At 65.3% G+C, this 53372-nt stretch carries 59 protein-coding genes, 1 tRNA gene and 1 pseudogene (2 of these 61 running past the window's edge); 29 read left to right on the top strand and 32 right to left on the bottom strand.

Annotation, left to right across the window (positions count from 1 at the left end):
• Positions 1–553, bottom strand: the 5' portion of a protein-coding gene (locus tag RAM80_RS25170) for a spermidine synthase (protein ID WP_416427558.1). The gene continues 149 nt to the left of window position 1, outside the view; 553 of the gene's 702 nt are visible here — the first part of the coding sequence; the start codon lies at positions 551–553; its stop codon lies beyond the left edge, outside the window.
• Positions 554–824: 271 nt separating this feature from the next.
• Between RAM80_RS25170 and RAM80_RS25165 the strand changes: the two genes are divergently transcribed.
• Positions 825–2171 carry a class II 3-deoxy-7-phosphoheptulonate synthase gene (locus RAM80_RS25165; RefSeq protein ID WP_416423112.1) on the top strand — a complete coding sequence of 449 codons (1347 nt, stop codon included), beginning with the start codon at positions 825–827 and terminating at the stop codon, positions 2169–2171.
• 7 nt (positions 2172–2178) lie between these two features.
• Here the strand turns inward: RAM80_RS25165 and RAM80_RS25160 are convergent, their stop codons facing one another.
• Together RAM80_RS25160 and RAM80_RS25155 are read right to left on the bottom strand one after the other, a co-directional pair.
• Positions 2179–3369 (bottom strand): winged helix-turn-helix domain-containing protein, encoded by a 1191-nt coding sequence (locus tag RAM80_RS25160; RefSeq protein ID WP_416423111.1) that lies wholly within the window; start codon positions 3367–3369, stop codon positions 2179–2181.
• A gap of 58 nt (positions 3370–3427) precedes the next feature.
• Positions 3428–3649, bottom strand: a complete 222-nt coding sequence (locus RAM80_RS25155) for a DUF1127 domain-containing protein (protein WP_416427557.1) — start codon at positions 3647–3649, stop codon at positions 3428–3430.
• A gap of 96 nt (positions 3650–3745) precedes the next feature.
• On the opposite strand from RAM80_RS25155, the gene RAM80_RS25150 reads away from it, so the two are divergent.
• The 3 genes from RAM80_RS25150 (at position 3746) to RAM80_RS25140 (ending at position 5751) form a co-directional block, all read left to right on the top strand.
• A complete protein-coding gene (locus RAM80_RS25150) occupies positions 3746–4600 on the top strand; it encodes a LysR family transcriptional regulator (RefSeq protein ID WP_416423110.1) in 855 nt (284 codons plus the stop codon).
• A 131-nt stretch (positions 4601–4731) separates the two neighbouring features.
• Positions 4732–5205, top strand: coding sequence for a MarR family winged helix-turn-helix transcriptional regulator (locus RAM80_RS25145; RefSeq protein WP_416423109.1), 474 nt, complete (start codon positions 4732–4734; stop codon positions 5203–5205).
• 126 nt (positions 5206–5331) lie between these two features.
• Positions 5332–5751, top strand: a complete 420-nt coding sequence (locus tag RAM80_RS25140) for an organic hydroperoxide resistance protein (RefSeq protein ID WP_416423108.1) — start codon at positions 5332–5334, stop codon at positions 5749–5751.
• Between the two features lie 77 nt (positions 5752–5828).
• On the opposite strand, the gene RAM80_RS25135 is transcribed toward RAM80_RS25140, so the two are convergent.
• The gene (locus RAM80_RS25135; RefSeq protein WP_008370499.1) at positions 5829–6398 is read right to left on the bottom strand and encodes an elongation factor P; all 570 of its coding nucleotides are present in this window, start codon (positions 6396–6398) and stop codon (positions 5829–5831) included.
• A gap of 47 nt (positions 6399–6445) precedes the next feature.
• Entirely contained in the window at positions 6446–7579 is a 1134-nt protein-coding gene (gene earP / locus RAM80_RS25130; RefSeq protein WP_416423107.1) for an elongation factor P maturation arginine rhamnosyltransferase EarP, read from the bottom strand.
• 103 nt (positions 7580–7682) lie between these two features.
• On the opposite strand from earP, the gene RAM80_RS25125 reads away from it, so the two are divergent.
• Both RAM80_RS25125 and RAM80_RS25120 read left to right on the top strand, forming a co-directional pair.
• Positions 7683–8051 (top strand): hypothetical protein, encoded by a 369-nt coding sequence (locus RAM80_RS25125; protein WP_416423106.1) that lies wholly within the window; start codon positions 7683–7685, stop codon positions 8049–8051.
• A 1-nt stretch (position 8052) separates the two neighbouring features.
• Positions 8053–8535 (top strand): GreA/GreB family elongation factor, encoded by a 483-nt coding sequence (locus RAM80_RS25120; RefSeq protein ID WP_416423105.1) that lies wholly within the window; start codon positions 8053–8055, stop codon positions 8533–8535.
• A gap of 513 nt (positions 8536–9048) precedes the next feature.
• Here the strand turns inward: RAM80_RS25120 and RAM80_RS25115 are convergent.
• Positions 9049–9969, bottom strand: a complete 921-nt coding sequence (locus RAM80_RS25115; protein WP_416423104.1) for a LysR family transcriptional regulator — start codon at positions 9967–9969, stop codon at positions 9049–9051.
• A gap of 124 nt (positions 9970–10093) precedes the next feature.
• On the opposite strand from RAM80_RS25115, the gene RAM80_RS25110 reads away from it, so the two are divergent.
• Positions 10094–10843 carry a 3-oxoacyl-ACP reductase family protein gene (locus RAM80_RS25110; RefSeq protein ID WP_416423103.1) on the top strand — a complete coding sequence of 250 codons (750 nt, stop codon included), beginning with the start codon at positions 10094–10096 and terminating at the stop codon, positions 10841–10843.
• On the opposite strand, the gene RAM80_RS25105 is transcribed toward RAM80_RS25110, so the two are convergent.
• A complete protein-coding gene (locus RAM80_RS25105) occupies positions 10795–11715 on the bottom strand; it encodes a LysR substrate-binding domain-containing protein (protein ID WP_416423102.1) in 921 nt (306 codons plus the stop codon). The genes RAM80_RS25110 and RAM80_RS25105 overlap by 49 nt on opposite strands.
• 105 nt (positions 11716–11820) lie before the next feature.
• Here RAM80_RS25105 and RAM80_RS25100 point away from each other — a divergent pair, with 105 nt between their 5' ends.
• Both RAM80_RS25100 and RAM80_RS25095 read left to right on the top strand, forming a co-directional pair.
• Positions 11821–13020, top strand: a complete 1200-nt coding sequence (locus RAM80_RS25100) for an MFS transporter (RefSeq protein WP_416423101.1) — start codon at positions 11821–11823, stop codon at positions 13018–13020.
• Positions 13021–13056: 36 nt separating this feature from the next.
• Positions 13057–13449, top strand: a complete 393-nt coding sequence (locus RAM80_RS25095) for a hypothetical protein (RefSeq protein ID WP_416423100.1) — start codon at positions 13057–13059, stop codon at positions 13447–13449.
• Positions 13450–13464: 15 nt separating this feature from the next.
• Here RAM80_RS25095 and RAM80_RS25090 read toward each other — a convergent pair whose 3' ends face one another.
• Positions 13465–13650, bottom strand: a complete 186-nt coding sequence (locus RAM80_RS25090) for a DNA-binding protein (RefSeq protein ID WP_416423099.1) — start codon at positions 13648–13650, stop codon at positions 13465–13467.
• Positions 13651–13782: 132 nt separating this feature from the next.
• A tRNA-Ser gene (locus tag RAM80_RS25085) sits at positions 13783–13872 on the bottom strand.
• A 271-nt stretch (positions 13873–14143) separates the two neighbouring features.
• Here RAM80_RS25085 and RAM80_RS25080 point away from each other — a divergent pair.
• From RAM80_RS25080 to RAM80_RS25070, 3 genes are all read left to right on the top strand, one after another.
• Entirely contained in the window at positions 14144–14839 is a 696-nt protein-coding gene (locus RAM80_RS25080) for a crotonase/enoyl-CoA hydratase family protein (RefSeq protein WP_416423098.1), read from the top strand.
• Between the two features lie 147 nt (positions 14840–14986).
• A complete protein-coding gene (locus tag RAM80_RS25075) occupies positions 14987–15706 on the top strand; it encodes a lysophospholipid acyltransferase family protein (protein WP_416423097.1) in 720 nt (239 codons plus the stop codon).
• 73 nt (positions 15707–15779) lie between these two features.
• Positions 15780–16751, top strand: coding sequence for a magnesium and cobalt transport protein CorA (locus RAM80_RS25070; protein ID WP_416423096.1), 972 nt, complete (start codon positions 15780–15782; stop codon positions 16749–16751).
• A 99-nt stretch (positions 16752–16850) separates the two neighbouring features.
• On the opposite strand, the gene RAM80_RS25065 is transcribed toward RAM80_RS25070, so the two are convergent.
• On the bottom strand, positions 16851–17564 hold the full coding sequence (locus RAM80_RS25065; RefSeq protein ID WP_416423095.1) for an amidotransferase: 714 nt from the start codon (positions 17562–17564) through the stop codon (positions 16851–16853).
• Positions 17565–18173: 609 nt separating this feature from the next.
• Here RAM80_RS25065 and RAM80_RS25060 point away from each other — a divergent pair.
• Positions 18174–18590, top strand: a complete 417-nt coding sequence (locus tag RAM80_RS25060; RefSeq protein WP_416423094.1) for a rhodanese-like domain-containing protein — start codon at positions 18174–18176, stop codon at positions 18588–18590.
• Positions 18591–18716: 126 nt separating this feature from the next.
• On the opposite strand, the gene RAM80_RS25055 is transcribed toward RAM80_RS25060, so the two are convergent.
• From RAM80_RS25055 to RAM80_RS25045, 3 genes are read right to left on the bottom strand one after another with little or no spacing between them, the layout of a single operon-like run.
• Positions 18717–19514: a transglutaminase family protein gene (locus tag RAM80_RS25055; protein ID WP_416423093.1), complete on the bottom strand. Its 798-nt coding sequence runs from the start codon at positions 19512–19514 to the stop codon at positions 18717–18719.
• Complete coding sequence (locus RAM80_RS25050) at positions 19511–20461, bottom strand: alpha-E domain-containing protein (RefSeq protein WP_416423092.1); 951 nt, start codon at positions 20459–20461, stop codon at positions 19511–19513. Before RAM80_RS25050 ends, RAM80_RS25055 begins: the two co-directional genes overlap by 4 nt.
• Positions 20462–20474: 13 nt before the next feature.
• Entirely contained in the window at positions 20475–21884 is a 1410-nt protein-coding gene (locus RAM80_RS25045) for a circularly permuted type 2 ATP-grasp protein (RefSeq protein ID WP_416423091.1), read from the bottom strand.
• Between the two features lie 180 nt (positions 21885–22064).
• On the opposite strand from RAM80_RS25045, the gene RAM80_RS25040 reads away from it, so the two are divergent.
• A complete protein-coding gene (locus RAM80_RS25040) occupies positions 22065–22310 on the top strand; it encodes a hypothetical protein (RefSeq protein ID WP_416423090.1) in 246 nt (81 codons plus the stop codon).
• Between the two features lie 639 nt (positions 22311–22949).
• On the opposite strand, the gene RAM80_RS25035 is transcribed toward RAM80_RS25040, so the two are convergent.
• Together RAM80_RS25035 and RAM80_RS25030 are read right to left on the bottom strand one after the other, a co-directional pair.
• Positions 22950–23291, bottom strand: coding sequence for a ribonuclease E inhibitor RraB (locus tag RAM80_RS25035; protein ID WP_416423089.1), 342 nt, complete (start codon positions 23289–23291; stop codon positions 22950–22952).
• Between the two features lie 223 nt (positions 23292–23514).
• Positions 23515–23751 carry a hypothetical protein gene (locus RAM80_RS25030; protein WP_416423088.1) on the bottom strand — a complete coding sequence of 79 codons (237 nt, stop codon included), beginning with the start codon at positions 23749–23751 and terminating at the stop codon, positions 23515–23517.
• Between the two features lie 178 nt (positions 23752–23929).
• Here RAM80_RS25030 and RAM80_RS25025 point away from each other — a divergent pair, with 178 nt between their 5' ends.
• Entirely contained in the window at positions 23930–26887 is a 2958-nt protein-coding gene (locus RAM80_RS25025) for a hypothetical protein (protein WP_416423087.1), read from the top strand.
• A 62-nt stretch (positions 26888–26949) separates the two neighbouring features.
• Here RAM80_RS25025 and RAM80_RS25020 read toward each other — a convergent pair whose 3' ends face one another.
• The 4 genes from RAM80_RS25020 to RAM80_RS25005 form a co-directional block, all read right to left on the bottom strand.
• Positions 26950–29028: an LTA synthase family protein gene (locus tag RAM80_RS25020; RefSeq protein ID WP_416423086.1), complete on the bottom strand. Its 2079-nt coding sequence runs from the start codon at positions 29026–29028 to the stop codon at positions 26950–26952.
• Positions 29029–29201: 173 nt separating this feature from the next.
• Positions 29202–29393 carry a PLDc N-terminal domain-containing protein gene (locus RAM80_RS25015; RefSeq protein ID WP_416427556.1) on the bottom strand — a complete coding sequence of 64 codons (192 nt, stop codon included), beginning with the start codon at positions 29391–29393 and terminating at the stop codon, positions 29202–29204.
• A gap of 133 nt (positions 29394–29526) precedes the next feature.
• Positions 29527–30057, bottom strand: a complete 531-nt coding sequence (locus tag RAM80_RS25010) for a hypothetical protein (protein WP_416423085.1) — start codon at positions 30055–30057, stop codon at positions 29527–29529.
• Between the two features lie 63 nt (positions 30058–30120).
• A complete protein-coding gene (locus tag RAM80_RS25005; RefSeq protein WP_416423084.1) occupies positions 30121–30645 on the bottom strand; it encodes an ankyrin repeat domain-containing protein in 525 nt (174 codons plus the stop codon).
• A 343-nt stretch (positions 30646–30988) separates the two neighbouring features.
• On the opposite strand from RAM80_RS25005, the gene RAM80_RS25000 reads away from it, so the two are divergent.
• Entirely contained in the window at positions 30989–31267 is a 279-nt protein-coding gene (locus RAM80_RS25000; RefSeq protein ID WP_416423083.1) for a DUF3509 domain-containing protein, read from the top strand.
• A gap of 90 nt (positions 31268–31357) precedes the next feature.
• Here RAM80_RS25000 and mtnC read toward each other — a convergent pair whose 3' ends face one another.
• From mtnC to aroC, 5 genes are read right to left on the bottom strand one after another with little or no spacing between them, the layout of a single operon-like run.
• On the bottom strand, positions 31358–32032 hold the full coding sequence (gene mtnC, locus RAM80_RS24995; protein WP_416423082.1) for an acireductone synthase: 675 nt from the start codon (positions 32030–32032) through the stop codon (positions 31358–31360).
• A 13-nt stretch (positions 32033–32045) separates the two neighbouring features.
• Complete coding sequence (locus tag RAM80_RS24990; RefSeq protein ID WP_416423081.1) at positions 32046–32591, bottom strand: 1,2-dihydroxy-3-keto-5-methylthiopentene dioxygenase; 546 nt, start codon at positions 32589–32591, stop codon at positions 32046–32048.
• 18 nt (positions 32592–32609) lie between these two features.
• A complete protein-coding gene (locus RAM80_RS24985; RefSeq protein ID WP_416423080.1) occupies positions 32610–33230 on the bottom strand; it encodes a methylthioribulose 1-phosphate dehydratase in 621 nt (206 codons plus the stop codon).
• Positions 33227–34393 carry an MFS transporter gene (locus RAM80_RS24980; RefSeq protein ID WP_416423079.1) on the bottom strand — a complete coding sequence of 389 codons (1167 nt, stop codon included), beginning with the start codon at positions 34391–34393 and terminating at the stop codon, positions 33227–33229. Before RAM80_RS24980 ends, RAM80_RS24985 begins: the two co-directional genes overlap by 4 nt.
• Positions 34393–35484 (bottom strand): chorismate synthase, encoded by a 1092-nt coding sequence (gene aroC / locus RAM80_RS24975; protein WP_416423078.1) that lies wholly within the window; start codon positions 35482–35484, stop codon positions 34393–34395. Before aroC ends, RAM80_RS24980 begins: the two co-directional genes overlap by 1 nt.
• A 126-nt stretch (positions 35485–35610) precedes the next feature.
• On the opposite strand from aroC, the gene RAM80_RS24970 reads away from it, so the two are divergent.
• Positions 35611–36564 (top strand): alpha/beta hydrolase, encoded by a 954-nt coding sequence (locus RAM80_RS24970; RefSeq protein WP_416423077.1) that lies wholly within the window; start codon positions 35611–35613, stop codon positions 36562–36564.
• A gap of 99 nt (positions 36565–36663) precedes the next feature.
• Positions 36664–37464: a hypothetical protein gene (locus tag RAM80_RS24965; RefSeq protein WP_416423076.1), complete on the top strand. Its 801-nt coding sequence runs from the start codon at positions 36664–36666 to the stop codon at positions 37462–37464.
• Positions 37465–37620: 156 nt separating this feature from the next.
• Here RAM80_RS24965 and prmB read toward each other — a convergent pair whose 3' ends face one another.
• Positions 37621–38529 (bottom strand): 50S ribosomal protein L3 N(5)-glutamine methyltransferase, encoded by a 909-nt coding sequence (gene prmB, locus RAM80_RS24960; RefSeq protein ID WP_416423075.1) that lies wholly within the window; start codon positions 38527–38529, stop codon positions 37621–37623.
• Positions 38530–38718: 189 nt separating this feature from the next.
• Between prmB and RAM80_RS24955 the strand changes: the two genes are divergently transcribed.
• From RAM80_RS24955 to RAM80_RS24935, 5 genes are all read left to right on the top strand, one after another.
• Positions 38719–39309: a cysteine hydrolase family protein gene (locus tag RAM80_RS24955; RefSeq protein WP_416423074.1), complete on the top strand. Its 591-nt coding sequence runs from the start codon at positions 38719–38721 to the stop codon at positions 39307–39309.
• Positions 39310–39452: 143 nt separating this feature from the next.
• Positions 39453–39773 (top strand): hypothetical protein, encoded by a 321-nt coding sequence (locus RAM80_RS24950; RefSeq protein WP_416423073.1) that lies wholly within the window; start codon positions 39453–39455, stop codon positions 39771–39773.
• A gap of 35 nt (positions 39774–39808) precedes the next feature.
• Positions 39809–40366: a Smr/MutS family protein gene (locus RAM80_RS24945; protein ID WP_416423072.1), complete on the top strand. Its 558-nt coding sequence runs from the start codon at positions 39809–39811 to the stop codon at positions 40364–40366.
• A gap of 71 nt (positions 40367–40437) precedes the next feature.
• Positions 40438–40983 (top strand): GTP cyclohydrolase I FolE, encoded by a 546-nt coding sequence (folE, locus tag RAM80_RS24940; RefSeq protein ID WP_416423071.1) that lies wholly within the window; start codon positions 40438–40440, stop codon positions 40981–40983.
• Between the two features lie 16 nt (positions 40984–40999).
• Positions 41000–41365, top strand: a complete 366-nt coding sequence (locus RAM80_RS24935) for a glutaredoxin family protein (protein WP_416423070.1) — start codon at positions 41000–41002, stop codon at positions 41363–41365.
• A gap of 64 nt (positions 41366–41429) precedes the next feature.
• On the opposite strand, the gene RAM80_RS24930 is transcribed toward RAM80_RS24935, so the two are convergent.
• On the bottom strand, positions 41430–42032 hold the full coding sequence (locus RAM80_RS24930; protein WP_416423069.1) for a glutathione S-transferase family protein: 603 nt from the start codon (positions 42030–42032) through the stop codon (positions 41430–41432).
• Positions 42033–42044: 12 nt separating this feature from the next.
• A complete protein-coding gene (locus tag RAM80_RS24925; protein ID WP_416423068.1) occupies positions 42045–43214 on the bottom strand; it encodes a PLP-dependent aminotransferase family protein in 1170 nt (389 codons plus the stop codon).
• Between the two features lie 81 nt (positions 43215–43295).
• On the opposite strand from RAM80_RS24925, the gene RAM80_RS24920 reads away from it, so the two are divergent.
• Positions 43296–43739, top strand: coding sequence for a MarR family winged helix-turn-helix transcriptional regulator (locus tag RAM80_RS24920; RefSeq protein WP_416423067.1), 444 nt, complete (start codon positions 43296–43298; stop codon positions 43737–43739).
• 202 nt (positions 43740–43941) lie between these two features.
• Positions 43942–45132 (top strand): benzoate/H(+) symporter BenE family transporter, encoded by a 1191-nt coding sequence (locus tag RAM80_RS24915; RefSeq protein ID WP_416423066.1) that lies wholly within the window; start codon positions 43942–43944, stop codon positions 45130–45132.
• A gap of 54 nt (positions 45133–45186) precedes the next feature.
• On the opposite strand, the gene RAM80_RS24910 is transcribed toward RAM80_RS24915, so the two are convergent.
• The 3 genes and pseudogenes from RAM80_RS24910 to RAM80_RS24900 form a co-directional block, all read right to left on the bottom strand.
• Positions 45187–45891, bottom strand: a complete 705-nt coding sequence (locus tag RAM80_RS24910; protein ID WP_416427555.1) for a methyl-accepting chemotaxis protein — start codon at positions 45889–45891, stop codon at positions 45187–45189.
• 204 nt (positions 45892–46095) lie between these two features.
• Positions 46096–46272 (bottom strand): annotated as a pseudogene (locus tag RAM80_RS24905) (HAMP domain-containing protein); the annotation flags it as partial.
• A 984-nt stretch (positions 46273–47256) separates the two neighbouring features.
• Positions 47257–48018, bottom strand: a complete 762-nt coding sequence (locus RAM80_RS24900; protein ID WP_416423065.1) for an SDR family oxidoreductase — start codon at positions 48016–48018, stop codon at positions 47257–47259.
• A gap of 173 nt (positions 48019–48191) precedes the next feature.
• Between RAM80_RS24900 and RAM80_RS24895 the strand changes: the two genes are divergently transcribed.
• Positions 48192–49193, top strand: a complete 1002-nt coding sequence (locus tag RAM80_RS24895; protein ID WP_416423064.1) for an NADP-dependent oxidoreductase — start codon at positions 48192–48194, stop codon at positions 49191–49193.
• A gap of 66 nt (positions 49194–49259) precedes the next feature.
• Here RAM80_RS24895 and pyrF read toward each other — a convergent pair whose 3' ends face one another.
• Positions 49260–49961: an orotidine-5'-phosphate decarboxylase gene (gene pyrF, locus RAM80_RS24890; RefSeq protein WP_416423063.1), complete on the bottom strand. Its 702-nt coding sequence runs from the start codon at positions 49959–49961 to the stop codon at positions 49260–49262.
• 214 nt (positions 49962–50175) lie between these two features.
• On the opposite strand from pyrF, the gene eat reads away from it, so the two are divergent.
• The 3 genes from eat to RAM80_RS24875 all read left to right on the top strand — a co-directional run bounded on the left by eat (position 50176) and on the right by RAM80_RS24875 (position 52532).
• Positions 50176–51540: an ethanolamine permease gene (gene eat, locus RAM80_RS24885; protein ID WP_416423062.1), complete on the top strand. Its 1365-nt coding sequence runs from the start codon at positions 50176–50178 to the stop codon at positions 51538–51540.
• 106 nt (positions 51541–51646) lie between these two features.
• Positions 51647–51814 (top strand): DUF2897 family protein, encoded by a 168-nt coding sequence (locus tag RAM80_RS24880; protein WP_416423061.1) that lies wholly within the window; start codon positions 51647–51649, stop codon positions 51812–51814.
• Between the two features lie 151 nt (positions 51815–51965).
• On the top strand, positions 51966–52532 hold the full coding sequence (locus RAM80_RS24875) for a TetR/AcrR family transcriptional regulator (RefSeq protein ID WP_416423060.1): 567 nt from the start codon (positions 51966–51968) through the stop codon (positions 52530–52532).
• Between the two features lie 6 nt (positions 52533–52538).
• Here RAM80_RS24875 and fabF read toward each other — a convergent pair whose 3' ends face one another.
• Positions 52539–53372, bottom strand: the 3' portion of a protein-coding gene (fabF, locus tag RAM80_RS24870) for a beta-ketoacyl-ACP synthase II (protein WP_416423059.1). 438 nt of this gene lie beyond the right edge of the window; only the last 834 of its 1272 coding nucleotides appear in the window; its start codon lies beyond the right edge, outside the window; it ends in the stop codon at positions 52539–52541.

Below are 53372 nucleotides of genomic sequence, written 5' to 3'. Positions count from 1 at the left end.
CCGGCAGCTCCCAGTAGTGGCGATGGTACAGGCCGCGCAGCAGCGCCGCGCCCAACGGCTTGCCGTCGTCGCCCGCCCACTGGTTGATGACCAGCCAGCCGCCCGGGTTCAGGCGCTTCTGGCAGTCTTCCAGGAAACGCCAGGCCAGATGGCCCACGCCAGGGCCGTGGTCGGTGTACAGGTCGACGAAAATCAGGTCCGCCGGCTCCGCGGTGGGCAACAGCTCGATGGCGTCGCCGGTGCGGATGTACAGCCGCGGGTCGTCGTCCAGGCCCAGGTACTCGATGGCCAGGCGCGGCACGTCGGGGCGCAGCTCGATGGCCTCGACGTCCTCCAGCGGCAGGAACTTCAGGCACGCCTGGGTCAGGGTGCCGGCGCCCAGCCCCAGGAACAGCGCGCTCTCGGGCTGTTCGTGGCACAGCGCGCCAATCAGCATGGCGCGGGTGTAGTCATACTCCAGCCAGCTGGGGTCGGCGGTGAACACACAGCTCTGCTCAATGGCATCGCCAAACTCCAGGAAGCGGTAATCCTCCACTTCCAGCACACGGATCATGCCGAACTGATCATGCACTTCGGCCAGCAGACGCTCGACGCGCTCACGGGTTACTTCGGGTTCGTTGTCTTGCACCACGGGCGCTCATCAAGCCTGGAAAAATGCGATTGTCGCATTTATTGGCCCAGCGCACACCGTAGCAGCGGCCCTTGTGGGAGCTGGCTTGCCAGCGAGCTGTTGAGCATTAAAAGCTCGCTGGCAAGCCAGCTCCCACAGGGCGTGACGGTGGTACCATCGACTCACCTATCAACACCTTGCATAAGAGCCTGTCATGAGCCTTCCGTGGAGCCCCGACAGCTGGCGCGCCTTGCCGATCCAGCAACAACCCTTCTACCCCGATGCCAGCCGCCTGGCCCACGTGGAGCAGACCCTGGCCAGCTACCCGCCGCTGGTGTTCGCCGGCGAGGCCCGCGAGCTGCGCCGGCAGTTCGCCGAGGTTACCCAGGGCCGCGCATTCCTGCTGCAGGGCGGCGACTGCGCGGAAAGCTTCGCCGAGTTCTCGGCGGCGAAGATCCGCGACACCTTCAAGGTGCTGCTGCAGATGGCCATTGTCATGACCTTTGCCGCCGGCTGCCCGGTGGTGAAGGTGGGGCGCATGGCCGGGCAGTTCGCCAAGCCGCGTTCGGCCAATGACGAAACCATCGACGGCGTCACCCTGCCCGCCTACCGCGGCGACATCGTCAACGGCATCGGCTTCGACGAGAAAAGCCGCACCCCCGACCCGGAGCGCCTGCTGCAGGCCTACCACCAGTCCACGGCCAGTCTCAACCTGCTGCGCGCCTTCGCCCAGGGCGGTTTCGCCGACCTGCACCAGGTGCACAAGTGGAACCTGGACTTCATCGCCGAATCGGCGCTGGCGCACAAATACCACCAGCTGGCCGACCGCATCGACGAAACCCTGGCGTTCATGCGTGCCTGCGGCCTGGACAGCGCGCCGCAACTGCGCGAAACCAGCTTCTTCACCGCCCACGAGGCGCTGCTGCTCAACTACGAAGAAGCCTTCGTGCGCCGTGACAGCCTGACCAACGACTACTACGACTGCTCGGCGCACATGCTCTGGATCGGCGACCGCACGCGCCAGCTCGACGGCGCCCACGTGGAGTTCCTGCGCGGGGTGAACAACCCCATCGGCGTCAAGGTCGGCCCGAGCATGCAGCCCGACGAACTGATCCGCCTGATCGACGCCCTCAACCCGGACAACGACCCCGGCCGCCTCAACCTGATCGCACGCATGGGCGCAGGCAAGGTCGCCGACCACCTGCCCCGCCTGTTGCGCACGGTGAAGGCCGAGGGCCGCCAGGTGCTGTGGAGTTCCGACCCCATGCATGGCAACACCATCAAGGCCAGCAGCGGCTACAAGACCCGTGACTTCGCGCAGATCCTCAGCGAGGTGAAGCAGTTCTTCCAGGCCCACGAGGCCGAGGGCACCTACGCCGGCGGCATCCATATCGAGATGACCGGGCAGAACGTCACCGAATGCATCGGCGGCGCGCGGCCGATCACCGAAGATGGCCTGTCGGACCGCTACCACACCCACTGCGACCCACGCATGAACGCCGACCAGTCGCTGGAACTGGCGTTCATGATTGCCGAGACGCTGAAGCAGGTCCGCCGCTAGGCCACGGCTACAGGAACGGGGCGTGGCGCTGGCACTCCAGGGTGACCGACGCCAGGCCCAGCCACCCCGCCATCGCTTTCAACTGCCCGGCCAGGGCCGCCAGGCCTTCGGCGTCCAGGCGCCCCTGTTCATCGTGCACCGCCAGCACGCGCAGCTCACCCGTGGCGCGTGCCGCCCGCACGTCCACCCGCGCCACGATCTGCTCGTTGTGCAGGAACGGCAGCACGTAATAGCCGTACACACGCTTGTGCGACGGCGTGTAGATCTCCAGCCGGTAGCGAAAATCGAACAGCCGCTCGGTGCGGTCGCGCTCCCACACCAGCGAATCGAAGGGCGACAGCAAGGCGCTGGCCGTGACCTGGCGCGGGATGCGCACCTGACGCAGCAGGTACGCCGGCTGTGACCAGCCCTCTACCGTGCAACGCTGCAGCTGGCGCTCTTCCACCAGCTCGGCCAGGCGCGCGCGAGTGTCGCCAGGCTCCAGGCGAAAGTAATCACGCAGGTCTTTCTCGGTGGCCACGCCCAAAGCGGTGGCCGCGTGCAGCAACAGCTGACGCTGGGCCTGGGCCAGATTGGGCGCAGGCGCTGCCAGCACCGCCGCCGGGATCACCCGTTCGGGCAAGTCATAAAGACGCTCGAAGCCACGCCGCCCAGCCACCGTCAGCTCGCCGGCGGCGAACAGCCATTCCAGCGCATGTTTTTCCGCGCTCCAGTCCCACCAGGGCCCGGCGCGCTCCTGGCGGGTGGACAGGCTGCCAGCGCCAAGGGCGCCCTGCTCGCGCACCGCCTCCAGCACCCGCGCCAGCACCGGCTTCTGCTCCAGGCCAAAGCGCGCCAGCTGCTTGTAGATGCCCCTGCCCTGGGCAGCCCTGGCCATGCGCCAGGCCATGGCCGGGTAAAGCTCCAGGGGCAGCAGCGAGGCTTCGTGGCCCCAGTATTCGAACAGCTTGCGCTGGCGCCCACGGCCCCAGGCCATGTCATCAAGCAGGCCGTGGGAGTAAGCGCCCAGGCGCGAAAACAGCGGCAGGTAATGCGAACGCACCACGGCGTTCACCGAGTCGATCTGCAGCACGCCCAGGCGCTGCACCATCTTCAGCAGGTGCCCAGGCGCCAGCGCCGTGCGCAACGGCCGCGGGGCGAACCCCTGAGCGGCCAGCGCGAGGCGCCGGGCCTGGGCAATGGACAATGAGTCGGGCATGCACCACTCCTTGTGAACCTGCCCTACGTTAGCCCTGGCACCGGCGCCTCGCCAGCGCTTATTTCTTCAGTGGATCATCCCAGAACGGCCGTTCGGTCTCGCGACTGACGTCGGCCCTGGACATGCCGATGTCCTTGAGCATGTCGTCACTCATGGCCGCCAGTTGCCGGCGCTCCCAGGCCAACTGCCGCCAGCGCCGCACACGCTGCAACAGGCCCTGGAACGACACGCCGTGGAACGGCACCCGCATCACCAGCACATAACCCTTTTGACCTTTCATCATCCGACCCTCCAGTTGGGGATGACTCAGTGTCGCGCCGGGCATATGATCAATCCAACGAATGTTTCTTATGCCTCGCATCTCGGAGATTGATGAATGTCCCAGTACCAGAGCATCGACTCAGAGGTGTTGCGCACCTTCGTCGCCATCGCCGATGAGGGCGGCTTTACCCGTGCCGGCGAGCGCGTCAACCGCACCCAGTCGGCGGTGAGCATGCAGATGAAACGCCTGGAGGAAGACATCCTCCAGCGCCAGCTGTTCGAGCGCGACGGCCGCCAGGTACGCCTGACCGCCGAAGGCCAGATCCTGCTGGGCTATGCGCGGCGCATCCTCAAGCTGCACAGCGAAGTGTTCACCACCCTGCGCGAGCCGCACATGGTCGGCACGGTGCGCATCGGCACGCCGGACGACTACGCCATGCGTTTCCTGCCCGGCATCCTCTCGCAATTCGCCCAGGCCTACCCGCTGGTGCAGGTGGAGGTGCATTGCGAAAGCTCGAAGCAACTGATGCAGCGCCAGGACCTGGACCTGACCATCGTCACCCGCGAGCCCGGCAGCGAGATTGGCCAGATGCTGCGCCACGAACGCTTCGTGTGGGCCCAGGCCATCGGCTTCAACCCCGTGGAGCAGAACCCCATCCCGCTGGCCATGTTCAACAACGACTGCTTCTGCCGCATCTGGGCCTGCAACGCCCTGGACGCGCGGCAAAAGCCCTACCGCATCGCCTACTCCAGCCCCAGCCTGGCGGCGATCATGGCAGTGGTCAGCGCCGGCCTTGCGGTGACCGCGCAGCTGCAGAGCCTGATTACCCCGGACCTGCGCATCCTCGGTGAAGCCGAGGGCCTGCCGCAGCTGCCCATGGCGAGCATTATGCTGCTGCGCAACGACAGCACGCAGAACGCGATCACCGACTGCCTGGCCGACCATATCGCCGAGGGCTTCAAGTTGTAATTTAACGAACTATGGGCGTGGTCCGTGGCTCAAACCTTTCAAGAAGCCGCCCATACGGCCATGATGAATTAGCTGGCGCGTTAAACACCTCGACGCTAAATTCGCCCGCTTCAATTGAATCAAGGATCAGCATGAACGCCGACCGCCCCACTTCCAGCGCTGCCGAAGGCCATTGCGACGATCTGCTGCTCGACAGCCAATTGTGCTTTGCCCTGTACTCCACCTCCCTGCTGATGACCAAGGTCTACAAACCGCTGTTGCAAGCCCTGGAGCTCACCTACCCGCAGTACCTGACCATGATGGTGCTGTGGGAAAAGGACGGTTTGACCGTGGGCGAAATCAGCACCCGGCTGCTGACCGACCCCGGTTCGCTGACCCCGCTGCTCAAGCGCCTGGAAGCCGAAGGCCTGCTCAGCCGCACCCGCAGCCGTGAAGACGAGCGCGTGGTGATCGTGCAACTCACCGACCAGGGCCGCGCCCTGCGCGAGAAGGCCAAGACCATCCCCGGCTGCATCCTGGCCGCCACCGGCGAGACCGTGGAACGCCTGAAAAAGCTGCAGGGCGACCTGCTGGAGCTGCGCGGCAACCTGCACGAAAGCCTCTGATTCCCGCCCACGGGTGCGCCGTTCGTCGTGCCCTTCGATTATTTATCTTGCGCGCAAACTATTAGCGCACTAATCTAACCCCGTACCCAGACAACACCCCCAAACATTCAGCCTTGAGGTGTCACCATGCAAACGCTCTATACCGCAACCGTAACTGCAACCGGTGGTCGTGATGGCCGCGCCGTGTCCAGCGACAACATCCTTGACGTGAAACTGGCCACCCCCAAGGCACTGGGCGGCGCCGGCGGCGAAGCCACCAACCCTGAGCAGCTGTTCGCCGCCGGCTACTCGGCCTGCTTCATCGGCGCGCTGAAATTCGTCGCCGGCCAGGCCAAGCGCGCCCTGCCCGCCGACACCCGCATCACTGCCGAAGTGGGCATCGGCCAGATCCCTGGCGGTTTCGGCCTGGACATCGACCTGCGCATCAGCCTGCCGGGCCTGGAACAAGCCGACGCCCAGGCGCTGGTAGACGCCGCCCACCTTGTGTGCCCGTACTCCAACGCCACCCGCGGCAACGTGGATGTACGCCTGCACGTGGCGGTGTAAGCCTGCGGCGCACAAATCCCAGGCACAAAAAAGCCCGACTCATGGTCGGGCTTTTTGTTACGCAGGAGGGGCCAGAATTACTTGGCGCGACCTTTGTACGAACCGCCTTCGCGGGTATCGATCTCGATCATGTCGCCGATCTCGATGAAGTCGGCAACGCTCAGCTCGGTGCCGTTCTTCAGTTTGGCAGGCTTCATGACCTTGCCGGAAGTGTCGCCACGAGCCGAACCTTCGGTGTAGTCGATCTGACGCACGATGGTGGTCGGCAGCTCAACGGAAACCAGGCGGCCTTCGAAGAATACGGCTTCGCAGACGTCGGTCATGCCTTCTTCAACGAATGGCAGTACCGATTCGATGTCTTCGGCGTTCAGCTCGTACATGGTGTAGTCAGTGGTGTCCATGAACGTGTAGGAGTCACCGCTGATGAAGGACAGGGTGGCTTCCTTGCGATCCAGGATCACGTCGTCCAGCTTGTCGTCGGCGCTGTAGACGGTTTCAGTCTTGTAGCCGGTCAGCAGGTTCTTCAGCTTGGTCTTCATGATCGCGCTGTTACGGCCCGACTTGGTGAATTCAGCTTTCTGAACCAGCCAAGGGTCGTTGTCGATACGGATCACGGTACCGGGTTTAAGCTCTTTACCAGTTTTCATTGCGAATATCCGAATTTGGATGGATTTACAAAAATCTAGGCCGCGTATCATATCCAATTTCGGTAAAACTGTACCAGCGCCGTCGCAAGATCAGGCTGAGCGGCCTGCTTTTCGCCCCATTGGCGGGCATTGGCGGCCAGCTCCGGCCAGTGTTCCAGCACCCGCCGCCAGCTGTCGGCCATGGCCAGGCCCTGGTTCCAGGCGCGCCACAGGTCGGTCAGCGCCTGCCCCGCCGCCGGGCTCAAGGCCTCTACATAGAGCGCCAGGAAGGCTTCGAGCTTCTCCCAGTGCGCGTACTCTTCCTGTTCATAGATGTGCCACAACAGCGGTTGCCCGGCCCATTGCGCGCGCACGAACGAGTCTTCGCCGCGCACGGCGTTGAAGTCGCAGCTCCACAGCAGCAGGTCGTATTGGTCCTGGCGGACGAACGGCACCACCTGCACGGTCAGGGCGCCACGACGATGCACGGCGCCCACCGCCAGCTCATCCACTGCCAGCCACGCCTGCACGTCCCCCAGCACACGGCCCTGGGGCACCAGCACGTGGGTGGGCGAGGCATCGGCGGCCATGGCGTCGAACCACCCGGCCAGGCTGGCGTTCTCGTAGGCAAACAACGACACCAGCCGGGCGCCTGGGGCCACCGTCACGCCCAGGCTGGCCAGGAACGCGCGACGCGCCTCGGGGTCGGCCTGGAACGCCTGGCGGCGCGCCAGCAAGCCGCTTTCACGCAACAACCCACCGGTTTTCTCGACAAAGCCGGGAAAGAAGAAATACTTCTGCAGGCGGTCCGGCTGCGGCGATGGCAGGCCATGGCAACCCGACACCCAGCCTTCGGCGCTAAGGTATTCCAGGTTCAGCCACAGCGCAGGTGCCGGGCGCGCTGCCATGGCCGCGCGATAGTCCGCCGGCAGTTTGCAGCCGAAGGCTTCGATGACCACGTCGGCGGCCTGCACGGCGGGCCACTGCTGCGGCCACTGGCAAATCTCCACGCCTTCGTGGCGCTGGCTGGCCAGGCTCGGCTGCACCGCCGGCCACAGCCGCTCGAACGATTTCAGGTCGTCGACCCACAGGCGCACGGCCACGTCATGTTCGGCGGCCAGCTGCCGGGCCAGGCGCCAGGTCACGCCGATGTCGCCGAAGTTGTCGACCACACAGCAGAAAATGTCCCAGGAGGCTTTCATGTTCGCTTCCATCACGCCCTCCGGGCAAAATCGGGCATTGTAGAGGCAAAGTCATCGCACGTGAGACAATCATAACCCTGCCCGCGCCGCCAGGAGGCCCGTCATGCCTTACCGTCCCAATCACCGCCAATTGCTCGTCACCCTCAACCCCGCGCAACTGGTGGGCTGCATTGCCCTGGGTATCTGGCTGGGGTTCCTGGCCATCGCCCTGACCACCTGGCTGGGCTACAAGCTGTTCTTCAACGCGCCGCTGGCCGTGGCCACCCCGGCGCCACCGCCGCCGGCCATGCGCGCCCCGGACGACAGCTCGGCCATGTTCGACCAGTACAAGGACAACCTGCGCCGCCAGGAACAGAGCCAGGGCGACGCGCAGAACCACAGCCAGGACCCCAAGTGCCAGTTCTGGCTGCAGCAGGACCGCACCGCCCCGACCGACAAGAGCCGCACCAATGTACTCAAGTTCTGCAACTGAAATGGACAAGCACGCCCTGCGGCAGCTGATCGTCGAACGCCTGGCGCAAGACTTCGACGTGCTGCAGCGCGCCGCCCAGACCGCCTACGAAACCGCGACCCACGAAGAGAACGTCGCCGAAAACAAATACGACACCCTGGGCCTGGAGGCTTCGTACCTGGCCACCGGGCAGGCGCGGCGCATGGAAGAAATCCGCCAGGCGCAGGGGCTGTACCAGCAGCTGACCCTGCGGGAATACGACGAACAGCGCGGCATCGAAGTCGGCGCGCTGGTGACCCTGGAAGCGAAGAACGGCCAGCTGCAATGGCTGTTCCTGGGGCCCGAGGCGGCTGGCCTGAAGATCACCCTGGACGGGCGCCTGGTCACCGTCATCACCCCGCGCTCGCCGCTGGGGCAGAGCCTGCTGGGCAAGCGCGAGGATGACGAGGTCAACATCACCGTGGCAGCCGTGCGCCAGGCCTATACCGTCATCCACGTCACATGACCCGTAGCAGCGGCCACCAGGCCGCGTCCCCAGGCGCCGCGCTTTTCCAGGTATACCGCGTTGGGGGCGGACGCAGCCTGCGGCAGCTGCTACGGGTCATCCACGTCGCATGACCCGTAGCAGCGGCCACCAGGCCGCGTCCCCAGCCACCGCGCTTTTCCAGGTATGCCGTGTTTGGGGCGGACGCAGCCTGCGGCAGCTGCTACGGGTCATCCACGTCGCATAACCCGTAGCAGCGGCCACCAGGCCGCGTCCCCAGCCACCGCGCTTTTCCAGGTATACCGCGTTGGGGGCGGACGCAGCCTACGGCAGCTGCTACGGGTCATCCACGCCGCATGACCCGTAGCAGCGGCCACCAGGCCGCGTCCCCAGGCGCCGCGCTTTTTCCATAGCCTGTGGGAGCGGGTTCTACCCGCGAAAAGAACCCTGCGCAATACCTGACACCCGGTGGCGTCCTTTTCGTGGGCAGAGCCCACTCCCACGCAAGGAAGGCAAGTGCAGGTACGGGAGCCGTCAGGCGGTGAAACGCTCGGCCAGGCGCTGGGCTGTGAACTGCTCCAGCAGATAATCGATGAACGCCCGGGTCTTGCCCGGCAGCAACTTGTGCTCGGCGTAGTACAGCCAGATATGCCCATCATCCACGTACCAGTCCGGCAGCACCCGCTGCAACGTCCCCGCCTGCAGGTACGGCACCGCGAACGGCATGCTCACCAGGGCAATGCCCAAATCCTGCTGCGCCGCCACGCACGCCGCGTCGGAATCGCTGAGGGTCATGCGCGCCGGCAAACGCAATTCTGCCTGCGCCTGCTGGCGCCCGGTCAACGGCCAACTGCGCACCCGCCCGGTCTGCGGCGAGCGGATCAGGATGCCGTCCTGCTGCTCCAGGTCTTCGGGGGTGCGCACCGGTCCGCGCCGCGCCAGGTAGCCGGCTGACGCCACCAGCACCCGATGGGCCGGCGCCAGCTTGCGCGCCACCACGCCCTGGGGCAGCTCGAACCCGCCGCCGATGGCGGCATCGAAGCCCTGGCCAATCAGATCGACCTGGCGGTTGTCGAAATGCCAGTCCGGGGCAATGTCCGGGTAACGGCGCAGGAACTCACCCAGCAGCGGCACCACGTACAGGCGCCCGAACACCGTGCCCATGCTGACCCGCAAGGTGCCCGCCGGCTGCCCCTGGGCACCGGCCAGGTTGGCCACGGCATTCTGGATCACCCCGAAGCTGGCGCTGACTTCCGCCAGGAAGCGCTGCCCCGCCTCGGTCAGGGTCAAGCGCCGGGTGCTGCGCTGGAACAGGCGCACGCCCATGCGCGCTTCCAGCCGCGCCACGTTCTTGCCCACCGCTGCGGGAGTCAGGTGCAGGCGCCGCGCCGCCTCGGCGAAGCTACCGGCTTCGGCGCTGCGGACAAAACACTCTATGCTGCTGAAGGTTTCCATGGCCGCCATTCGATACCGTTGGTTTACACAGCCTATCTCAACCATGGTCTACCGGCAGCATAATCAGCAGTCGATACTGAACCCATCAACCAAGGCATTCCGCCTTGGCAACTGGAGCACCCTCATGTCGAATCAAGCGAAACTCAGCGGCAAAGTGGCCTTGGTACAAGGCGGTTCCCGCGGCATCGGCGCCGCCATCGTCAAGCGCCTGGCCAGCGAAGGCGCTGCCGTGGCCTTCACCTACGTCAGCTCCCAGGCCCCAGCCCAGGCACTGGCAGACAGCATCACCGCCGAGGGCGGCAAGGCCCTGGCCATCAAGGCCGACAGCGCCGACGCCGACGCCATTCGCGGCGCCGTGGAACAGACCGTGCAAACCTTCGGTCGCCTGGACATCCTGGTCAACAACGCCGGCGTGCTGGCCCTCGGCCCATTGGCCGAGTTCAGCCTGGAAGACTTCGACCGCACCTACGCCGTCAACGTGCGCAGCGTGTTCATCGCCAGCCAGGCGGCTGCCAGGCACATGGGCGACGGCGGGCGCATCATCAACATCGGCAGCACCAACGCCGACCGCATGCCCTTTGAAGGCGGTGCCGCCTACGCCATGAGCAAATCGGCGCTGGTGGGCCTGGTGAAAGGCCTGGCCCGCGACCTCGGCCCGCGCGGCATCACCATCAACAACGTGCAGCCCGGCCCGGTGGACACCGACATGAACCCGGCCAACGGCGACTTCGCCGACATCATGCTGGGCTTCATGGCGGTGAAACGCTACGGCCATGCCGACGAGATCGCCAGCTTCGTCAGCTACCTGGCCGGCCCGGAAGCGGGCTACATCACCGGCGCCAGCCTGACCATCGACGGTGGCTTCGGCGCCTGATCGGCCAGGGTCTGTTCGAGCATCGCGACAAAGGCCTGGGCGGCCGGGGTCGGGGTGTTCGACCAGATGGCGTAGACGCGGCGCACCGGCGCATCGCTGATCGGCACCGCCACTACCCCTTCGAACCCCTGGGCCACGGCGGCAGGCACGAGCCCTACCGCCAGGCCACGGCGCACGAATTGCTCCACCAGGCGCATGTCGGTGATCTCGAACTGCACCCGGTGCGCCAGGTTGGCGGCCGCAAACGCCTCGTCCGTCTGCCGCCGCGCGCCGGTGCCCGCCGCAAAATCCACCAATGGCTGATCTGCCAACTGCGCCAACGGCAAGCGCTGCGCGGCCGCCAACGGATGCCCCGGCGCCAGCACCGCCACCAGCTCTTCATCCACCAACGCCCTGAGCGCCACCCCCTCCACCGGCGCACCCGGCCACACGCCGATCATGGCGACGTCCATGCGCCGCCCGCGCACCTCCTCCACCATCCATTCACTGCGGCCCACATTCAGGTGGATATCCACCTGGGGATATTGCTGGTGAAAGGCGGCGATGTGTTCCACCAGGTCCAGGCCGGTCAGCGACGAGATCATGCCCAGGCTTAACCGGCCGCGCACCTGGCCACAGGCTGCCGCCACGTCGTCGCCAATGCGCCGGGTGGCGTCCAGCGCCGCACGGGCGCTGCGCACGAACGCCTCGCCCGCCGGGGTCAACGCCACCCGCCGCGAGGTGCGCTCGAACAATTGCGCACCCAGCTGGCGCTCCAACCGCGCGATCTGATGGCTGAGCGCCGACTGCACCGTGTGGCAGCGCGCCGCCGCGCGGGTGAAGCTGCCTTCGTCGGCCACCGCCAGGGCGTATTCGATCTGCTTGAGGTTCATGGCACCCATCTCGTTTCACGATCATTTCGATGACAACAATACATTGGTGTCATGGATAGCCAGTACCGATACTTGCCCCGACTGCCACTGCCTTGGAAAGCCGCCATGTCTTCGCCCCGTGAAAAACCGTTGAGCAGCGCCCTGATCCTGCTGATGGCCATCGCCACCGGCCTTACAGTAGCCAGCAACTATTACGCCCAGCCGTTGCTGCACACCATTGCCCAGCACTTGGGCCTGAGCGCCGCCAGCGCCGGCACCATCGTCATCACCGCGCAGCTGAGTTACGGCGCCGGGCTGTTCCTGCTGGTGCCCCTGGGCGACCTGCTGGAGCAGCGCCGCCTGATCGTCACCATGACCCTGCTCAGCGCCGCCGGGCTGCTGATCAGCGCCTTCGCCCCCAACCTGCCGCTGCTGTTACTGGGCACTGCCATGACCGGGCTGTTCTCGGTGGTGGCCCAGGTGCTGGTGCCCATGGCCGCCAGCCTGGCGGCGCCCGAGCACCGCGGCCGGGTGGTGGGCACGCTGATGAGCGGCCTGCTGCTGGGCATCCTGCTGGCGCGCACGGCGGCCGGGCTGGTGTCTTCACTGGCCGACTGGCGCACCATCTACCTGCTGGCTGCCGCGTTGCTGAGCCTGTGCGCCATTGCCCTGGGGCTGTCGCTGCCGCGCCGGCAACAGTCGGCCGGGCTCAGCTACCCGCAACTGCTGGCCTCGGTGCTGACCCTGTTCGTGGAAGAACCGGTGCTGCGCCTGCGCGCCTGGCTGGGCCTGCTGTCGTTCTGCCTGTTCGGCCTGTTCTGGACACCCCTGGCGTTCCTGCTGGCCGCCCCGCCCTACGGCTATTCAGATGCCGCCATCGGCCTGTTCGGCCTGGCGGGTGCCGCCGGCGCCCTGGCTGCCAGCGCTGCCGGCCGCCTGGCCGACCGCGGCAAGGGCAACCTGGCCACCCTCATCGGCCTCGCCGCCCTGCTCGCGGCCTGGCTGCCCCTGGCACTCGCCGGGCACTCACTGTGGGCCCTGCTGGCCGGCGTGCTGATCCTCGACCTGGCCGTGCAGCTGACCCACGTCAGCAACCAGAACGCCGTCTACGCCCTGCGCCCCCAGGCGCGCAACCGCCTGAACGCCGGCTACATCACCTGCTACTTCATTGGCGGCGCCATGGGCTCGGCCCTCGGCACGCAATTGTTCAGCCGCTTCGGCTGGTCGGGCATTGTCACCGCAGGCGCCGCCATCAGCGTGCTGGCCCTCGGCCTGTGGCTGTGGCGCAGCAGCCCGAAATCGTCGCCTCTCGTCGCGCGACATTGACTTGCGTCAGCGTTGAGCTATTCCAAAGGTTTGAAAATGAATGCATTCAACCTGGAAATCCCCACCATGAAGCTGACAATAAAAGCCGGTGATTTCTTGCAGTGCGAAGGCGAGTACAGCAATGGATCGCTCACACTCAAGACTGCCAACCACCCTTCCCCCGGGGAACGGATCCCCCTCAACCGCATCAAGAACATCACCGTCGCCAACCACGAGGTCAACCGCAGCCTGGGCGGCGCCATCGGCTGGGGCTTCGCCGGCGCCCTGGTCGCCGGCCCCATCGGCCTGGTGGCGGGCCTGTGGCTGGGCGGCAAGGAAGAACAAGTGACGTTCATCGCCACCTTGAAGGACGGCCGCAAGCTGACGGCAGTGGCGGATAGCCGGACGTTTTCGAAGTTGAATGGGAGGCTGCAGGGGTTGCATGCGTGAAGTGGGGAGCCCCCGTCATTGAGAGGGGGGCTGACGGTCTGGGCGGTGGCGCTCAGTGGCACGTGCAATAGTCTCCAGCGCCATCGCAATAAAAGCAGGATCATCTCCCGCCTCGTTGACACAGGCGTCCAGATAGAGAGCCATATCCACCTCGGACGCGAGATACTCGGCCGAGTCCCAAGGAGTAAAGATTTCAGACATCGACACGGTTCCCTTCAGACTTTTCGCGGCAGACCGTAGAGCAACAACCGCCCGCATTCAATCCTGAGAAACATGCACAAACAAAAAACCCCTGAAACGTTGCCGTTTCAGGGGTCTCTTGCGTATCGAATATGGCGGTGAAGAAGGGATTCGAACCCTTGATACAGTTTCCTGTATACACACTTTCCAGGCGTGCTCCTTCAGCCACTCGGACACTTCACCGTTTTCTCTTCAAACATGTTCTGTCTGTCGAGGCGCGCTAATGTAGTCGAAAGCTTTTCTAATGGCAAACATTTTTTTCAATTTTTTCATGCAGTTATGCCGATCCCGGGAAAATGGCCTGTGTTCGGGGCAAACCGGCCATGGCGGGCGGGGGTTGCCCGGCCGGTGCGGGTAGCGGCGGCAAGCGTGACTGGTGGGTCAGTCACGGCGCTTTACCTGGCCCTGCGGGCTGGGTAACGTCAGCGGCAAAACCCTAACAAGGAACACCGTCATGAGCGAGTTGATCGATTACCACCTGGAAGATGGCATTGCCACGCTGACGCTGAGCAACGGCAAGGTCAACGCGATTTCCCCGGAGGTCATCGCCGCCTTCAATGCAGCGCTGGACCGTGCCGAGCAGGATCGCGCCGTGGTCATCATCACCGGCCAGCCTGGCATCCTGAGCGGCGGCTATGACCTCAAGGTCATGACCGCCGGCCCGCAACAGGCCATCGGCCTGGTCACGTCGGGCTCGACCCTGGCGCGCCGGTTGCTGTCGCACCCCTTCCCCGTCGTCGTCGCCTGCCCGGGCCATGCCGTGGCCAAGGGTGCGTTCCTGCTGCTGTCGGTGGATTACCGCATCGGCGTCGAGGGGCCGTTCAGCATTGGCTTGAACGAGGTGCAGATCGGCATGACCATGCACCACGCCGGCATCGAGCTGGCCCGTGACCGCCTGGGCAAGGCGGCTTTCCACCGCTCGGTGATCAATGGCGAGATGTTCACGCCCAAGACGGCCGTGGACGCAGGCTTCCTCGACGTGGTGGTGCCGGCCGAGCAATTGCGCGAGCAGGCGCTGGCGGCGGCGCAGCAGTTGAAGAAGATCAACATGAGCGCCCATCGCAAGACCAAGCTCAAGGTACGCAAGGCGCTGCTGGAGTTGCTGGACGACGCGATCATCCGCGACCAGGAGCATTCGGTTACGGCGTGAGGTTGAGGTGTGGCCGGACGCGGCCTTGCGGCCGCTGCTACGCTGTAGCAGCGGCCGCAGGCCGCGTCAGGGCTATCCATATAGTTAATTGATCCAACCGCAGCCCCGCCCTTAAACTCCAGCGCTCTGCCAAAGGTGAGTCGCTGGATGCTTTTTATCGTTCGCATGTTTCTGATGGGGCTGCATTTCCTTGCAGTGGGTGGCGTGGGCCTGGTGATAGGGCTGTGCCGCCCCTTTCATCCCGACAACAGCCGGGTGTTCGCCCGCCTGTATTCGCGACCGGCCCTCAAGATCCTTGGGGTCGACCTGGACGCCCAGGTGGGCCCGCTGTTCGACCAGCCGCCCGGCTGCGTGATCATCGCCAACCACCAGTCCAACTACGACCTGTTCATGCTCGGCAAGGTGGTGCCACGCCGCACGGTGTGCATCGGCAAGAAGAGCCTGAAGTGGGTACCGTTCTTCGGCCAGCTGTTCTGGTTGGGCGGCAACGTGCTGATCAACCGCGGCAACGCCTACCAGGCGCGCCGCGCGCTGCAGACCACCACCCGCACCCTGCAGCGCGACACGTCGATCTGGGTGTTCCCCGAAGGCACGCGCAACGCCAGCAACGACCTGCTGCCGTTCAAGAAAGGCGCGTTCCAGATGGCCATCGACGCCGGCGTGCCCATCGTGCCGCTGTGCGTGAGCCGCTACACCCGCAGCGTGCGCCTGAACCGCTGGCGCGCCGGGCGCATTGCCGTGCGCTCGCTGCCGGCCATTTCCACCCAGGGGCTGACCAGCAAGGACATCCCGGAACTGATGCGCCAGTGCCGCGAGCAGATGCAGCAGTGCATCGACGGCCTCGACCAGGACGTGCGAAGCGCTTGAACCCCGCGCCGCTTGCCGACTCTCAACACTGAGGCCAAGCTGCATTCACTGCCACCAGAACAAGAGCCAAACCATGGGTCGAGTCGTTGCCGCGGCGGTCTACAGCGCCGGGAAGAAAGTCGTTGATATCAGCCTTGATCAAGGCGCTGCCTGGGCCAAGAAGCCCGGGCACTTCGTGTGGATCGGGCTGGAACAGCCCAATGCCGCGGAACTGGCCAACCTGCAGCGCCAGTTCGGCCTGCACGAACTGGCCATAGAAGACGCGCTGGAAAAACACAGCCGGCCGAAGCTGGAAACCTTCGGCGACGCGCTGTTCATCGTCACCTATTCGCCGGTGCGCCAGGACGGCAAGCTGGAGTTCATCGAAACCCACATTTTTGCCGGCAAGGGGTACATCATTACCGCCCGCAACGGCCACTCGGCGTCGTACTCGCTGGTGCGCCAGCGCTGCGAGGCGCGGCCGTTGCTGCTGGAGCACGGCGAGGACTTCGTGCTGTATGCCCTGCTGGACTTCGTCACCGAGAACTACCAGCCGGTGAGCGAGGCCATCCACGCCGAGATCGAGCAGATCGAGGCCGCGGTGCTCGCCGACTGCCTGCGCGAGGCCGACGTGCAGCGCCTGCACAGCCTGCGTCGGGAGCTACTGCGCCTGCGCCGCTACGTGGCGCCCATGGTGGAGATCAGCGAAGAACTGCAGCGCCTGGACTTCCCGTTCATCGACCGGAACATGCGCCCTTATTTCCGCGACGTGGAGATCCATGTGACGCGGCAGATGGAAGACCTGGGCACCATGCGCGACATCGCCAGCCAGACCATCGAGGTGGGCATGCTGCTGGAGTCGTCGCGGCAAAGCATCGTGCAGCGCAAGTTCGCCGCCTGGGCGGCCATCCTGGCGTTTCCCACGGCGGTGGCGGGCATCTACGGAATGAACTTCCAGAACATGCCGGAGCTGCACTGGCAGTACGGCTACTTCGTGGTGCTGGGGGCGATTGCGGTGGGGTGTGGGGCGTTGTACGCCAGCTTCAAGCGCTCCGGCTGGTTGTAACAAAACACTCGATCATGTGGGAGCTGGCTTGCCAGCGAGCTGTTGAGGCCCTAAAAGCTCGCTGGCAAGCCAGCTCCCACACACAGCGTCACAGCGACGTTAGCGGCCCTGCGCGACGAAGCGCATCATCCATTCGCCTACCAGAGTGCCCTGGTGTTCGCGCGCCAGGCTGGCCACGGCCTTGCCGTGCACTGCTTCACCCAGGCTCTGCACGCGCAGGTCCAGCAGCGCGCGAGAATAGTCATGCATGAACTCCGGGTGGCCCTGGAAGCACAGCACCTGATCACCGATGTGGTAAGCGGCGTTCGGGCAGAACGCGCTGGACGCCACCACCGTGGCGCCTTCGGGCAGCGCGGTGACCTGGTCCTGGTGGCTGATCAGCAGCGCCAGCTCGCTGGCGGGTGGGCTCATCCACTCGGCAGTGGTGTCCACCTGGTAGTCATGCACGCCCACGCCCCAGCCCTGGTTGGCCCGCTCGGCACGGCCGCCCAGCAGCAGCGCCAGCAGTTGGTGGCCGAAGCACACGCCCAGCAGCTTGTCACCGCGCTTGTAGCGCTCCAGCAGGAAGGTCTTGAGGGTCTGGATCCAGGGGTCGGTGCCGAAGGAGTCGGCCTTGCTGCCGGTGACCAGGTAGGCATCGAACACCTCGCCCTCGGGCGGGTACTCGCCGTTCAGCACGTTATAGATGGAAAACTGCGCGGCAACGGGCTGGCGCGCGAACAGCTGTTCGAACATCCGGCCGTAGCCCTGGTATTGCTCGACCAGCTCAGGCCGCAGGACATCGGTTTCCAGGATGCAGATGCGTAACGACATAGAAAGAATACCCGACACGATTAGAGGCAACAGTGCACGGCGCTGAGACTGCGCGAATCGACGCGGCCTTGCAAGACCATGAAGGCTGATCACCGCGCTTTTTGTACCGTTGGGCGGCGCCTGACGAACGGTGCAAGGCCGACAAAGCTGACTTCAGAGGCAGGCAGCCTCTCTAGCATGGGTATCAAGCAGATGTTCAGGCCACTGCTAGACAAATTGGCGATTATTTATCGAATAAGCCAGACCAAAGCGTTCTAAGCCACAGGCTTCCCGGGCCCTACTGTTAGAAATATCGCTTCAGCTGCCCGAGGCCTTTTTCGAGCACGCCAGGCGATCGCGGTAAAGGTGCACGTCTTCGCCCGGCCCAAAGGCCCGCAGTCGGCGCAAAGGAAGAATAACAAGAAGGCAGCCAACCATGTTCAAACACGACAAAGTACGCCAGGCGGGCATTATCGTCGCCATCACCACCCTGCTACTCATCCTCCCCAACCTCACCCGGTTGTTCGGCTGAACACAACCGACCGGTTGCCGAATAAAATTTGCCACCCGTTGCTACCGGGCGCTGCGCATCTGTGCCAATCTTCAGGTTGAATTCCTGGAGATTGGCCCATGCGCAGATGGATTGCCCCCTTTTCCCTTTCACTGCTGATCAGCACCCAGGCCCACGCCTACGTCGACATTGACGAGGCGGTGGACCAGATCGGAAACGGCGTGATGATTCTCGATGTGCGCACCGATGACCAGTATTCCGCTGGCCACATCAATAATGCGCTGCAAGTCGACATGTCGCTGCGCCCACTCTCCTCCAGCGACACCGACGCGCGCGGCCTGGCCTACCAGCTGGGCAAGGCGATCCAGAACAAGGCCCAGGTCGTGGTGCTGTACAGCGACACCGACGCGAACGCCAACAAGGCGGAAGCGGCACTGAAGAAAGCCGGGTTCCTGGCCATCGTCAACGGCGGCAATTACATGGACTTGAACTCGGCGCTGTTCCGGCTGTGCCAGAAGGACAGTTTCTACTGCTGACGCGGGCGGGATCAGCGGAATGGGCGTAGCCGCTGCCGTAGGCTGCGCTGGGCCTGGACCTCGCTGGAAATTTCCAGTGTACCCAGGGGCCAGCGCAGCCTGACGGCAGCGGCTACGGGGCGCGGGTTACTGCACCTGCACTTGCACCGTCGGCGTCACGTGGACCTTGGCGTGCATCTGTTCGAAGCCACCACCCCGGCGCATGCCGCGCACCGGGCAGGCGTCCAGGTAGTCCAGGCCCACGGCCAGCTTCAGGTGGCGCTCGGGGCGCGCCAGCTGGTTGGTCACGTCGAAACTGTACCAGGCGTCGTCCAGCCAGGCTTCGGCCCAGGCGTGGCTGGCCAGGTGCTCGCTGTCCCCACTGAACAGGTACCCCGACACATAACGCGCCGGCACGCCCAGGCTGCGGGCGCAGGCCAGGAACGCGTGGGTGTGGTCCTGGCACACGCCGGCACGGGCGGCGAAGGCCTGGGCGGCGCTGGTGTCCACCTCGGTGGCGCCGGGGCTGTAGGTGATATGCTGGTTCAGCGCCTGCATCAGGTCGATCAGCGCCGTACGGTCAGTACGCTGCCCGCATTCTTTCGCGGCGAACGTACGTAGCGCCTCGTCGGCCTCGGTCAGGCGGGTAAAGCGGCGGAACGGCAATGGCGACTGCGATTCGTGCTCGGCCTCGCGGGTCTCGTCGATGTCGACCTGGCCGCGGGCGCCGATGATGATGTCGTGGTGCGGCTCGTCCAGGGTCAGTACGTGGAGGATGTTGCCGAACGGGTCGATCTGCGCGCGCACATGGCGTGGCAGGTCCAGCTGCCAGCTGAGCACGTGCTGGCGCTCGCTGTCGTGGGGCGTCAGGCGCAGGTACTGGATGCTGGCGCGCACTTCGTCATCGTAGTGGTAGGCGGTCTCGTGGCTGATGGAGAGTCTCATACTGCCTCCAGGTAGGAACTGTGAATGGCGTTGCCCAACTGTGCCACCAGCGGGATGAATTCGGTGAGCCAGGCATGCAGGCCCTCGTCGAGGATCTCGCCGATGCCGGTGTAGCGCAGGCGCGCGTCCAGCTCGGCGGCCAGGCGCTGGGCCGGGCGGCCGTTGAGGCCGGGCAGCGAGGCCAGGATCTGGTCGATTTCCTCGGTGCAAGCGCGCAGCGAGCGCGGCACGTCGGCGCGCAGCAGCAACATCTCCGCCACGTTGTTGGCCGAGGGCGCGTCGCGGTAGATCTCGGTGTAAGCCTCGAACGACGACAACGCCCGCAGCAGCGCGCTCCACTGGTAGTAACTGCGCGCCGAGCTTTCGTCCACCAGTTCGGCCTCGTCGCCCAGCATCTCGTAGCGCGCGTCCACCAGGCGCAGGGTGTTGTCGGCGCGCTCGATGAAGGTGCCCAGGCGAATGAAGCGGAACGCGTCATTGCGCATGATGGTGCCGTAGGTGGCGCCACGGAACAGGTGCGAACGCTCCTTGATCCACTCGCAGAAGCGGCTCAGGCCGTAGCGCCCCAGGCCCTGCTCGGCGATGCCGCGAATCTCCAGCCAGGTGGCGTTGATGTTTTCCCACATGTCGGCGGTGATGCGCCCACGCACCGCGTGGGCACTGGCGCGGGCGGCGCCCAGGCAGCTGTAGAGGCTGGCCGGGTTGCTGGCGTCCAGGGCGAAGAAGTGCAGCAGGCGCTCGGCGTGCAGCTTGCCGTGGCGCTCCAGGTAGTCGTCGAGGGTGCCGGTGATCAACAGCGGCATGGCCATTTCTTCAAGACCGTCGCCACGGCCATCCTGGGGCATCAGCGACAGCGAATAGCTGACTTCGAGCATGCGCGCCAGGTTCTCCGCGCGCTCCAGGTAACGTGACATCCAATACAGATCAGAGGCAGTTCTACTCAGCATTTGGCAGGCATCCTTAATCCTCGACCACCCAGGTGTCCTTGGTTCCGCCACCCTGTGACGAGTTGACCACCAGCGAGCCCTCGCGCAGCGCCACGCGGGTCAACCCGCCGGGTACCACACGGGTTTCGCGGCCGGCCAGGACGAACGGGCGCAGGTCGATATGGCGCGGGGCAATGCCGTTCTCGACGAAGGTCGGGCAGGTCGACAACGACAGCGTCGGCTGCGCGATGTAGGCATGGGGCCGCGCCTTGAGGCGGGCACGGAAGTTCTCGATCTCGGCCGCGCTGGCGGCAGGGCCCACCAGCATGCCGTAGCCGCCCGACCCCTGGGTCTCCTTGACCACCAGGTCGGGCAGGTTGGCCAGCACGTGGGACAGTTCCTTGGGGTTGCGACACTGCCACGTCGGCACGTTCTTGAGGATCGGCTCCTCGTCCAGGTAGAAACGGATCATGTCGGTGACGTAGGGGTATACCGACTTGTCGTCCGCCACGCCGGTGCCGATGGCGTTGGCCAGCACCACGTTGCCCGAGCGGTATGCCGCCAGCAGGCCGGGCACGCCCAGCATCGATTCGGGGTTGAACGCCAGCGGGTCGAGGAAGGCATCGTCGAGGCGGCGGTAGATCACGTCCACGGCCTTGGGGCCGTCGGTGGTGCGCATGAACACGCGGTCGTCGCGCACGAACAGGTCGGCGCCCTCCACCAGTTCCACGCCCATCTCGCGGGCCAGGAACGCATGCTCGAAGAACGCACTGTTGAAGCGCCCGGGGGTCAGCACCACCACGCTGGGGTTGTCCAGGTGGCTGGAGCTTTTCAGGGTGTCCAGCAGCATGCTCGGGTAATGGTCGATGGGGGCGATGCGCTGGGCCGCGAACAGCTCGGGGAACAGGCGCATCATCATCTTGCGGTCTTCGAGCATGTAGCTCACGCCGCTGGGCGTGCGCAGGTTGTCTTCCAGCACGTAGTAGCTGCCATCGCCGTCGCGCACCAGGTCGACGCCGGAAATGTGCGAGTAGATGTCACGGTGCAGGTTCAGGCCCTGCATCGCCAGCTGGTACTGCTCGTTGGCCAGCACCTGTTCGGCGGGGATGATGCCGGCCTTGATGATGCGCTGGTCGTGGTACAGGTCGGCCAGGAACATGTTCAGTGCCTTGACCCGCTGGATACAGCCGCGCTCCACCACCCGCCACTCGCTGGCCGGGATACTGCGCGGAATGGTATCGAACGGAATCAGCCGCTCGGTGCCCTGCTCGTCGCCATAGAGCGTGAAAGTGATGCCAGCCCGGTGGAACAGCAGATCGGCTTCCCGGCGCCGTTGGGCCAGGAGCTCTTCGGGGGTGTCGGCCAGCCAGCGCGCGAACTCCCGGTAATGCGGGCGGACCACGCCGCCGGCATCGTACATCTCATCATAAAAGGTGCGGATCATGCCGTACTCCTTGTCACCCGGACACCAAGCCCATCGCAAGGCTCGTGCCAGCGGCAGAAACGCTTAAATAACAACAGGTTGGATAACGCCCGATTCGCGCTCGCACCATTCCTGTGCGTCATTGACCCCAACCCGTCCCCGGACGCTTCATTGCGAAGCGGTAGTTCAAGGCTAATTGCTATGACCAGCATAGCCAGAGATGATTTCGGCAACGCTGCGCCAGACAGTTTTTTTAATGAATATTCCATCCGCCGCAAATCGTTTTTGATCTTGAAGCTCTTGATCTTGATCTGGCTCGTGATCTGGCTTTTGATTTTGATCTTGGCCCCGTTAAGCGCCCGGGCCGACTGGAGGCGTCGACCAGGCGGCAGCCCGCAGGGCCCTTCGGCGCAGCCGAAGGAAACGGCAGCCCGCCCGCTTTGTTAGCGGGGGCCGTTTTGCCGCCTGGGCGACGCCGGAAGGAGGGGACCCGTAGCGCAGCGGAGGGCCCAAGCAGGGGCGAGCCCTTTTTGGTGACTTTTTGGGGCGACTGCCAAAAAGTTACTCGGCGTAAGGCCGAAACGGTCGGTGGTCTCACCGCGAAAATGGATATGTCCAGAACCGTCAGAAGCAGGATCCGACAATCATGAACATATCCATTATCACGGGTGATGCCGAATCACGTTTCCGCCCTTACGGCGGCTCACTTTTTGTCAAACGCCACAAAAAGTAAGCAAAAAAGGCTTGCCCCTGCTTGGGCCCTCCGCTTCGCTACGGGTCCCCTCCTTCCGGCGCCGCTCAACGGGCAGACGGCACCCGCTATAGAAGCCTGCGGGTTACCGTCTCTTCGGCCTGCGGCCTCGGCCCTTCGGGCAGCCCGTTGATCGACGCCTCCAGTCGGCCCGGGCGCTTTACGGGGCATACAATCAAGATCAAAAGCCAGATCAAAAGCCAAGTCAAAAGCCAAGTCAAAAGCCAGATCAAGATCACGAGCCAGGGCAGCAGCAATAACTGGAGGTATTGTGGATGGCCTGCAAACTAAAACGGCCAGCCCATGGGCCAGCCGTCATGTACTGCGGGGGTCAGTCAAGCCTGCAGGCGCTGCACCTGATGCTTCACACCCCACCCTTCTATCTCCCCGCCCAGCGGTTCGATCACGGCTTCGAAGTCCTGCTCGAACTCGCCGATGCCGCCATAGGTGGCGAACATCACCTTGCTCAACTCCAGGTACCAGGCCCCATCGTCACGTTCGCTGACCTGGGCATTGAGTGACTCGCCCTGGAACTTGCCCGCTGCCGTGCGCGCACGCTTTTCGTCCGGGAACACGGCATAGAACTCGATGGGATGGATGCTGGCAAAATCGAAGCCGCCTTCCTTCATGCGGCGCAGCACGTGGGTGCTGATGTCTTCTTGATAGGCTGTGCTCATGAATCGTCCTCCTCATCATTGATGGATAGACTTTCAGTACTTCCAGGACCTCCGTTGGCAGAAAAACGACTGCAATGGGACTACGCGACTCAAGGGTCACCCGGAAACAAGCATGGAGCTGACAACAAGACGAGGGCACGGCCAAAGGGGGCAGGCCGCTCTCGATTGCAGAGTAGCGCGAAGGCGGCGCCTGTGCCAGAGGGTCAGGCGCACCAATTGCGGATCAGTCGACTGGCGTCACAGAAACGATTTCCATGGCATTCATCTCCTTGAGCGCCTTGGCCGCCGGTTCCGCGGCACGATTATCAAAATCATTGAGGTCGGCCTTTTCCAGCACCGGGCGGTAATAGGCACGTACATGCCTGGCCGCCTCGTCCTTGTCGGGACGTTCCTGCGCATCGACCTGCAGGTTCAACTGCTGGCCATGTTCATCGATAAACGTGATTTGCCACTTTTTCATCTAGATCTCCTCGGCAGAACGGAGTCGACGACACAAGGCTTGCGCCTTACTTCACTTGACCGGCCAGGGCCGGCATCGTTCCGGCCGGGTGCCCGCCAGCGGCAATGATTCATTTAGATAACACCTTGGCGGGCAGACGAACGGGCGAAATGCACGGTTTCCACCCAAGGAGACGGTCATGACCGACACCCTAGCTGCCGTGAAGCACTACGATGACGTGCTCGCCCACTACCACACCCTGCTGGGCGCCCTGGCCCAGGCGCCCACGCCGCTGGCTGTGTTCCAGCGCATGGGGCAGCGCCTTGAGCCTGATGACCCGCGCACGCCGCTGGAAAAACTGCCCAAGGCCTACCCCAGCCGCTACCGCGACTACCGGCGCTCCGAAGGGGGGCAGGCCCACGCCGCCGCAGCCGCCAAGGCGCTGGCTGGCTTCGTGCATGCCCAGGCCCAATTGCTGCACGCCGACGGCCTGCTCGGCAACGACCATTGGCTGATGGCCAAGAGTGTCTACCAATGGCCCGAGCTGGCCGAGCGTACGCGCCACTACGGTCGCGTCACCCGTGCCTACGCCCTGCACCTGGAGACCAGCGACGCGCGCGTGCCGGCCATCGGCAGTTTCGTCCTGGCCCAGGCTGCACATGCACCGCTGGCCAGCCTGGCGCAAGCCGAAGAGGTCGGCCTGTTGCTACTGTTCACCCCCGGTGGAGGCCTGGAGGCCTTCAATGACCTGGCCGGCCTGCGTCAGCGCCTGGCCCGCCTCGACACCCTGCGAGCCGGCGTGCCCACCCGCGACCACAAGCGCCTGGGCCGGGCACCCGAGGCCCCGGTGACCTTCAGCGAGATCACCGGGCACCTGTTTGCCCAGTTGCTCGGCCACTGGCATGAAAAGCAACTGGACGACTTCAACTACCACCTGCACCACCGCGACCTCAGCCCGTTGCAGGGCGAGGAATGGGTCATTGGCCTGACCCGTGCCACCGACCTGCATGACGCGCTCAACCCCAGCGGCTTCTTCACCCGCCGCATCGCTGCCCTGCTCCAGGCGGTTGCCCCGCCCTGGCTAGCCAACTCCACTGCCGTTGCTCGCAAAGCCTTGGCAAAGCGCACGCGCACGCTGATCAAATACCACCTGCAGTTCCAGCAATTGATGAACCAGTTGCCCAGCCTCAAGGGCTTCGCCAAGGCCCGCGTAGAAGGCGAACTGCGACGCCGGCTGAAGCGGCGCATCGACGTCGACCATCTGTACATCAGCGAAGCACGGGTGTTGGGGATCATCCCCAATTTATGGAAAGGCCTGCCCTGGCTGATCTACAGCGAGGTGAAGCGTGGCCGCGACGTGGCCCCGATCGTCGACAAGGCCCTGGCCAACATCAGCCCGCTGGACGTGGACTACCGGCTGACTGCGCTGGTGGTGGACCAGCACCGCAACATCGTCCCAGGCCTTGAGGCCGACCTGATCCGCGAGGTGGTGCGCGAGGTGGACGTGGGCGGCAGCTACCCGGCCTTTGTCCGCGGGCAGATCGACAACGCCGCCCAGCTGCAATTTCACGCCGCCTTTGCCCTTCTGCAGCGTGCCCGCCATGCCGTGCAACGCCAGCGAACCCGCATGGGCGCCCCGCCCGACCCCGCCTGGCAGCCGACCCTGCAGGACGGCCTGCTGACCGAAGCCACGCTGGACGCTGGTTTCGAGGCCCAGGTCGATACTCTGATGGCCTCGGCGGACGCAGCGTCCACCAGCGACCGGGAAAGCGACCTGCACGTGGCCGTCACCCTGTGCACCATCGCGGTGTCCGCCGTGGCCATGGCCGTCAACCCGTGGCTGGGCCTCGCCGTCAACGGCCTGCTCAGCGCCCGGGCAGTGGCCGATGGCGTACGGGCCTGGAAGCGCGGCGACCACGAGCAGGCGGTGGATGCAATCGGCGGCGCGCTGGCCGGGCTGGTGCCCGTCGGCCACCTGCCGGGGCCGGCGCACACCCCCGTGGCACTGTTCAGACGCGGGCCCGAGGCGCTGCAACCCAGGCTGCTGGGCCCTCGTCCAATCGCCGAGGCGCTGCCTGCCCTGGCCGAGGCCAAGGTCGACCTGGCCCACGCCAGCCCCGACAGCGACGGCGTCTACCATCACGCCGGGCGCCACTACATCCGGCACATCGACAGCCCCACCCAGGTGCGCCAGCACGAGGTGGACTACAGCGCCGTGCATGGCAGCTACCGCGCCCTCGACGCCAGGCAACCCGATGCCCTACGCCAGCCCGTCCGGCGCAGCGACTCCATGGCCTGGCGTACCCACGTCGCCACCCTGTGGGCGCCAGAACTGGAGCTGCCGGTGGCCGAGGGACCGCCTGCCGTGTCGCCCGGCCCGGCAGCGGTGCTGCACGCGCACCAATGGGTTGACCCGAACCTGCTGGCGATGGCCGGGCTGATGCCCCAGGACCGGGCCGCGTTCGCCGAGGCCGCGCAGTTGCTGGAGCAAGGCCAGTACCAGTTCAACGAGGAAGAAGTGCTGGCGCCACTACCCGGGCCACCTCCATCTGCCGGGCCCGATGCGCTCTTGACTACAGAGCCGCTGGTGTTGACGCCAGGGCTGTTGAGCACCGACCAGGTGACGGTCTCGCGCTTCGCCCTGCAGGGGTTGCAGCACTGGCCACTCACCCCCGGGCAGATGCATGCCCTGGCCGATGACATCGACAGGCTGCGCACGCTGCGCCAGGCTTCGCTGCGCGGTCAGCGTGACCTGGTGATGCAGCGTCGGGTCAACGCCCGGCTGGCCAGCCGAGCAATGGAGCAACAAGGCTACACGGTGCTGGGTATGCTCGACGTCCGCGGCATCGAGATGCCCCTCTGCAGGCACCCGCACACCCAGACCCTGTACGTCGTTTCTCCCAGAGTTTTGTTCTGGGACACCGACACCTTCGCGTTCACCGGGCTGATGATGGGCTTGAGCGATCGCTCCTGGGCCCACGCGCTCATGCGCTATGTTCCAGAGGGCGACCTGAGCCGCGCGATACGGCGCGCGCACAATGCCCACCGCCTGACGCCCGCCGTGGTAGTGGCAGACGTGGGCCTTGACCTGGCCCACACGCGGGTATATCTGAACCGGCTGGTCATCCAGCGCCCGGGGGGCGCACCCTTCACCTGAAGCGGGGCATAAAAAAACCGATGCCATCGCTGGCATCGGTTTTTTGCAGTGCAGGTATCAGCTTACTTCTTCGAGTCGGTCACGCCAGCGGTGTTGTCCAACAGGCTCTTGGTGGCCGTCTGGATGAACGAGTCGAGCTTGTGCAGCAGGTCGGCCTGGTCGGGCTGATCGGCGATAGGCTCGGCTTTCGGGTCGCTGCCCATCTGGAAGCGGAACATGCGCGGTGGCATGTCCTTGGGCTGAACCAGGATGCGGTCGCCGGTGATGATGGCCACGGTCTGCTCGTTGCCCGAAGGCTTGATCACGCCGAAGCCCTTGTCGCCATCCGGCAGGTTCAGCAGGTCACGGCCCCAGCACTGGTTGCGGGTTTCGCCGCCGACACGGCCCATGATGGTCGGCACGATATCGATCTGGGTGCCCACGGTGTGGTTCACCGCGCCGAACTTCTGCTGCAGGCCTTCGCCGATCATCAGCATGGGCACGTTGAAGCGGCCCAGGTCCATCTCGGTGATCTGCTGTTCGTTGCCGAAGCCATGGTCACCCACCACGATGAACAGGGTGTCCTTGTAGTACGGCTCCTTCTTGGCTTTCTCGAAGAACTGACCCAGGGCCCAGTCGGAGTAGCGCATGGCCGTGAGGTGCTGGTTCAGCGGGCCACGGTCGGTGACCTGGGGTACCGGCAGCGGCGACGGGATGGCGTACGGGGTGTGGTTGGACAGGGTTTGCAGCAAGGCATAGAACGGCTTGCCGGCCTTGTCGCGCTTGGCCAGTTCCTGGGCGCCACGGTCGAACATGTCCTGGTCGGACACGCCCCAGGTGGGGTCGGAGAACACCGGGTTGACGAAGTCGTTGCGGCCGATGAAGGTGGTCATGCCCTGGTTGGCGAAGAAGCCGGACTGGTTGTCCCAGGCGAAGTCACCGTTGTACACGTACACGTCATCGTAGTTGCGCGCGCTGAGCAGCTCCGGCAGGCCCGACAGCTTGTGCGCGCCTTCCGGGGTCTGCATCAGGTATTCGAAACCTGGCAGGTTGGGGAAGCAGCCCATGGTGGCGAACATGCCCTGGTGGGTATGGGTGCCGTTGGAGAAGAAGTGGTCGAACAGCACGCCTTCCTTCGCCAGCTTGTCGAAGTACGGGGTGATGTTGCCGGGTGCACCCAGGGCGCCCACCGAGTGACCGGCGAAGCTTTCCATCAGGATGACCACGACGTTCTTGTAGCCCATGACGTTCTGCGCCGGCGGCGTGAAGTCACGGCGCACCGCGGCGGTGTCGGCGTCCACCAGCTTGTCGTTGGCGGTCAGCAGCATGTTGCGCACGGTCTGCTGGGCGTCATCCTGGGGGATGGTGGCCTTCCAGATGTTGTCGCGCTCGTCGGAGAAGCTGCTTTTCGCCGCGCCGATCAGGCTCAGGGTGCCGTTGAGGCCCAGCTGGTTGGCGAAGTTGGAGTCGGTGGTGTAGGCATCACCCCAACGCAGCGGCGGGCCCTGGCGCAGGGTGCCACGGGCGGCGACCACGGCCACGGCCAGCAGCACCACGAACACGGCGAGGCGGCCATACCAGGGCGCCACCGGGCGGCGGCCGCTGGCCACGTAGTCCACGCGCGGGCGGGTCAGGCGGTCGATGCCCTTGAACACCAGGCTCAGCAGCCAGGTCACCAGGGCCCAGGCCAGCAGGTAGCGCACCACCGGGTAGCCGTACCAGAGCATGCTCAGCACGGTCTTGGGATCTTCCTTCACGTACTGGAACACCAGGCCGTTGAGGCGCTGGTGGAACTCGCGGAAGAAGTCCAGTTCCATCAAGCCCAGGAACATCATCACGCTGGAGGTGATGGTCAACCAGAAACGCCACAGGCCGCGGCGGGCCATCAGCCATGGCACCAGCGTGGCGATCATCAGCGGCACCAGGGTGTACACCACCAGGCGCACGTCGAAGCGCAGGCCGTTGCCGAAAGCCTCGACGAAGGTTGCGGCCGGGGTGTCGAGGATCATTTCACGGTTGTAGATCAGCAGCGCCAGGCGCAGCAGGCTGAGCAGCACCATGATGGCCAGGCCGCTGAGCAACGTGTAGGCAAGGTGGGATTTGACGGTCGGCTGCCGGCGTTTGTACGCCTGCGCCGGACCCAGGGCGTCCGTGTTGGCCATGTCGATAGAAAATCCGTGGATGGTTTATTGGAATCGTGAAACACGAGGCGGCAAATGGTGCATCAAGATGGCAGGCGATGCACTGCATAATTTTGCCAGGCGCAACGTCATATCTTTGTGAAAGGCCTGTAGAGCGGGGGGCAAGGCTGCCCCCCCACACACCGCGTAACAATTCAGAGCCGCACATTGCCCCGTGGGCCGGCGATGGCCCAGATGATCAGGCCCAGCACCGGCAACAGCAGGATCAGCAGCACCCAGATGATTTTCATCCCGACTTCGGCGCTGCTTTTCAGCACATTGATGATGGCCCAGATATCCAGGGCCAGAATGATCAGGCCGACCAGGCCGTTGAAGGTGGAACCCATGGGGAAGTGCTCCGAGAAAGGGATTCCCCCTTCAGCGTAGCCCACCACGTTGTAGCAGCGGCCGCAGGCCGCGTCCGGGAGCGCCGCAATGGGTGCCTGGAACACGGACGCAGCCTTCGGCAGCTGCTACGGGTTAGATGTGCACGGCTATTTTCAGGGCTTCCAGGGAGGCGGCGGCGGCGATGTTCATTGCGGCGCAAAGCTCCAGCACGCGCTCCACGTCCTTGCCGAACACCAGCACGCACTGCAGCTCGTCATCCAGCGGTTGGCTGAAGTCGACCAGGGTGTAGCCGCCGTCTTCCTTGGCCAGGCTGCTCATCTGCACCTGGATGCGGTTGAGCGCGGTCAGCGGCTCGACCTTGGCCAGTTGCTTGGCCTTGAAGTTGAACGCCACGCCCGGGCCGAACGAGTCGGTGATCTGCTGGAACAGGTCCTGGTAGGTGTCGGCCTGGAACAGCACGGTGTCGGGCAGGCTGCCGACCACCACCCACTCGCCCAGGGCAATGGGGAAGCTGTCGTCGTAGTTGATGTCCGGGTTGGCCGCCAGGAACGCCTGTGGGTCGGCGTAGGCCTGGGCGGCTTCGTCGGCGATGCGCGCGATGTCGGTGTCCGCCAGGCAGCCCGAGCTGATCTTGGTGATGAGTTCAATCAGTTGGTCTTTCATGGGGCAGCCTGCAGCGGACGAAAAAAGGGCGCAAAGCATAGCCGCATTCGCGCCCCGAGGGTATCAGGCCGTGAGCCTGGCCAGCTGCGCGGCGGTGTCCTGGGCGCCCATGGTCTGCGCCGCAGCCAGGGCGGTGGCGCCGTTGGCGTCGCGGGCATGAGGGTCGGCGCCCTGGGCCAGCAGGTAGTCGACGATGGCGGTGCGGTTGAACATCGCCGCCATCATCAGCGCGGTGCGGCCATCGCCGCCGGCGCCTTCGACGCTGGCGCCGCCCTCGATCAACAGCTGCACCACCGCCAGGTCGCCCTTGAACGCGGCACCGGCCACCGGGCTCTGGTTGTTGTCGTTACGCAGCTCGGGGTCGGCGCCGTGGGCCAGCAGCACGCGCACGGCGTCCTGATGGCCGTGGTAGGCGGCCAGCATCAGCAGGGTGTCGCCCTTATGGTTGCGCAGGTTTACCGGCAGGCCCTTGTCCAGCAGGCGGCCCAGCATGTCGGCGTCGCCGCTGCGGGCCACGTCGAACACTTGCGCGGCGAATTCGGCGGCTTCATCCGGGGTCATCTGGCGGGCGGGTTGGGCGTCGGTCATGGTGGGCTCTCCTGGCTGGCTAATGCTGTTCAGTGTCCGGGGGCGGCGACAGGTGGTCAACAGAACCTGCCTATGGCGGCGGACAAGGGAATTAATTGGCAATACGTTGTCATAGACCATAGGGATGACTGAAAAGTCGCCCCACCCTTCCCCCCCGGGCTTGTCCGAACCCGTCGCGCAAAATGCCGTGCAACAAATGACCAGTCATGCATTTTGCACGGATCTGAAATTCACGATTTTCCTGAAGTGCCCGGTTTTATTGGCTCTCGCCCTGATGGCAAAGCTGGCACGGGCTCTGCACTCCTTACTCACAGGTTTGCCAACCAAAGAGCCAGGAGCTGACATGAACTTCATTCAAGAAAAATTCGCTTCCGTATTCGCAGGCTATGAAGTCACCACCCAGCCGCGCCCCGATGGCGCCGTGTTGCTGACCCTGCGTGACAGCGAAGGCAAAGTGACCCGCCGGTCGATCTCGTACCAGCAACTGCACACCGCCGAGCAACTGACCTGGGTGATCAGTGCCATTCGCCGTGACCTGGCAGGTGCCGCCAGCGAGCTGCCCGCGATCAACATGCTGCAGAGCCAGAATCGCTTCGCACTGCCGACCTATCATTCGGCTTGAACTCGCGTTGACCCCATCGCGGCCAAGGCCGGCTCCTACGCGTTCCGTGGTAGGAGCCGGCCTTGGCCGCGATGCAGGCGACGCGGTTGCTTATGGATTGATTCCGGCAAACGTTTCGACGCAGCAGTGATCGCCGAGTTCCCCACCCTCTCTCACCAACCCCACGGTCTGCATTCCCGCCGCCCGCGCTGCATCCAACTCCTCGACCACGTCCGACAGGAACAGCACCTGCCCCGCCGCCACGCCCATGGCCGCGCTGATGGTGCGGTATGACTGCGCCTCGCGCTTGCCGCCCGAGGTGGTGTCGAAGTAGCCATTGAACAACGGCGTCAGGTCTCCCGCCTGGGAGCAGCCGAAAATCAGCTTTTGCGCCTGCACCGAGCCCGACGAATACACGTACAACGGCAAGCCCTGGGCGTGCCAGCGGGTCAGTGCTTCCACGGCGTCCGGGTACACGTGGCCCTTGAGCAGCCCGGCGTTATAGCCCTGGGCCCAGACCATCCCCTGCAACGCCTTGAGCGGCGTGGCCTTGCGGTCTTCGGCCAGCCACCCCAGCAGGATGGCGATCACCCGTTCCACATCGGCACCCGGCTCGCCGCTGGCCTGGCGCACGGCGTCCAGCTGCGCAGCCACGGCAGGCTCGGCGGCGTGGGCACGCACGTAACCGGGCATGTGTTGGGCGGCGAAGGGAAACAGCACATCGAAGACGAAGCTCACCGCGCTGGTGGTGCCTTCGATGTCGGTGAGGATGGCAGTGATGGGCATGCGAGCTCCGGGGTCAGTCGTCGAGGCGCGGGAACAGGCTGGCGATCTGCTCGCCGGTGAACTTCGCCACCCAGCCTTCGGCGTTGTTGAACAGGCGGATGGCAACGAAATGCGGCTGCTCGCCCATGTCGAACCAGTGCGGCGTGCCGGCCGGCACCGAGATCAGGTCGTTCTTCTCGCACAGCACGGCGTACACGTAGTCGTCGATGTGCAGGGTGAACAGGCCACGCCCGGCGACGAAGAAGCGCACTTCGTCCTCGCCATGCACGTGCTCGTCGAGGAACTTGGCGCGCAACTGCTCCTTCTGCGGGTGGTCGCGGTCCAGGCTGATGACGTCCACGGTCTGGTAGCCGCATTCAGTCATCAGCTGGTCGATCTGCCCGCGGTAGGCGTCGATCACCTGCTCCTGGCTGGCGCCGGGCTGGATCGGCGCGTTGGCCTGCCACCGCTCGAAGCGCACGCCTTGCTCGGCCAGGGTGGCGCTGATGTCCTCGGCGTGGGTCAGGACCTTGTTGGGGATGCCAGGGGTGGAAACGTGGTACACGGTCAGGCTGCTCATCAGGGGCAACTCCTTTTTCTAGCGACCGGTGACCGATCGCACTTTCAATTCACACTCGAACAAAAACTCGAAGGCCTCGACCTGGCGCAGCGCGTCGCTCATGGCCGCGCCCCAGGTGTACAGGCCGTGGCCGCGAATCAGGTAGCCCACGCACTCGGGGTGGGCGTCCAGCCAGGGCTGCACCTGGCTGGCCAGGCGGGCGATGTCCTGGTCGTTGTCGAAAATCGGCACGCGCACGCAGGACTGGTGGCTGGTCACGCCGCTGAAGGCCTTCTGCAGCTCATAGCCTTCAAACGCCAGGAAGGTGCCCGGGGTGAGCCGTGACAACACCGTGGCATTCACCGAATGAGTGTGCAACACCGCGCCGATTTGCGCTTGCCAGGCGTACAGCTGGGTGTGCAACAGGGTCTCTGCCGAGGGTTTCTTGCCCGGCTCCAGGCTGTTGCCGGCCATGTCGGTGGCCAGCACATCGTCTGGCCCCAACTGGCCCTTGTGCTTGCCGGAGACGGTCAGCAGGGCCTGGTCGGCGCCCAGCCGGGCGGAATAGTTGCTGCTGGTGGCCGGGGACCAGCCACGCCCGTACAGCAGGCGTCCTGCCTCGATGATCTGCAGGGCCAGGGTGTCGCGTTCAACGCTCATGCCGCCTCCTCCTTGAGCCGTGTGGCAATGATGACCGCCGCGGCCAGCGCGGCGAGGCTGGCCAGCGCAAAGGTCGTCGCCGGCCCCAGGCTGTTCCAGCTATAGCCCGAATACAGCGCACCCAGGGCGCCGCCGGTGCCGGCCAGGGCGGCGTACAACGCCTGGCCCTGGCCCTGCTGGCGGCCACCGAAGGTGCGCTGGACAAAATGAATGCAGGCCGCATGGAAGCTGCCGAAGGTGGCCGCGTGCATCAGCTGGGCCAGCACCAGCAGGCCCAGGTGGTCGGCAAAACTGCCCAGCAACAGCCAGCGCAGCGCGGCCAGCAGGAAACTGGCGGCCAGCACCTGGCGCACCGAATAGCGCCCCAGGATGCGGCTCATGGCCAGGAACATCAACACCTCGGCGACCACCCCCACCGCCCACAGCACGCCGATCACCCCACGGCTGTAGCCCAGGTGTTCCAGGTGCAGGCTGAGGAAGGTGTAATACGGCCCGTGGCTGACCTGCATCAGCGCCACGCACACATAGAAGGCCAGCACGCCGGGGCGCAGCAGTTGGCTGAGGAAGCCCTCCCCGGCCGGCCGCCGCGGGTCCACCTGGGGCTGGATGTTCGGCACCCAGAAGCTGGCGGCGACAATGCCGGCCATGATCACCACCAGCGCATACGGATAGGCGTCCAGGCTCCACCACTCGTACAGGCGGCCCATGCCGACCACGGTGAGGATGAAGCCGATCGAGCCCCACAGCCGTACCTGGCTGTAGCGCGCCGGCTGGGCGTGCAGGTGCGCCAGGGTGATGGTCTCGAACTGCGGCAGCACCGCGTGCCAGAAAAAGGCGTGCAGGGCCATGACCATGGCCAGCCAGGCGTAGGTCTTGCTGACGAAGATCAGCGAGAAACAGCCCAGGGTGCACAGGGCGCCAAAGCGCACGATGGCCAGGCGCTGGCCTGTGTGGTCACCCAGCCAGCCCCACAGGTTGGGGGCGATGCAGCGCATCAGCATGGGAATGGCCACCAGCTCGCCAATGCGCGCGCTGGCGAAGCCCAGGTGGTCGAAGTACATCGCCAGGAAGGGCGCGGTGGCGCCCAGCAAGGCAAAATAGAACAGGTAGAACCCCGAGAGCCGCCAGTAGGGAACCCCGGCAGCCCCGGGGGCCAGGGTCATTACAGCTGGCCCAGCACCGGGGTGGTGACGCGCACGTCGGCGTTCTGGCCGCGGTTGCGCAGCAGGTGGTCCATCAGCACGATGGCCATCATGGCCTCGGCGATCGGCGTGGCGCGGATGCCCACGCACGGGTCGTGGCGGCCCTTGGTGATGACTTCCACCGGGTTGCCGTGCACGTCGATGGAACGGCCCGGGGTGGTGATACTGGAAGTTGGCTTCAGCGCCAGGTGGGCGACGATCGGCTGGCCCGAGGAGATGCCACCCAGGATGCCGCCAGCGTTGTTGCTGAGGAAGCCTTCGGGGGTCATCTCGTCGCGGTGCTCTGTGCCGCGCTGGGACACGCAGGCGAAGCCGGCGCCGATTTCCACGCCCTTCACGGCGTTGATGCTCATCAGCGCGTGGGCCAGTTCGGCGTCCAGGCGGTCGAAGATCGGCTCGCCCAGGCCCGGCTTGACGCCTTCGGCGACCACGGTGATTTTCGCACCCACCGAATCCTGGTCACGGCGCAGCTGGTCCATGTAGGCCTCCAGCTCCGGCACCTTGTCGGGGTCGGGGCTGAAGAAGGCGTTCTCTTCCACGCTGTCCCAGGTCTTGAACGGGATCTCGATGGGGCCCAGCTGGCTCATGTAGCCGCGAATGACGATGCCCTGGGTGGCCAGGTATTTCTTCGCGATGGCGCCGGCGGCCACGCGCATCGCGGTCTCGCGCGCCGAGCTGCGGCCACCGCCACGGTAGTCGCGTTCACCGAACTTGTGGTGCAGGGTGTAGTCGGCATGGGCCGGGCGGAACAGGTCCTTGATCGCCGAGTAGTCCTTGGACTTCTGGTCGGTGTTGCGAATCAGCAGGCCGATGGCGCAACCGGTGGTGCGGCCTTCGAACACGCCGGACAGGATCTCGACCTCATCGGGCTCCTGGCGCTGGGTGGTGTGGCGGCTGGTGCCCGGCTTGCGCCGGTCAAGGTCACGCTGCAGGTCTTGCTGGGACAGCTCCATGCCCGGTGGGCAGCCATCGACAATGGCGACCAACGCCGGGCCATGGCTCTCGCCAGCGGTGGTGACAGTGAACAGCTTGCCGTAGGTATTGCCGGACATGCAGGACGCTCCGCGAAATCAGATCAGACGGGCAGTATACGCACGCTAGTGACCTGATTCATCCCTGGATGTGCGAACCTTCGCCCTTGGTATAAGTCCAATTGCCACCTTCCGGATACTGGCTTGATGATGTTACGTATTGTTGCGCTGCTGATTTGCTTCGTCTCCCCCCTGCTGCAGGCCGCCCCCGTGATTGCCCAGCGCCCCATCGACCTGGACACCGGCAGCGGCGTGCTGCACGGCTCGCTGCTGCTGCCCATGGCCGATAAACCAGTGCCGGTGGTGCTGATGATCTCCGGCTCCGGCCCCACCGACCGCGACGGCAACAACCCCCAGGGCGGGCGCAACGACAGCCTGCGCAAGCTGGCGCTGCTGCTGGCCAACCACGGCATCGCCAGCGTGCGCTACGACAAGCGCGGCGTGGCCAGCGGCCAGCCGCTGGCGCCGGACGAACGCACCCTGAGCGTGGAAGGCTACGTGGCCGACGCCCAGGCCTGGGCGCAGAAGCTCAAGGCCGACCCGCACTACGGCCAGCTGATTCTGCTGGGCCACAGCGAAGGCGCGCTGATCGCCGCCCTGGCCGCGCCCCAGGCCGGCGCCGACGCAGTGGTGTCCGTGGCCGGCAGCGGCCGGCCGCTGGACCAGGTGATTCGCGAGCAGCTCAAGGGCCGCCTGCCGCCTGACCTGGAGCAACGCGCCGGGCAACTGCTGGACCGCCTCAAGGCCGGCCAGTACGACGCGGATGTACCCGCACCCTTACAAGTGGTGTTCCGCCCCAGCGTGCAGCCCTACCTGGTGTCGCTGCTGCGCCAGGACCCGGCCGCCGCCTTCGCCCGCCTGACGGTGCCGGCGCTGATCATCCAGGGCCGCAACGACATCCAGGTCGGCGTCGCCGACGCCCAGGCACTCAAGGCCGCCCAGCCCAAGGCCAGGTTGGTGCTGATCGACGGCATGAACCACGTGCTGCGCATCGTGCCCAACGACCTCAAGGCCCAGGTGGCGTCCTACAACGACCGCAACCTGCCGCTGGCCGATGAACTGGGGCGCAACCTGGTGGCGTTTATCCAATCGGTGCATTGATCGCGCAAATAGCACGCAAGTATCGGCAAAGCCTGCCGATACGCCGATGCAGGTATCCACTTTGATACCCGCAGCGCTGCGCGAAAGAGGATCGCCGAGATGACCGATACGCAAACCCCAGAGTCACCCGAAGTGGCTGTCGAACCTGAACAGGCCCCCGCACCGGTGGAATTGCCGTGGGCGGACGTACTGCCTGAACACTTCAAGATGCTGCGTCTGGTGCCCCTGCCGGTGGACCGCGCCACCGGTGCGCGGCCGTTGCGCTTCGTGCAGTTTGGCCGCGCCGAGCGCCACAACAAGGACTACAGCCTGTTGCGCATGGACATCCAGCTGCCGGGCCAGAAGGTGCGCAAGGACCAGAACCGCCTGGAAGTATGGGCCAACCACCAGGCCCGCACCGTCAGCTTCGGCCCTGAGTCCGGCCTGTTCATGGAGCCGCTGAACCGCGGCCTGGGGCGCTTCCTGATTGCCCAGGGGGTGATCTGGGCCCAGCGCAAATGGGCGCATTACCGGGTCGAGGGCGCTGCGCTGGCGAGCAAGGACGCCCTCAACGAAGACACCCGCCTGCGCCGCGACCACGTGCTGAAAAGCCATGGCCTGACCGTCAGCTATGCCGACGCCCAGCACCTCAAGGCCAGCTACGAGGGCGTGCAGGTGGGCGAATTGATTGCCACCTGGAACGGCGACAAGGTGCAGGTGGTGGAGATTCTCGACGCCGCCAACATGCTGCAGTTGGCAGAGCAGAACCTGCAGGAACTGGAAGTGAAGTTGCGCCAGCAGGAAGAAAAGGTCAGCAAGTTCAAGCGCGAGGACGCCGGCTTGCGCTTCACCATCACCTGCCTGGTGGCGTTCGCGGTGTTCCAGGCGGGGCTGTTGATCTGGATCGCGACCCACCGCTGATGGCGGTGCCAGGGACGCGGCCTGGCGGCGGATGGCCGCCCCGCCGCTGCTACATCCTGTGGGAGCTGGCTTGCCAGCGAGTTGTTGGGGCCATAAAAGCTCGCTGGCAAGCCAGCTCCCACAAGACAGTTGCGGCTACGGGATGCCGGCGGCGCTTTACGCGCGCGAAGCGAACAGCGCCTGGTGCTCGCGGCACTGCGCCGCGCTGAGCATGAACACGCCATGGCCACCGCGCTGGAATTCCAGCCAGTGGAAGTCCACCTCCGGGTACAGGGCTTCGACGTGCACCTGGCTGTTGCCCACTTCCACGATCAGCAGGCCCTTCTCGGTCAGGTGGTCGGCCGCTTCGGCCAGCATGCGCCGCACCAGGTTCAGGCCATCGTCGCCGCAGGCCAGGCCCAGTTCCGGCTCGTGCTGGTATTCGTCGGGCATGTCGGCGAAGTCTTCGGCATCCACGTACGGCGGGTTCGACACGATCAGGTCGAAGCGCTGGCCCGGCAGGCCGTCGAAGCCGTCGCCCTGCACGGTGTACACGCGGTCTTCCACGCCGTGGCGCTCGATGTTCTGGTTCGCCACCTCGAGGGCCTCGAACGACAGGTCGCCCAGCGCCACTTCGGCGTTGGGGAACACGTCGGCGCAGGCGATGCCGATGCAACCCGAGCCGGTGCACAGGTCGAGGATGCGCGCCGGCGGGTTGGCCAACCAGGGGCTGAAGCCGTCCTCGATCAGCTCGCCGATGGGCGAACGCGGAATCAGCACGCGCTCGTCGACGATGAACGACATGCCGCAGAACCACGCCTCGTTGAGCAGGTACGGCACCGGCACACGGTCTTCGATGCGGCGCTTGAGCAACCCCTGGATGTGCACGATCTCGTCTTCTTCCAGGGCGCAGTCCAGGTAGCTGTCGGCGATCTGGTAAGGCAGGTGCACGGCACCCAGCACCAGCAGCCGGGCTTCGTCCCAGGCGTTGTCGGTGCCGTGGCCAAAGTACAGGTCTTCCCCGTGGAAACGGCTGACAGCCCAACGGATGTGGTCGCGCAGGGTGCGCAGGCGGGAAGTGATCACGGCAGACTCCTTTGAATACAGCCGCGCATTCTACCAGTGAAGCCCGGCCCGTGGGGCCCCTGCTGGCATTTTGCAGCAGCGCGGCACCCGACTACCGCCCCGAATCTGCACCGCAAGTGCGCGTAGCGATTCACAGAAAGGCTCCAGCAGTGGAGAATGTGGCAAAAGCCCTATCCAAAGGAGCCCCCGATGTCCGATACAAAGACGATGTTCCAATTGACTGGCCGCGGCCATCCCCCTGCCGATCTCAGCCGCGCCAGCCTTGTGATCATCGACGCCCAGCGTGAATACCTGAAGGGCCCCCTGGCCCTGGTAGGCATTGACGAAGCGGTGGCCAACATTGCCCGCCTGCTCAAGGCGGCGCGCGCTGCCCACCGCCCCATCGTGCACGTGCGCCACCTGGGCACCGTGGGCGGCCTGTTCGACCCCCAGGGCGACCGCGGCAAGTTCATCCCCGGCCTTGAGCCACTGGGTGACGAGCCGATCATCGAAAAGAACATGCCCAACGCGTTCAACAACACCGCCTTGCACCAGACCCTGCAGGAAAAAGGCCCGATCGACCTGATCGTCTGCGGTTTCATGACCCATTCCAGCATCAGCACCACCGTGCGCGCGGCCAAGGACTACGGCTACCGCAGCACCCTGGTGGAAGATGCCTGCGCCACCCGCGACCTGCCCTTCAAGGACGGCGTGGTACCGGCAGCCACCGTGAAGCAGGTGGGCATGGCCACCATGAATGACAACTTCGCCTGCGTGGCCCAGACCGACGAACTGGTCTGACCCCACCGGCAGTGCATGACCCGGCGGCCGCGCGACGTGGCCGCCCATCCGATAAAAGCGTTCATTTTTCCTAATTGCCCCCCGTGTCGGAACCCCGACGCCGCTGGCGAGTCGAAGGCCGGATATTCACTGAGGAAATCGGAATGAAGTTATCCGATGGTTTTGACGCTCGCCGCCTTCGCCCACGCGGCCAACGTAACTGGGGAACACGCCTGGGCCAGGCCTTCGCCGCGCTGCTGGCAGCCCTTGGGGTAATGCTGGCCATGGCCGGCGCCGCCAGCCTGTTGGGCCACCCCCCGGCCTTGGGCGACCTGAACGCCAGCAAGACCGGCGCCGCCCTGCTGGTGGTGTTCGGCCTGCTGATTCTGTACCTGGGCGTGGGCCTGTGGCGCCGCTGCCGTCGTCGTCGCCATCGCAACCGCGAATTGAACCTGGCGCCGCACCTGATGAAAAAACACGACTGAGTCGCGTAAACTAGGCCTTCCTGGTGGAGGCTGACATGCAAGACGATGATTTTTCCCTGTTTACAAGCGAAATGCGCGGCGTAAAGCCGATCAAGCATGACCGCGCCGACACGGGCAAACCCAAGACCGACCGCAAGAACCTGGCCACCCTGCGCCAGGCCGCGACCGTGCGCCAGGACGCCACCACCGTCGATGGCCTGAGCGACCAGTTCGTCATCGACGTGGGCCCCGAGGACGACCTGCACTGGGCCCGCGACGGCGTGCAGGAAAGCCAGATGCGTAAGCTCAAGGTCGGCCAGATCCCGTTCGAGGGCAGCCTGGACCTGCACGGCATGAGCGTGGAAAAGGCCCGGGAAACCCTCTGGGCCTTCCTGGCCGAGGCGGTGAAGTTCGAAATCCGCTGCGTGCGCGTCACCCACGGCAAGGCCGTGCGCCTGGACGGCAAGCGCCCCATGATCAAGAGCCACGTCAACACCTGGCTGCGACAACATGCCCAGGTGCTGGGCTTCACGTCCTGCCAACCGCGCCACGGCGGCGCTGGCGCGGTGTACGTGATGCTCAAGCGCACCATGCTTGAAGGGCGCGACGAATAACCTCGCGCTTGCAGCGACGCGGCCAGCGCCGTACCCTTCGCGTTTGCGAAAATTCCCACAGGTTTAGATCCATGTCCCTGGAACAGCACTACACCGCGATTCTCGGCAAACTCGGCGAGGACGTATCCCGCGAGGGCCTGCTCGACACGCCGAAGCGTGCCGCCAAAGCCATGCAGTACCTTTGCCGCGGTTATGAACAAACCCTGGAAGACGTCACCAACGGTGCGCTCTTCAGCTCCGACAACAGCGAGATGGTGCTGGTCAAGGACATCGAGCTGTACTCGCTGTGCGAACACCACCTGCTGCCGTTCATCGGCAAGGCCCACGTGGCCTACATCCCGAGCGGCAAGGTGCTGGGCCTGTCCAAGGTCGCGCGCATCGTCGACATGTACGCCCGCCGCCTGCAAATCCAGGAAAACCTCAGCCGCCAGATCGCCGACGCGATCCAGCAGGTCACCGGTGCCCTGGGCGTTGCCGTGGTCATCGAGGCCAAGCACATGTGCATGATGATGCGCGGCGTGGAAAAGCAGAATTCGTCGATGATCACCTCGGTGATGCTGGGCGAGTTCCGCGAAAACGCCGCTACTCGCAGCGAATTCCTCAGCCTGATCAAGTGATCCCAAGGGTACCGACATGTTGATGAAAGCATTGCGCGTGGGGCTGGGCCAGCTGATCGTGATTGGCGACCTGCTGACCCGCGGCCCCAAGCAGAAACGCAGCGCCCAGGCCCAGGCCGACGTGGAGCAGCAGGCCAAGGGCCTGAGCCTCTACCAGTTCCACGCCTGCCCGTTCTGCGTCAAGACCCGCCGCGCCCTGCACAAGCTCAACGTGCCGGTGGCCCTGCGCGACGCGAAGCACGACGAGCAGCACCGCCAGGCGCTGCTGGCCGAGGGCGGGCGTATCAAGGTGCCGTGCCTGCGCATCGAAGAGCACGGGCAGACCACCTGGATGTACGAATCCAAGGCGATCATCGCGTACCTGCAGCAGCGGTTTGCGTGATGGCCTGACGCGGCCTGCGGCCGCTGCTACGCCCTCCGTAGCAGCGGCCGCAGGCCGCGTCTCCTCAGCCGAGCATGGTCACATGCCGCGGTTGTGATTCAACCCGCTTGAGCCACGCCTGGATGCCCGGGTAGCCGGCCAGATCAAAGCCACCCTCATGAGCCACATGGGTGTAGGCGTACAGCGCGATATCCGCGATCGAATACTGGTCCCCCACCAGGAACGGCGTCAGCTGCAGCTGCCGCTCCATCACCCGCAATGCCTTTTTGCCGCGCACCTGGCAGTCCTGGTACTCCTGCAGGCGATCTTCGGGCATGTTCAGGTAAAACTGGATAAACCGCGCCACGGCAATGTACGGCTCATGGCTGTACTGTTCGAAGAACTGCCACTGCAGCACCTGGGTGCGCAGGCGCGGCTCGGTGGGCAGGAACGCGGTGCCATCGGCAAGGAAGTTGAGAATCGCGTTGGACTCCCACAGGCAGGTGCCATCTTCCAGTTCCAGCACCGGGATCTTGCCGTTGGGGTTCTTGGCCAGGAACTCCGGGGTCTGGGTGTCGCCCCCGAGAATGTCGATGTCCACCCATTCATACGGCAAGTTCAGCAGGTGCAGCATCAGCTTGACCTTGTAGCAGTTGCCCGAGCGGTAATCGCCGTAAACCTTGTACATGAACCTCTCCTTCTACGCCGCTGCCTGAGCGGCCTGAGCCTTGCGGATAACGTGGGCCAACCGCGCCAGCCCTTCGTGCAGGCGGTGCGGGGCGACATGACTGAAATTCAACCGCAGGCAACCCGGGTGGGCCGCGGGGTCGGCGAAAAACGGCTCCCCCGGCATGAACGCCACGTCCTGGGCCATGGCGTCGGCCAACAAGGTGCGGGTATCGATCGGCTGTTTCAAGGTCAGCCAGAAGAATAGGCCCCCTTGCGGCACGTGCCAATCGGCCAGACCGGCGAAATGCTCGAGCAACGCCGCCTGCATGGCATCGCGACGCTCACGGTAGAAACTGCGCAACTCGCCCAGGTGCTGGCGGTACTTGTCCGTGCCCAGCCACTGCATGGCCTGCCACTGGCCGATGCGGTTGGTGTGCAGGTCGGCGGCCTGCTTCAGCCGCAGCAGGTGCGGGAACAGGTCGGGGCTGGCGATCAGGTAGCCCACGCGCACGCCGGGCAGCAGGGTTTTCGACACGCTGCCCATGTAGATCCAGCTGGCGGTGCGCAGGCGCCCGGCGATGGGCTGCGCGTGGCCGGCGTCGTAGGTCAGTTCGCGGTAGGGCTCGTCTTCGATCAGGGTCACCGCGAACTCGTCCAGCAGCGCCGCCACGCCCGCCCGGGCTGCTTCGCTGTAGCGCACGCCCGAAGGGTTCTGGAAGGTCGGGATCAGGTAGGCAAAGGCCGGCGCCTTGCGCTGCAGGTGGGCGCGCAAGGCGTCCAGGTCGGGGCCATCGGCCTGCAGCGGCACGCTCAGGCAATCGGCGCCGAACAGTTGGAAGGTCTGCAGGGCGGCCAGGTAGGTGGGGCCCTCGACGACAATTTCCGTGCCCTTGTCGATGTACAGCTTGGCGGCCAGGTCCAGCGCCTGCTGCGAGCCGCTGAGCACCAGCACCTGGCTAGCCTGGCAATCGATGCCCAGGGCGCGTGCGTCGGCAGCCAGCTGCTCGCGCAGCTGCGGCTCGCCTTCGCTGGTACCGTACTGGCTCATGCTGGCGGGCAGGCCCGTCCAGTCCAGGGTGGGCAGCATGGCCTCGGCCGGCAGGCCGCCGGCGAACGACATGACTTCGGGGCGCTGGGCCGCAGCGAGGATCTCGCGGATCAGCGAACTTTTGAGGCGTGTGACACGTTCAGAGAAAGCCATGGGACCACCACTGGCAAAGTCATCGGAAGATACGTCAAACTGCTTGACCGAAATTACGACGCCGGGCATGGATACGTCAATATGCTTGACCTTAAAAACACCGCCACCCAACAAATCGCCATGGAAGCGTTTTTCTACGGCTACCAGGCCTTCACCGCCAAGGCCGACGAAATGCTCGCCCGCCGGGGCCTGAGCCGGGTGCACCAGCGGGTGGTGTTCTTCATCGCGCGCTACCCCGACATTGGCGTGAGCGAGCTGCTGGAAAAGCTGGGGGTGAGCAAGCAGGCGCTGAACATGCCCCTGCGCCAGCTGATCGAGATGCAGCTGGTGACCAGCACCGCGCCCGCCAGCGACAAGCGCAAGCGGCTGCTGGGGCTGACACCCGAGGGGCTGCGGTTTGAAGAGGCGTTGCGCAAGGAGCAGGTGAAGCTGCTGCAACGGGTGTTCGCCGAGGCGGGCCCGGCGGCGGTGGATGGCTGGCTGGCGGTGAATGCAGCACTGGGCAAGACCACCAACCGCCCGTAGCAGCTGCCGCAGGCTGAGTCTTGTGGGAGCTGGCTTGCCAGCGAGTTGTTAAGGCCCGAAAAACTCGCTGGCAAGCCAGCTCCCACAAAGGCCGGTACAGTTTGACTGTATGGCTAAATGTTACTGCTGCTGTACTGCAACGGTGCAAGGCGGCGGGTTTAGTCTTTCAGGCCTGCCACCACCTCGCTCAAGGATTTGCAGCATGACCGACGCCTCCCCCGTGCATTTGCGCCCGTTGGCCGACACCTCCCCCTCCGCCGTGGTCGCAGGCTTCATTGCCATGATGACCGGCTACACCAGCTCCCTGGTGCTGATGTTCCAGGCCGGCCAGGCCGCAGGGCTGACCAGCGCGCAGATTTCCTCGTGGATCTGGGCGCTGTCCATCGGCATGGCGGTGTGCAGCATCGGCCTGTCGCTGCGCTACCGCACGCCCATCACCGTGGCCTGGTCGACGCCCGGCGCGGCGCTGCTGATCACAAGCCTAGGCCATGTGAACTACAGCGAGGCCATCGGCGCCTACATCACCTGCGCGGTGCTGGTGGTGATCTGCGGGCTCACCGGCAGCTTCGAGAAACTGGTCAAGCGCCTGCCCTCCTCCCTGGCCGCGGCGTTGCTGGCCGGCATCCTGTTCAAGATCGGCAGCGAAATCTTCGTCGCCGCCCAGCACCGCACCCTGCTGGTGCTGGGCATGTTCTTCACCTACCTGCTGGTCAAGCGCGTGTCGCCGCGCTACGCCGTGCTGTCGGCGCTGGTGCTGGGCACCCTGCTGTCGGGCTTCGTGGGCCTGCTGGACTTCAGCCAGTTCCACCTGGAAGTGGCCACCCCGGTGTGGACCACGCCATCGTTCTCGCTGGCCGCGACCATCAGCATCGGCATCCCGCTGTTCGTGGTGGCCATGACCTCGCAGAATATGCCCGGCATCGCCGTGCTGCGCGCCGACGGCTATCAGGTGCCCGCCTCGCCACTGATCTCGGTGACCGGCTTCGCTTCTCTGCTGCTGGCACCGTTCGGCTCCCACGGCATCAACCTGGCGGCCATCAGCGCCGCCATCTGCACCGGCCCGCACGCCCACGAAGATCCAAGCAAACGCTACACCGCCGCGGTGTGGTGCGGGATTTTCTACGGCATCGCCGGCGTGTTCGGCGCCACCCTGGCGGCGCTGTTTGCCGCCTTGCCGAAGGAACTGGTGCTGTCGATTGCCGCGCTGGCGCTGTTTGGCTCGATCATCAATGGCCTGAGCATTGCCATGAACGAGCCGAAGGAGCGCGAGGCGGCGCTGATCACCTTCATGGTGACTGCGTCGGGCTTCACGCTGTTCTCGGTGGGTTCGGCGTTCTGGGGCATCGTGGCGGGCGTATTGACCCTGCTGATCCTCAACTGGCAGAAGCAATAACCCGTAGCAGCTACCGAAGGCTGCGTCCGGCCTGGACGCGGCCTTCGGCCGCTGCTACAGGCGGAAATGGCCGACCATGCCGCGCAGCTCGCTGCCCAGCTGCGCCAGTTCGATGCTTGACGCCGCGTTGCCGCGCATCGCCAGCGCCGATTGATCAGCACTGGCGCGGATATTCGTGACGCTGCGGTTGATCTCTTCCGCCACCGAGCTTTGCTGCTCGGCTGCCGCGGCAATCTGCTGGTTCATCTGCTGAATCTGTGACACCGCGCTGGCAATACTGCCCAGGGCGCTCTCGGTCTGCAGCGCATCGCTGACCGCCAGCTTCACCAGTTCGCCACTGCCCTGGATCTGCGCCACCGACGCCGCGGCGCTGGCGCGCAAGGTGCTGACCAGCCGCTCGATCTCGGCGGTGGACTGCTGGGTGCGCTGGGCCAGGGCCCTTACTTCATCGGCGACCACGGCGAAACCACGCCCCTGTTCGCCGGCACGGGCGGCTTCGATGGCCGCGTTCAGCGCCAGCAGGTTGGTCTGTTCGGCCACGCTCTTGATCACTGCCACCACGGTGCCGATGCTCTGGATCTCGTTGCTCAGGTGCTCGATGCTGTGGCTCGCCGAATCCGCCGCGCCGGCCAGTTGCTCGATGCGCTGCATGCTCTGGCGTACCACCTGCTGGCCGTTGTCCACGCGGGTATCCGCTGACTGCGCGGCCAACGCCGCCTGCTCGGCGTTGCGGGCCACGTCGTGGACGGTGGCGGTCATCTGGTTCATGGCGGTGGCCACCTGCTCGGTTTCCTGCTGCTGGCTGCTGACCTCCAGGTTGGTCTGCTCAGTGACCGCCGACAGCGAATGCGCCGAGCTGGACAGCTGCTCGATGCCCGCCTGCAGGCCACTGACAATGCTGCTCAGGCCGGCGCCCATCTGCTGCATGGCAGCTAGCAACTGGCCGATCTCGTCGCGCCGGTCCACCTCGATACTGCCGCTGAGGTCGCCGCCGGCGATCTGCTGGGCACGGCTGATGACCCGGCGCAGCGGCCCCACGATCAGCCGGGTGATCAGCCACGCGGCGAGCACGCCCACCAGCAGCGCCACCAAGGATGAGCCGATGATCAGCAAGCTGTTCTGTTTCAACTCGGCCTGCATGGCCTGGTCCTGGGCGGCAGCGGCCTGGTCGACACGGCTCACCACCTCATCGGCCCGCGCCTTGAGCTGCCCATAGACCTGTTTTTCCTTGGCCAGCAGGTCGGTGTATTCGCCCAGCTTGTCGCTGAAGCTGGCGATGTGATCGCTGACTTCGTTCAACACCGTCTGGTAGCCGGCGTCCTGTACCTCGCTCTTCAAGGCGTTGGCTTGCTTGAGGGCCTCGGCGGCCTGCTCAATCTTGCCGTTGCCGGTGTCGTCGTCGACGCCCTTGCGGCTCTGGTCCAGGCGCACCCGCGCGGCGTCCATGGCCTGCAGCATCAGCCGCGCCACCTGCGCTACTTCATTGGCCTGGGTGATGAATTCGCTGCCCTTCTCGCCTTTGGAATCCTTGAGCGCATAGGTGCCGTCGTCGGACAGCCCGGCCTGCAGCACGTCGAGGTTATTGGCCACCGTGGACACCGACCAACTGGCCATGTCCAAGGCCAAATCCTTGGCCTGGCTGATCTCCACGAACTGGTCGAACGCCTTGCGGTACGCGGCCAGCGCCGGTTGCACGCCTTCTACAGCGCCCGCGCTGGCAGCCAGTGTTTCCACGCTCTTGCGCAGGGCATCGGCGGTCTTGGGGTCGGCGTGCAGGGCGAACTCCTGCTCCTGCAGGCGCACCCGCAGCAGGCCGCTGTTGAGCGCCGACATCTGCTTCAAGCCGTCGAAACGCTGGCTGATGCTGGCCAGCGACCACACGCCGATGGCCGCCACCAGCACCGTCAGCGCCAGCACCAGGGCAAAGCCCAGGCCCAGCTTGCGGGCCATGCCCAGGTTGGCAAAACGTCCACTGCTGGCCGATGTCATTGCGCGCTCCCCCAGAGTCAATGCACGCAGAGTGGCAATGGCACGGGGGCAGGCACAAGATCCTGGCGTCGGAATAATGGCAAAAAGCTATGAAGGTGTCGTTTTCAGCAAAGCGGAGGGCGCTTTGCCCTGCCATCAAATCGCCGTGGCGCCCCCGTCCACCAACAACGAATGCCCCGTGGTAAACGCCGCGCCATCGCTGCACAGGTACAACACCGCGCTCGCCACCTCTTCCACCCGGCCCACGCGCCCGACCGGGTGCATGGCCGCGGCGTACTCGGCCTTGCGCGGGTCGGCTTCGTGGGCGCGGCGGAACATGTCGGTGTCGATCACCGCCGGGCACACGGCGTTCACGCGAATGTGTTTTTTCGCGTATTCGATGGCGGCCGACTGGGTCAGGCCGATGACCGCGTGCTTGGAGGCCGCGTAGATGCTCATCTTCGGCGCCGCACCCACGCCGGCGACCGAGGCGGTGTTGACGATGGCGCCGCCGCCCTGGGCCAGCATCACCGGCAACTGATACTTCATGCACAGCCACACGCCCTTGACATTGACGCCCATGATGGCGTCGAACTGCGCCTCGGTGCCTTCGGCCAGGCGGCTGTTCTCGATCTCGATACCGGCGTTGTTGAAGGCGTAGTCCAGGCGGCCCCACAGGGCCACGGCCTGCTCGGTCATGGCGCGCACCTGGGCCTCCACGGTGACGTCGCAACGCAGGAACTGCGCCTGGCCGCCAGCCTCGCGAATCAGCGCCACGGTACCTTCGCCACCGGCGGCGTCCAGGTCCACCACCACTACTTTCAGGCCCTCGGCGGCGAACGCCTGCGCGGTGGCGCGGCCGATGCCTGCCGCCGCACCGGTCACCAGCGCCACTTGTCCGGAAAATGCCATGCCCATGGTCGAACCTCTGTGAATTGGAAGTGATGGGCGCAGTCTAGCCAAGGCGCCAGCACGCCACGCAGCACTATTGGCGCGCTGTATTTCACCGTATTCGGCGCGGCCGTTGCCCTTGCCAGCGGCGCCCGCGCGGCCTATCAACAGTCCACCGTCCACATTTGGAAGCACCTGCCATGACCGACGTCAACCGCCAATTCCTGCTGGCCCGCCGCCCTTCCGGCGCCGCCAGCCGCGAAGACTTCACCTTCCAGACCGTGCCGCTGCCCGAACTGGGCGCCGGCCAGGTGCGCGTGAAGAACCTCTACCTGTCCCTGGACCCGGCCATGCGCGGCTGGATGAATGAGGGCAAGTCCTACATCCCACCGGTGGGCCTGGGCGAAGTGATGCGCGCCTTGGGCGTAGGCCAGGTGGTGGCGTCCAACAACCCGGCGTTCGCCGTGGGCGACCATGTCAACGGTGCGCTGGGCGTGCAGGATTTCTTCCAGGGCGAGCCCAAGGGCTTCTACAAGGTGGACCCCAAGGTTGCGCCGCTGCCTCTGTACCTGTCGGCGCTGGGCATGACCGGCATGACCGCCTACTTCGCGCTGCTGGAAACCGGCGCACCAAAGGCGGGCGACACCGTGGTGATCTCCGGCGCCGCGGGGGCGGTGGGCAGCGTGGCCGGGCAGATCGCCAAGATCAAGGGCTGCCGGGTGGTCGGCATCGCCGGCGGCAAGGACAAGTGCCAGTCGCTGATCGACGAACTGGGCTTTGACGGCGCCATCGACTACAAGGCCGAGGACGTCGCCGCCGGGCTCAAGCGCGAATGCCCCAAGGGCGCGGACGTGTTCTTCGACAACGTGGGGGGCGACATTCTCGACGCCGTGCTCAGCCGCCTGGCGCCCCACGCGCGGGTGGTGATCTGCGGGGCCATCAGCCAGTACAACAGCAAGACCGGGGTGAAGGGCCCGGCCAATTACCTGTCGCTGCTGGTGAACCGCGCGCGCATGGAAGGTTTCGTGGTGATGGACCACGCCACCAAGTTCGCCGCGGCCGGGCAGGAGATTGCCGGCTGGCTGGCCAAGGGGCAGCTCAAGAGCAAGGAGCACGTGGTGGACGGGCTGGAGACGTTCCCGGAGACGCTGCAGAAGCTGTTCAGCGGGGAGAATTTCGGCAAGCTGGTGTTGAAAGTCTAGCCCCGTAGCAGCTGCCGCCAGGCGGCGTCCGGGACGCCGGCTGGCGGCAGCTGCTACAGGTAAAGATCAGGCGTTGAGCTGGGCTACGACGTCTGCCAGCGCTTGCGCCGGGTCTTTGGCCTGGCTGATCGGGCGGCCGATCACCAGGTAGTCGGAACCTGCGTCCAGCGCCTGGCGTGGGGTGAGGATGCGACGCTGGTCGTCCTGGGCGCTGCCGGCCGGGCGAATGCCAGGGGTCACCAGTTGCAGCGACGGGTGCGCCGCTTTCAGGGCCTGGGCTTCCAGGGCCGAGCACACCAGGCCGTCCATGCCAGCCTTCTCCGCCAGTGCGGCCAGGCGCAGCACCTGCTCTTGCGGCTCGATGTCCAGGCCGATGGCGGCCAGGTCTTCACGCTCCATGCTGGTCAGCACGGTCACGCCGATCAGCAGTGGCTTGGGGCCGCTGCGCTGGTCGAGTACGTCACGGCAGGCGGCCATCATGCGCAGGCCGCCGGAGCAGTGCACGTTCACCATCCACACGCCCATTTCCGCAGCGGCCTTGACGGCCATGGCAGTGGTGTTGGGAATGTCGTGGAATTTCAGGTCCAGGAACACTTCGAAGCCCTTGTCGTTCAGGGTCTCGACGATGCCCGATGCGCTGCTGGTGAACAGTTCCTTGCCGACCTTCACGCGGCACAGCTTGGGGTCCAGCTGGTCAGCCAGTTTCAGGGCGGCGTCGCGGGTGGGGAAATCCAGGGCGACGATGATAGGAGTCTGGCAAGCGGACATGGGCGGGCTCTCAGGGGGCAAGTCGAAATCGGCGCGCATTGTAGCGGATTTTAGGGGCGCTGGCGCCCCACAAACAGGCACTACCTGCCCATAGCCTAGCCCACGCATCCCCACCTGCGACACCAAACCCGCCATTGCGACCCCTTTTGCCCGGCTGGCACGGCCACTGCACGCAAAACAGCACGAACGTTCCAATCCACACGAGGGAGCCGTCATGACTACGCAACTCAAGCCCACCTTGGGCACGCTGCACCTGTGGGGCATCGCCGTAGGGCTGGTGATTTCCGGCGAGTATTTTGGCTGGAGCTATGGCTGGGGCGTGGCCGGCACCCTGGGGTTCCTGGTCACCTCGCTGATGGTGGCCACCCTCTACACCTGCTTCATCTTCAGTTTCACCGAGCTGACCACGGCCATTCCCCACGCCGGCGGGCCCTTTGCCTACAGCCGCCGGGCCTTCGGCGAAAAAGGCGGGCTGATCGCCGGCCTGGCCACGCTGATCGAGTTCGTCTTCGCCCCACCGGCCATCGCCCTGGCCATTGGTGCCTACCTCAACGTCCAGTGGCCAGCCCTGGACCCGCGCCACGCGGCGCTGGGCGCCTACATCGTGTTCATGCTGCTGAACATCCTCGGCGTACAATTGGCCGCTACGTTTGAACTGGTGGTGTGCATTCTCGCCGTGATCGAACTGCTGGTGTTCATGGGCGTGGTGGCGCCGGGCTTCAGCGTCAGCAACTTCGTCGCCAACGGTTGGGCCGGGGACAGCACTTTCAGCGTCGGCGCGGTGAGCGGCATGTTCGCCGCCATCCCCTTCGCCATCTGGTTCTTCCTCGCCATCGAGGGCGCGGCCATGGCTGCCGAGGAAGCGAAAGATCCACGGCGCACCATCCCCAAGGCCTACATCAGCGGCATCCTCACCCTGGTGCTGCTGGCCCTGGGCGTGATGGTCTTCGCCGGCGGCGTGGGCGACTGGCGCGCCCTGGCCAACATCAACGATCCCCTGCCCCAGGCCATGAAGGCCGTGGTGGGCGAAGGCTCCGGCTGGCTGCACATGCTGGTGTGGATCGGCCTGTTCGGCCTGGTGGCCAGCTTCCACGGCATCATTCTCGGCTATTCGCGCCAGTGCTTCGCCCTCGCCCGCGCCGGCTACCTGCCCAAGGGCCTGGCCAAGCTGTCGCGCTTTCAAACCCCGCACCGGGCCATCATCGCCGGCGGCGTGGTGGGCATCGCAGCCATCTACAGCGACGGCCTGATCAACCTGGGTGGCATGAGCCTGACCGCCGCCATGATCACCATGGCCGTGTTCGGCGCCATCGTCATGTACATCATGAGCATGCTCAGCCTGTTCAAGCTGCGCCGCAGCGAACCCGGCCTGGCCCGCAGCTTCCGCGCCCCCGGCTACCCCATCGTGCCGGGCATCGCCCTGGTGCTGGCGGTGGTGTGCCTGGTGGCCATGGCCTGGTTCAACACCCTGATCGGCGTGATCTTCCTGGGCTTCATGCTGGTAGGCTTCGTCTACTTCCTGCTCACCGGCGCCGCCCGTGCCAGCGCCCCGGCAGACGCCATGCTCACGGGCCTGTAGCCAGCGCCCTATAATGGAACCACTGCCGGGCGCTTGCCTCCAATGAGTACAAGCCTGTATTCGCCGCCACCCGGGCGGCGAGCCCGGCCCGCAAGGAGAAGTGGCCATGCCCTGGTACGCCTGGTTGATTTTGGTAGTAGCGATCGGCTCCATTGTTGGCGGCCTGATGATGTTGCGCGACAGCGCCAGCAAAGTGGAACTCACCGAAGAACAGCGCCGCAAGGTGGCGCAGCGCAACGCCGAGGCTGATGCCAAGGACGCGCAGAACCGCTAAACCTGCGTAGCAGCGGCCGCAAGGCCGCGTCACAGGCGCCTAGGTATACCGGTTGAATCGCGGCGTCTTGGACGCAGCCTGCGGCAGCTGCCACGGGGGGCCGCTTCTGTTAGAATGATGATTAACATCCCATTCTGACCGGGCCATCCCCATGCGCTACTCCGCCGACCACAAAGCCCAGACTCACGAACGCATCGTCAAGGAAGCCTCGGCGCGCTTTCGCCGGGATGGCATCGGCGCCACCGGTCTGCAGCCGTTGATGAAGGCGCTGGGGCTGACCCATGGCGGCTTCTACGCGCACTTCAAATCCAAGGACGAACTGGTGGAAACCGCCTTGCGCGCGGCCACCGAAGAGTTGACTGAAGTGTGCGAAAAGGCCTTCGCCAAGCCCCAGCCGTTGCAGAGTTTCATCGACACCTACCTGAGCCCCGCCCATCGCGATAGCCCGGAAAAAGGCTGCCCACTGCCGACCATGGCCGCCGAACTGGGGCAGCGCGGCCAGCCCAGCCCCATCACCGACCAAGGCGTGGAAGACCGCCTGGCACGCATTGCCGCCACCTTGAAGGCAGAAGATGCCGACGAGCAGGCCGTGGTGATGCTCTCGACCCTGGTGGGCGCGCTGATGCTGTCGCGCAGCGTCGAGGACCCGCAGTTGTCGCTGCGTATCCTCGACAGCGCGCGCAAGGCGCTCAAGTTACAGGCGGATGCCGCGGGTTAAACTGCCTCACACCCAGCGCTTGAGCAGCACGCTGGCGTTCACCCCGCCAAAACCGAAGCCGTTGGACAGCGCGTACTCCATGGCCATGGCACGCGCCTGCCCACGCACCAGGTCCAGCCCTTCCGCCAGTTCATCCGGGTGCTCGAGGTTCAACGTGGCCGGGGCAACCTGGTCACGCAACGCCAGCACCGTGAAGATCGCCTCGATGCCCCCTGCCGCGCCCAGCAAGTGACCGGTAGCGGATTTGGTCGAGGTGATCGCCGGGCCCTGGCCGGCGCCGAACAGTGAACGAATGGCCGCCAGTTCGCCCTTGTCCCCCACCGGAGTAGAGGTGGCATGGGCATTCAGGTGCTGCACCTGGCCGGGGGTGATGCCACCCTGGGCCAGCGCTTGCTCCATGGCCCGCCGGGCACCGCTGCCATCTTCCGGCCCGGCCGTGAGGTGATAGGCGTCAGCGCTGGTGCCATAGCCCACCAACTCGGCCAATGGCGTGGCACCGCGGGCCAAGGCATGTTCCAGGGACTCGATCACCAGAATCCCCGCCCCCTCCCCCATCACGAAACCATCACGGTCACGGTCAAACGGCCGCGAGGCGCGGCTGGGCGTGGCATTGAAGCCACTGGACAACGCCCGCGCCGCAGCGAACCCGCCGAGGCTGACCCGGTCGATGGCCGCTTCGGCGCCGCCACACACGGCAATCTCGGCCTCCCCGGCACGAATCAGCCGCGCCGCATCGCCGATGGCCTGCACGCCGGCGGCACAGGCCGTGACCGGCGCCCCCAGCGGCCCCTTGAAGCCATGCTGGATCGACACCTGCCCGGCCGCCAGGTTGACCAGGAA

This window comes from Pseudomonas sp. App30 (assembly GCF_047947025.1).
GTDB lineage: Bacteria > Pseudomonadota > Gammaproteobacteria > Pseudomonadales > Pseudomonadaceae > Aquipseudomonas.
The sequence above is the reverse complement of the archived record's forward strand: the minus strand, read 5'-3'. Positions and strand labels throughout refer to the sequence as shown.

What these genes read in the sequence shown, in the direction of transcription:
- RAM80_RS25165 (WP_416423112.1), top strand. Translation starts at nt 825, where the DNA reads ATGAGCCTTCCGTGGAGCCCCGACAGCTGGCGCGCCTTGCCGATCCAG.
- RAM80_RS25160 (WP_416423111.1), bottom strand. Translation starts at nt 3,369, where the DNA reads ATGCCCGACTCATTGTCCATTGCCCAGGCCCGGCGCCTCGCGCTGGCC.
- RAM80_RS25155 (WP_416427557.1), bottom strand. Translation starts at nt 3,649, where the DNA reads ATGAAAGGTCAAAAGGGTTATGTGCTGGTGATGCGGGTGCCGTTCCAC.
- RAM80_RS25150 (WP_416423110.1), top strand. Translation starts at nt 3,746, where the DNA reads ATGTCCCAGTACCAGAGCATCGACTCAGAGGTGTTGCGCACCTTCGTC.
- RAM80_RS25145 (WP_416423109.1), top strand. Translation starts at nt 4,732, where the DNA reads ATGAACGCCGACCGCCCCACTTCCAGCGCTGCCGAAGGCCATTGCGAC.
- RAM80_RS25140 (WP_416423108.1), top strand. Translation starts at nt 5,332, where the DNA reads ATGCAAACGCTCTATACCGCAACCGTAACTGCAACCGGTGGTCGTGAT.
- RAM80_RS25135 (WP_008370499.1), bottom strand. Translation starts at nt 6,398, where the DNA reads ATGAAAACTGGTAAAGAGCTTAAACCCGGTACCGTGATCCGTATCGAC.
- earP (WP_416423107.1), bottom strand. Translation starts at nt 7,579, where the DNA reads ATGAAAGCCTCCTGGGACATTTTCTGCTGTGTGGTCGACAACTTCGGC.
- RAM80_RS25125 (WP_416423106.1), top strand. Translation starts at nt 7,683, where the DNA reads ATGCCTTACCGTCCCAATCACCGCCAATTGCTCGTCACCCTCAACCCC.
- RAM80_RS25120 (WP_416423105.1), top strand. Translation starts at nt 8,053, where the DNA reads ATGGACAAGCACGCCCTGCGGCAGCTGATCGTCGAACGCCTGGCGCAA.
- RAM80_RS25115 (WP_416423104.1), bottom strand. Translation starts at nt 9,969, where the DNA reads ATGGAAACCTTCAGCAGCATAGAGTGTTTTGTCCGCAGCGCCGAAGCC.
- RAM80_RS25110 (WP_416423103.1), top strand. Translation starts at nt 10,094, where the DNA reads ATGTCGAATCAAGCGAAACTCAGCGGCAAAGTGGCCTTGGTACAAGGC.
- RAM80_RS25105 (WP_416423102.1), bottom strand. Translation starts at nt 11,715, where the DNA reads ATGAACCTCAAGCAGATCGAATACGCCCTGGCGGTGGCCGACGAAGGC.
- RAM80_RS25100 (WP_416423101.1), top strand. Translation starts at nt 11,821, where the DNA reads ATGTCTTCGCCCCGTGAAAAACCGTTGAGCAGCGCCCTGATCCTGCTG.
- RAM80_RS25095 (WP_416423100.1), top strand. Translation starts at nt 13,057, where the DNA reads ATGAATGCATTCAACCTGGAAATCCCCACCATGAAGCTGACAATAAAA.
- RAM80_RS25090 (WP_416423099.1), bottom strand. Translation starts at nt 13,650, where the DNA reads ATGTCTGAAATCTTTACTCCTTGGGACTCGGCCGAGTATCTCGCGTCC.
- RAM80_RS25080 (WP_416423098.1), top strand. Translation starts at nt 14,144, where the DNA reads ATGAGCGAGTTGATCGATTACCACCTGGAAGATGGCATTGCCACGCTG.
- RAM80_RS25075 (WP_416423097.1), top strand. Translation starts at nt 14,987, where the DNA reads ATGCTTTTTATCGTTCGCATGTTTCTGATGGGGCTGCATTTCCTTGCA.
- RAM80_RS25070 (WP_416423096.1), top strand. Translation starts at nt 15,780, where the DNA reads ATGGGTCGAGTCGTTGCCGCGGCGGTCTACAGCGCCGGGAAGAAAGTC.
- RAM80_RS25065 (WP_416423095.1), bottom strand. Translation starts at nt 17,564, where the DNA reads ATGTCGTTACGCATCTGCATCCTGGAAACCGATGTCCTGCGGCCTGAG.
- RAM80_RS25060 (WP_416423094.1), top strand. Translation starts at nt 18,174, where the DNA reads ATGCGCAGATGGATTGCCCCCTTTTCCCTTTCACTGCTGATCAGCACC.
- RAM80_RS25055 (WP_416423093.1), bottom strand. Translation starts at nt 19,514, where the DNA reads ATGAGACTCTCCATCAGCCACGAGACCGCCTACCACTACGATGACGAA.
- RAM80_RS25050 (WP_416423092.1), bottom strand. Translation starts at nt 20,461, where the DNA reads ATGCTGAGTAGAACTGCCTCTGATCTGTATTGGATGTCACGTTACCTG.
- RAM80_RS25045 (WP_416423091.1), bottom strand. Translation starts at nt 21,884, where the DNA reads ATGATCCGCACCTTTTATGATGAGATGTACGATGCCGGCGGCGTGGTC.
- RAM80_RS25040 (WP_416423090.1), top strand. Translation starts at nt 22,065, where the DNA reads ATGACCAGCATAGCCAGAGATGATTTCGGCAACGCTGCGCCAGACAGT.
- RAM80_RS25035 (WP_416423089.1), bottom strand. Translation starts at nt 23,291, where the DNA reads ATGAGCACAGCCTATCAAGAAGACATCAGCACCCACGTGCTGCGCCGC.
- RAM80_RS25030 (WP_416423088.1), bottom strand. Translation starts at nt 23,751, where the DNA reads ATGAAAAAGTGGCAAATCACGTTTATCGATGAACATGGCCAGCAGTTG.
- RAM80_RS25025 (WP_416423087.1), top strand. Translation starts at nt 23,930, where the DNA reads ATGACCGACACCCTAGCTGCCGTGAAGCACTACGATGACGTGCTCGCC.
- RAM80_RS25020 (WP_416423086.1), bottom strand. Translation starts at nt 29,028, where the DNA reads ATGGCCAACACGGACGCCCTGGGTCCGGCGCAGGCGTACAAACGCCGG.
- RAM80_RS25015 (WP_416427556.1), bottom strand. Translation starts at nt 29,393, where the DNA reads ATGGGTTCCACCTTCAACGGCCTGGTCGGCCTGATCATTCTGGCCCTG.
- RAM80_RS25010 (WP_416423085.1), bottom strand. Translation starts at nt 30,057, where the DNA reads ATGAAAGACCAACTGATTGAACTCATCACCAAGATCAGCTCGGGCTGC.
- RAM80_RS25005 (WP_416423084.1), bottom strand. Translation starts at nt 30,645, where the DNA reads ATGACCGACGCCCAACCCGCCCGCCAGATGACCCCGGATGAAGCCGCC.
- RAM80_RS25000 (WP_416423083.1), top strand. Translation starts at nt 30,989, where the DNA reads ATGAACTTCATTCAAGAAAAATTCGCTTCCGTATTCGCAGGCTATGAA.
- mtnC (WP_416423082.1), bottom strand. Translation starts at nt 32,032, where the DNA reads ATGCCCATCACTGCCATCCTCACCGACATCGAAGGCACCACCAGCGCG.
- RAM80_RS24990 (WP_416423081.1), bottom strand. Translation starts at nt 32,591, where the DNA reads ATGAGCAGCCTGACCGTGTACCACGTTTCCACCCCTGGCATCCCCAAC.
- RAM80_RS24985 (WP_416423080.1), bottom strand. Translation starts at nt 33,230, where the DNA reads ATGAGCGTTGAACGCGACACCCTGGCCCTGCAGATCATCGAGGCAGGA.
- RAM80_RS24980 (WP_416423079.1), bottom strand. Translation starts at nt 34,393, where the DNA reads ATGACCCTGGCCCCCGGGGCTGCCGGGGTTCCCTACTGGCGGCTCTCG.
- aroC (WP_416423078.1), bottom strand. Translation starts at nt 35,484, where the DNA reads ATGTCCGGCAATACCTACGGCAAGCTGTTCACTGTCACCACCGCTGGC.
- RAM80_RS24970 (WP_416423077.1), top strand. Translation starts at nt 35,611, where the DNA reads ATGATGTTACGTATTGTTGCGCTGCTGATTTGCTTCGTCTCCCCCCTG.
- RAM80_RS24965 (WP_416423076.1), top strand. Translation starts at nt 36,664, where the DNA reads ATGACCGATACGCAAACCCCAGAGTCACCCGAAGTGGCTGTCGAACCT.
- RAM80_RS24955 (WP_416423074.1), top strand. Translation starts at nt 38,719, where the DNA reads ATGTCCGATACAAAGACGATGTTCCAATTGACTGGCCGCGGCCATCCC.
- RAM80_RS24950 (WP_416423073.1), top strand. Translation starts at nt 39,453, where the DNA reads ATGAAGTTATCCGATGGTTTTGACGCTCGCCGCCTTCGCCCACGCGGC.
- RAM80_RS24945 (WP_416423072.1), top strand. Translation starts at nt 39,809, where the DNA reads ATGCAAGACGATGATTTTTCCCTGTTTACAAGCGAAATGCGCGGCGTA.
- folE (WP_416423071.1), top strand. Translation starts at nt 40,438, where the DNA reads ATGTCCCTGGAACAGCACTACACCGCGATTCTCGGCAAACTCGGCGAG.
- RAM80_RS24935 (WP_416423070.1), top strand. Translation starts at nt 41,000, where the DNA reads ATGTTGATGAAAGCATTGCGCGTGGGGCTGGGCCAGCTGATCGTGATT.
- RAM80_RS24930 (WP_416423069.1), bottom strand. Translation starts at nt 42,032, where the DNA reads ATGTACAAGGTTTACGGCGATTACCGCTCGGGCAACTGCTACAAGGTC.
- RAM80_RS24925 (WP_416423068.1), bottom strand. Translation starts at nt 43,214, where the DNA reads ATGGCTTTCTCTGAACGTGTCACACGCCTCAAAAGTTCGCTGATCCGC.
- RAM80_RS24920 (WP_416423067.1), top strand. Translation starts at nt 43,296, where the DNA reads ATGCTTGACCTTAAAAACACCGCCACCCAACAAATCGCCATGGAAGCG.
- RAM80_RS24915 (WP_416423066.1), top strand. Translation starts at nt 43,942, where the DNA reads ATGACCGACGCCTCCCCCGTGCATTTGCGCCCGTTGGCCGACACCTCC.
- RAM80_RS24910 (WP_416427555.1), bottom strand. Translation starts at nt 45,891, where the DNA reads ATGACCGCCACCGTCCACGACGTGGCCCGCAACGCCGAGCAGGCGGCG.
- RAM80_RS24900 (WP_416423065.1), bottom strand. Translation starts at nt 48,018, where the DNA reads ATGGGCATGGCATTTTCCGGACAAGTGGCGCTGGTGACCGGTGCGGCG.
- RAM80_RS24895 (WP_416423064.1), top strand. Translation starts at nt 48,192, where the DNA reads ATGACCGACGTCAACCGCCAATTCCTGCTGGCCCGCCGCCCTTCCGGC.
- pyrF (WP_416423063.1), bottom strand. Translation starts at nt 49,961, where the DNA reads ATGTCCGCTTGCCAGACTCCTATCATCGTCGCCCTGGATTTCCCCACC.
- eat (WP_416423062.1), top strand. Translation starts at nt 50,176, where the DNA reads ATGACTACGCAACTCAAGCCCACCTTGGGCACGCTGCACCTGTGGGGC.
- RAM80_RS24880 (WP_416423061.1), top strand. Translation starts at nt 51,647, where the DNA reads ATGCCCTGGTACGCCTGGTTGATTTTGGTAGTAGCGATCGGCTCCATT.
- RAM80_RS24875 (WP_416423060.1), top strand. Translation starts at nt 51,966, where the DNA reads ATGCGCTACTCCGCCGACCACAAAGCCCAGACTCACGAACGCATCGTC.